Source organism: Bradyrhizobium yuanmingense, assembly GCF_900094575.1.
Lineage (GTDB): Bacteria > Pseudomonadota > Alphaproteobacteria > Rhizobiales > Xanthobacteraceae > Bradyrhizobium > Bradyrhizobium yuanmingense.
The window spans coordinates 115344-170888 of the sequence record NZ_FMAE01000009.1; the positions used below are offsets into that span (position 1 = coordinate 115344).

Annotated in this window: 57 protein-coding genes (1 of these 57 cut by a window edge); 29 read left to right on the forward strand and 28 right to left on the reverse strand. The window is 65.9% G+C overall.

All coding sequences use genetic code 11. The features are described from left to right. The 13 genes in view from GA0061099_RS29700 to GA0061099_RS29760 are tightly spaced (at most 30 nt apart) and all read left to right on the forward strand, a layout consistent with a single transcriptional unit that may run on beyond the window. A protein-coding gene (locus GA0061099_RS29700) for a flotillin family protein (protein ID WP_036023780.1) crosses the window boundary here: on the forward strand, positions 1-2787 show its 3' portion. 135 nt of this gene lie to the left of the window's left edge; 2787 of the gene's 2922 nt are visible here — the last part of the coding sequence; the start codon falls outside the window, past its left edge; its stop codon occupies positions 2785-2787. Positions 2788-2798: 11 nt separating this feature from the next. After that, entirely contained in the window at positions 2799-3236 is a 438-nt protein-coding gene (locus GA0061099_RS29705) for an SRPBCC family protein (RefSeq protein ID WP_036023778.1), read from the forward strand. 2 nt (positions 3237-3238) lie between these two features. Continuing rightward, the gene (locus tag GA0061099_RS29710) at positions 3239-3682 is read left to right on the forward strand and encodes an SRPBCC family protein (RefSeq protein WP_074448192.1); all 444 of its coding nucleotides are present in this window, start codon (positions 3239-3241) and stop codon (positions 3680-3682) included. A 3-nt stretch (positions 3683-3685) separates the two neighbouring features. Next, entirely contained in the window at positions 3686-4504 is an 819-nt protein-coding gene (locus GA0061099_RS29715) for an FAD binding domain-containing protein (RefSeq protein ID WP_036023774.1), read from the forward strand. A gap of 6 nt (positions 4505-4510) precedes the next feature. Next, entirely contained in the window at positions 4511-4987 is a 477-nt protein-coding gene (locus GA0061099_RS29720; RefSeq protein ID WP_036023772.1) for a (2Fe-2S)-binding protein, read from the forward strand. A 9-nt stretch (positions 4988-4996) separates the two neighbouring features. After that, complete coding sequence (locus GA0061099_RS29725; RefSeq protein WP_036023770.1) at positions 4997-6589, forward strand: xanthine dehydrogenase family protein molybdopterin-binding subunit; 1593 nt, start codon at positions 4997-4999, stop codon at positions 6587-6589. Between the two features lies 1 nt (position 6590). After that, a complete protein-coding gene (locus tag GA0061099_RS29730) occupies positions 6591-7613 on the forward strand; it encodes a xanthine dehydrogenase family protein molybdopterin-binding subunit (protein ID WP_036023767.1) in 1023 nt (340 codons plus the stop codon). 10 nt (positions 7614-7623) lie between these two features. Further along, positions 7624-8505 (forward strand): AAA family ATPase, encoded by an 882-nt coding sequence (locus GA0061099_RS29735; RefSeq protein WP_036023765.1) that lies wholly within the window; start codon positions 7624-7626, stop codon positions 8503-8505. Continuing rightward, on the forward strand, positions 8502-9620 hold the full coding sequence (locus GA0061099_RS29740; protein ID WP_036023762.1) for a vWA domain-containing protein: 1119 nt from the start codon (positions 8502-8504) through the stop codon (positions 9618-9620). The genes GA0061099_RS29735 and GA0061099_RS29740 overlap by 4 nt, the downstream gene beginning before the upstream one ends. Next, positions 9617-10501, forward strand: coding sequence for an amidohydrolase family protein (locus GA0061099_RS29745; RefSeq protein ID WP_036023759.1), 885 nt, complete (start codon positions 9617-9619; stop codon positions 10499-10501). The genes GA0061099_RS29740 and GA0061099_RS29745 overlap by 4 nt, the downstream gene beginning before the upstream one ends. A gap of 30 nt (positions 10502-10531) precedes the next feature. Continuing rightward, positions 10532-11380 carry an MBL fold metallo-hydrolase gene (locus GA0061099_RS29750; protein WP_036023756.1) on the forward strand — a complete coding sequence of 283 codons (849 nt, stop codon included), beginning with the start codon at positions 10532-10534 and terminating at the stop codon, positions 11378-11380. Between the two features lie 19 nt (positions 11381-11399). Continuing rightward, positions 11400-12974, forward strand: coding sequence for an isochorismatase family protein (locus tag GA0061099_RS29755; protein WP_036023753.1), 1575 nt, complete (start codon positions 11400-11402; stop codon positions 12972-12974). Between the two features lie 3 nt (positions 12975-12977). Beyond that, positions 12978-13604 (forward strand): FMN-dependent NADH-azoreductase, encoded by a 627-nt coding sequence (locus tag GA0061099_RS29760; protein WP_036023751.1) that lies wholly within the window; start codon positions 12978-12980, stop codon positions 13602-13604. A 27-nt stretch (positions 13605-13631) separates the two neighbouring features. Here the strand turns inward: GA0061099_RS29760 and hydA are convergent, their stop codons facing one another. Beyond that, positions 13632-15092, reverse strand: a complete 1461-nt coding sequence (gene hydA / locus GA0061099_RS29765; protein WP_085969190.1) for a dihydropyrimidinase — start codon at positions 15090-15092, stop codon at positions 13632-13634. Continuing rightward, a complete protein-coding gene (locus GA0061099_RS29770) occupies positions 15053-15793 on the reverse strand; it encodes a maleate cis-trans isomerase family protein (RefSeq protein WP_036023749.1) in 741 nt (246 codons plus the stop codon). The genes hydA and GA0061099_RS29770 overlap by 40 nt, the downstream gene beginning before the upstream one ends. A 206-nt stretch (positions 15794-15999) precedes the next feature. Here GA0061099_RS29770 and GA0061099_RS29775 point away from each other — a divergent pair, with 206 nt between their 5' ends. Beyond that, positions 16000-16710: a GntR family transcriptional regulator gene (locus tag GA0061099_RS29775; RefSeq protein ID WP_074448193.1), complete on the forward strand. Its 711-nt coding sequence runs from the start codon at positions 16000-16002 to the stop codon at positions 16708-16710. A gap of 2 nt (positions 16711-16712) precedes the next feature. After that, a complete protein-coding gene (locus tag GA0061099_RS29780; RefSeq protein WP_036023742.1) occupies positions 16713-17462 on the forward strand; it encodes an aspartate/glutamate racemase family protein in 750 nt (249 codons plus the stop codon). On the opposite strand, the gene GA0061099_RS29785 is transcribed toward GA0061099_RS29780, so the two are convergent. Next, the gene (locus GA0061099_RS29785; protein ID WP_244429320.1) at positions 17463-18794 is read right to left on the reverse strand and encodes an amidase; all 1332 of its coding nucleotides are present in this window, start codon (positions 18792-18794) and stop codon (positions 17463-17465) included. A 143-nt stretch (positions 18795-18937) separates the two neighbouring features. Here GA0061099_RS29785 and GA0061099_RS29790 point away from each other — a divergent pair, with 143 nt between their 5' ends. From GA0061099_RS29790 to GA0061099_RS29805, 4 genes are read left to right on the forward strand one after another with little or no spacing between them, the layout of a single operon-like run. Further along, positions 18938-20032, forward strand: a complete 1095-nt coding sequence (locus GA0061099_RS29790) for an ABC transporter ATP-binding protein (protein WP_074448194.1) — start codon at positions 18938-18940, stop codon at positions 20030-20032. Between the two features lie 30 nt (positions 20033-20062). After that, positions 20063-21109 (forward strand): ABC transporter substrate-binding protein, encoded by a 1047-nt coding sequence (locus tag GA0061099_RS29795; protein ID WP_036023723.1) that lies wholly within the window; start codon positions 20063-20065, stop codon positions 21107-21109. Between the two features lie 18 nt (positions 21110-21127). Continuing rightward, a complete protein-coding gene (locus GA0061099_RS29800) occupies positions 21128-21991 on the forward strand; it encodes an ABC transporter permease (RefSeq protein WP_036023719.1) in 864 nt (287 codons plus the stop codon). Then, a complete protein-coding gene (locus GA0061099_RS29805; RefSeq protein WP_036004967.1) occupies positions 21991-22806 on the forward strand; it encodes an ABC transporter permease in 816 nt (271 codons plus the stop codon). Before GA0061099_RS29800 ends, GA0061099_RS29805 begins: the two co-directional genes overlap by 1 nt. On the opposite strand, the gene GA0061099_RS29810 is transcribed toward GA0061099_RS29805, so the two are convergent. Beyond that, positions 22807-23142, reverse strand: a complete 336-nt coding sequence (locus tag GA0061099_RS29810; RefSeq protein ID WP_036004970.1) for a hydroxyisourate hydrolase — start codon at positions 23140-23142, stop codon at positions 22807-22809. It abuts the gene before it with no gap. A gap of 26 nt (positions 23143-23168) precedes the next feature. On the opposite strand from GA0061099_RS29810, the gene GA0061099_RS29815 reads away from it, so the two are divergent. From GA0061099_RS29815 to GA0061099_RS29825, 3 genes are read left to right on the forward strand one after another with little or no spacing between them, the layout of a single operon-like run. Then, positions 23169-24365, forward strand: a complete 1197-nt coding sequence (locus GA0061099_RS29815) for an MFS transporter (RefSeq protein ID WP_074448195.1) — start codon at positions 23169-23171, stop codon at positions 24363-24365. Continuing rightward, positions 24346-25716: an amidase gene (locus GA0061099_RS29820; RefSeq protein WP_036023715.1), complete on the forward strand. Its 1371-nt coding sequence runs from the start codon at positions 24346-24348 to the stop codon at positions 25714-25716. The genes GA0061099_RS29815 and GA0061099_RS29820 overlap by 20 nt, the downstream gene beginning before the upstream one ends. Before the next feature lie 18 nt (positions 25717-25734). Continuing rightward, entirely contained in the window at positions 25735-26595 is an 861-nt protein-coding gene (locus GA0061099_RS29825; RefSeq protein WP_036023713.1) for an alpha/beta hydrolase, read from the forward strand. Between the two features lie 122 nt (positions 26596-26717). Here the strand turns inward: GA0061099_RS29825 and GA0061099_RS29830 are convergent, their stop codons facing one another. The 10 genes from GA0061099_RS29830 to GA0061099_RS29875 all read right to left on the reverse strand — a co-directional run bounded on the left by GA0061099_RS29830 (position 26718) and on the right by GA0061099_RS29875 (position 37441). After that, positions 26718-27050 (reverse strand): Rieske (2Fe-2S) protein, encoded by a 333-nt coding sequence (locus GA0061099_RS29830; protein WP_420886560.1) that lies wholly within the window; start codon positions 27048-27050, stop codon positions 26718-26720. Next, positions 27043-27747, reverse strand: coding sequence for an ABC transporter ATP-binding protein (locus GA0061099_RS29835; RefSeq protein ID WP_036023736.1), 705 nt, complete (start codon positions 27745-27747; stop codon positions 27043-27045). The genes GA0061099_RS29830 and GA0061099_RS29835 overlap by 8 nt, the downstream gene beginning before the upstream one ends. Next, complete coding sequence (locus GA0061099_RS29840; protein WP_036023712.1) at positions 27740-28522, reverse strand: ABC transporter ATP-binding protein; 783 nt, start codon at positions 28520-28522, stop codon at positions 27740-27742. The genes GA0061099_RS29835 and GA0061099_RS29840 overlap by 8 nt, the downstream gene beginning before the upstream one ends. Beyond that, a complete protein-coding gene (locus tag GA0061099_RS29845; RefSeq protein WP_036023710.1) occupies positions 28522-29568 on the reverse strand; it encodes a branched-chain amino acid ABC transporter permease in 1047 nt (348 codons plus the stop codon). The genes GA0061099_RS29840 and GA0061099_RS29845 overlap by 1 nt, the downstream gene beginning before the upstream one ends. Further along, complete coding sequence (locus GA0061099_RS29850) at positions 29565-30437, reverse strand: branched-chain amino acid ABC transporter permease (protein ID WP_036023707.1); 873 nt, start codon at positions 30435-30437, stop codon at positions 29565-29567. Before GA0061099_RS29850 ends, GA0061099_RS29845 begins: the two co-directional genes overlap by 4 nt. A 69-nt stretch (positions 30438-30506) precedes the next feature. Continuing rightward, positions 30507-31661, reverse strand: coding sequence for an ABC transporter substrate-binding protein (locus GA0061099_RS29855; RefSeq protein ID WP_036004998.1), 1155 nt, complete (start codon positions 31659-31661; stop codon positions 30507-30509). Between the two features lie 76 nt (positions 31662-31737). After that, entirely contained in the window at positions 31738-32934 is a 1197-nt protein-coding gene (locus GA0061099_RS29860; RefSeq protein WP_036023705.1) for a xanthine dehydrogenase family Fe-S subunit, read from the reverse strand. After that, positions 32931-33764 carry an FAD binding domain-containing protein gene (locus tag GA0061099_RS29865; RefSeq protein WP_036023704.1) on the reverse strand — a complete coding sequence of 278 codons (834 nt, stop codon included), beginning with the start codon at positions 33762-33764 and terminating at the stop codon, positions 32931-32933. Before GA0061099_RS29865 ends, GA0061099_RS29860 begins: the two co-directional genes overlap by 4 nt. Beyond that, a complete protein-coding gene (locus tag GA0061099_RS29870) occupies positions 33761-36154 on the reverse strand; it encodes a xanthine dehydrogenase family protein molybdopterin-binding subunit (protein ID WP_036023702.1) in 2394 nt (797 codons plus the stop codon). Before GA0061099_RS29870 ends, GA0061099_RS29865 begins: the two co-directional genes overlap by 4 nt. Positions 36155-36163: 9 nt before the next feature. Next, positions 36164-37441, reverse strand: a complete 1278-nt coding sequence (locus GA0061099_RS29875; protein ID WP_036023700.1) for an amidohydrolase/deacetylase family metallohydrolase — start codon at positions 37439-37441, stop codon at positions 36164-36166. 160 nt (positions 37442-37601) lie between these two features. Between GA0061099_RS29875 and GA0061099_RS29880 the strand changes: the two genes are divergently transcribed. Then, positions 37602-38096 carry a MarR family winged helix-turn-helix transcriptional regulator gene (locus GA0061099_RS29880; protein WP_225114753.1) on the forward strand — a complete coding sequence of 165 codons (495 nt, stop codon included), beginning with the start codon at positions 37602-37604 and terminating at the stop codon, positions 38094-38096. A gap of 266 nt (positions 38097-38362) precedes the next feature. Continuing rightward, on the forward strand, positions 38363-39781 hold the full coding sequence (locus GA0061099_RS29885) for a cytosine permease (protein WP_074448211.1): 1419 nt from the start codon (positions 38363-38365) through the stop codon (positions 39779-39781). A 27-nt stretch (positions 39782-39808) separates the two neighbouring features. Here the strand turns inward: GA0061099_RS29885 and treZ are convergent, their stop codons facing one another. Further along, complete coding sequence (gene treZ, locus GA0061099_RS29890; RefSeq protein ID WP_036023696.1) at positions 39809-41620, reverse strand: malto-oligosyltrehalose trehalohydrolase; 1812 nt, start codon at positions 41618-41620, stop codon at positions 39809-39811. A gap of 189 nt (positions 41621-41809) precedes the next feature. Here treZ and GA0061099_RS29895 point away from each other — a divergent pair, with 189 nt between their 5' ends. After that, a complete protein-coding gene (locus GA0061099_RS29895; RefSeq protein WP_036005232.1) occupies positions 41810-42043 on the forward strand; it encodes a DUF3606 domain-containing protein in 234 nt (77 codons plus the stop codon). Positions 42044-42063: 20 nt separating this feature from the next. After that, complete coding sequence (gene glgX, locus GA0061099_RS29900; RefSeq protein WP_036023694.1) at positions 42064-44301, forward strand: glycogen debranching protein GlgX; 2238 nt, start codon at positions 42064-42066, stop codon at positions 44299-44301. 21 nt (positions 44302-44322) lie between these two features. Here glgX and GA0061099_RS29905 read toward each other — a convergent pair whose 3' ends face one another. After that, complete coding sequence (locus tag GA0061099_RS29905; RefSeq protein WP_036005022.1) at positions 44323-45519, reverse strand: NADH-quinone oxidoreductase subunit D; 1197 nt, start codon at positions 45517-45519, stop codon at positions 44323-44325. A gap of 267 nt (positions 45520-45786) precedes the next feature. Between GA0061099_RS29905 and GA0061099_RS29910 the strand changes: the two genes are divergently transcribed. After that, positions 45787-46791, forward strand: a complete 1005-nt coding sequence (locus GA0061099_RS29910) for a patatin-like phospholipase family protein (RefSeq protein ID WP_050995902.1) — start codon at positions 45787-45789, stop codon at positions 46789-46791. Here the strand turns inward: GA0061099_RS29910 and GA0061099_RS29915 are convergent. The 5 genes from GA0061099_RS29915 to GA0061099_RS29930 all read right to left on the reverse strand — a co-directional run bounded on the left by GA0061099_RS29915 (position 46788) and on the right by GA0061099_RS29930 (position 49692). Next, on the reverse strand, positions 46788-47684 hold the full coding sequence (locus GA0061099_RS29915) for an SIR2 family NAD-dependent protein deacylase (RefSeq protein WP_050995899.1): 897 nt from the start codon (positions 47682-47684) through the stop codon (positions 46788-46790). The genes GA0061099_RS29910 and GA0061099_RS29915 overlap by 4 nt on opposite strands. A 48-nt stretch (positions 47685-47732) precedes the next feature. After that, on the reverse strand, positions 47733-48170 hold the full coding sequence (locus GA0061099_RS29920; protein ID WP_074448196.1) for an NUDIX hydrolase: 438 nt from the start codon (positions 48168-48170) through the stop codon (positions 47733-47735). Between the two features lie 79 nt (positions 48171-48249). Next, positions 48250-49035, reverse strand: coding sequence for a succinate dehydrogenase iron-sulfur subunit (locus GA0061099_RS29925; RefSeq protein ID WP_036005027.1), 786 nt, complete (start codon positions 49033-49035; stop codon positions 48250-48252). Positions 49036-49049: 14 nt separating this feature from the next. After that, positions 49050-49214, reverse strand: coding sequence for a hypothetical protein (locus tag GA0061099_RS41430; RefSeq protein WP_156447251.1), 165 nt, complete (start codon positions 49212-49214; stop codon positions 49050-49052). After that, on the reverse strand, positions 49186-49692 hold the full coding sequence (locus GA0061099_RS29930; protein ID WP_036005029.1) for a DUF2243 domain-containing protein: 507 nt from the start codon (positions 49690-49692) through the stop codon (positions 49186-49188). The genes GA0061099_RS41430 and GA0061099_RS29930 overlap by 29 nt, the downstream gene beginning before the upstream one ends. Positions 49693-50050: 358 nt before the next feature. Here GA0061099_RS29930 and GA0061099_RS29935 point away from each other — a divergent pair, with 358 nt between their 5' ends. Continuing rightward, positions 50051-50266 (forward strand): hypothetical protein, encoded by a 216-nt coding sequence (locus GA0061099_RS29935; protein ID WP_036005032.1) that lies wholly within the window; start codon positions 50051-50053, stop codon positions 50264-50266. 242 nt (positions 50267-50508) lie between these two features. On the opposite strand, the gene GA0061099_RS40400 is transcribed toward GA0061099_RS29935, so the two are convergent. Together GA0061099_RS40400 and GA0061099_RS41435 are read right to left on the reverse strand one after the other, a co-directional pair. Continuing rightward, positions 50509-50865 carry a hypothetical protein gene (locus GA0061099_RS40400; protein WP_085968900.1) on the reverse strand — a complete coding sequence of 119 codons (357 nt, stop codon included), beginning with the start codon at positions 50863-50865 and terminating at the stop codon, positions 50509-50511. 35 nt (positions 50866-50900) lie between these two features. Then, positions 50901-51074 (reverse strand): hypothetical protein, encoded by a 174-nt coding sequence (locus GA0061099_RS41435; protein ID WP_167361684.1) that lies wholly within the window; start codon positions 51072-51074, stop codon positions 50901-50903. 185 nt (positions 51075-51259) lie between these two features. On the opposite strand from GA0061099_RS41435, the gene GA0061099_RS29945 reads away from it, so the two are divergent. Continuing rightward, positions 51260-51448 (forward strand): hypothetical protein, encoded by a 189-nt coding sequence (locus GA0061099_RS29945; protein ID WP_036023690.1) that lies wholly within the window; start codon positions 51260-51262, stop codon positions 51446-51448. 21 nt (positions 51449-51469) lie between these two features. Here GA0061099_RS29945 and GA0061099_RS29950 read toward each other — a convergent pair whose 3' ends face one another. The 5 genes from GA0061099_RS29950 to GA0061099_RS29970 form a co-directional block, all read right to left on the reverse strand. Next, positions 51470-51940: a metallophosphoesterase family protein gene (locus GA0061099_RS29950; protein ID WP_036023688.1), complete on the reverse strand. Its 471-nt coding sequence runs from the start codon at positions 51938-51940 to the stop codon at positions 51470-51472. Positions 51941-51954: 14 nt separating this feature from the next. Then, positions 51955-52173 carry a DUF6894 family protein gene (locus GA0061099_RS29955; protein ID WP_036023686.1) on the reverse strand — a complete coding sequence of 73 codons (219 nt, stop codon included), beginning with the start codon at positions 52171-52173 and terminating at the stop codon, positions 51955-51957. A 123-nt stretch (positions 52174-52296) separates the two neighbouring features. Then, the gene (locus GA0061099_RS29960) at positions 52297-54063 is read right to left on the reverse strand and encodes an SDR family oxidoreductase (RefSeq protein WP_050995898.1); all 1767 of its coding nucleotides are present in this window, start codon (positions 54061-54063) and stop codon (positions 52297-52299) included. A gap of 87 nt (positions 54064-54150) precedes the next feature. Further along, positions 54151-55068: a glycosyltransferase family protein gene (locus GA0061099_RS29965; RefSeq protein WP_036023684.1), complete on the reverse strand. Its 918-nt coding sequence runs from the start codon at positions 55066-55068 to the stop codon at positions 54151-54153. Between the two features lie 12 nt (positions 55069-55080). Next, a complete protein-coding gene (locus tag GA0061099_RS29970) occupies positions 55081-55368 on the reverse strand; it encodes a hypothetical protein (protein ID WP_036023682.1) in 288 nt (95 codons plus the stop codon). Positions 55369-55545 lie beyond the last annotated feature (177 nt).

Here is a 55545-nt window from a genome sequence, read left to right on the forward strand (position 1 = left end):
CTTGGCGAACGCGTGGTGATCAATGGCGGCGCCTTCGTGCTGCCGTTCATCCACGACTACACGCCCGTCAATATGAACGTGCTGCCGATGGGCATCGTACGGTCGAAGCAGGATGCCGTGATCACGCGCGACCGCATGCGCGTCGACATCGAGGCCGACTTCTACGTCCGCGTGCAGCCGACCCGCGAGGCCGTCTCGATCGCCGCGGCGACGCTCGGCCGCCGCACCCTGGAACCGGGGCAGCTCCATGCGCTGCTGGCCGGCAAGTTCATCTCGGCGATCCGCTCGGTCGCCTCCGAGATGACCATGGAGGAAATGCACGAACGTCGCGGCGACTACGTCGCGCGGGTCAAGACCGAAGCGGCGGAAGCTCTCGCCCAGAACGGCCTCGAGCTGGAATCGGTCGCGATCACCGATCTCGACCAGACCGACCTCGAGTTCTTCAACCCGTCGAACCGGTTCGACGCCGAAGGCCTGACCCGGTTGATGGAGGACATCGAGGCTAGGCGGAAGCTGCGCAACGACATCGAGCAGGATTCGATGATCAAGATCCGCTCCCGCAACCTGGAAGCCGAGCGGCAGGCGCTCGAGATCGAGCGCGAGAGCGAGACCGCACGCCTGGAGCAGGAACGCGACATCGAGATGCGCCGCGCGCTTCAGCGCACCGAAGTCGCCCGCGAGCGGGCCCTGCGCGAGACCGAGGCCGAACAGGCGCAGATTTCCGCCCGCGAGGCCATCGAGCGCGCCCGCATCGCCAATGAGCAGGCGATCGCCGAAGCCCGCATCGCCTCGGAGCGCGAGACCCGCCAGAAGGAGATCGAGCGGACCCGCACGATCGAGGAAAAGGAGCTGCTGGCGCGCGAGGAGATCGAGAAGACAAGGATCGCCAACCAGCGCTCGATTGACACCACCCGCATCGCCTCCGAACGCGAAGTGCGCCAGCGCGAGATCGAGCGGATGCGTACGGTCGAGGAAGCCGAGATCGCCGCGCGCGAGGCGATCGAAAAGGCCCGCATCCAGCAGGACCGCGTCGTCACCGACGCCCGCATCGCCAACGAGGAGGAGACGCGCCGCCGCGAGATCGAGCGGACGCGCGCGGTCGACGAGGCCGAGATTGCAGCACGCGAGGCCACCGAAAAGGCCCGCATCGCCCAGACGTTGATCGTCAATGTCGAGCGCATCTCCTCCGACGAGCGTACCCGCGCGCTGGAGATCCAGCAGGTGCGAACCATCCAGGAGGCCGAGATCGAGGCCCAGCGCGCGGTGGAAGCCGCCCGCATCGCCCGCGAGCGGACGCTCGCCGCCGAGCGCATCGCCGCCGAGCAGAACACGCGGCAGCTGGAGATCGAGCGCAACCAGGCGCTCGACGTCGCCGGCATCGCCGCACGCGAGACCACGGAAGCTTCGCGCATCGCGCAGGAGGAGCGCGTGCGCTCGCTGGAAATCGCCCGCAACCGCGCTGTCGAGGAAGCCGATATCGCCTCGCGCGAGGCGATCGAGGCAGCCCGCATCGCCCAGGAAAAGACGGTCGCGGCCGAGCGCATCCAGGCCGAACGGGAAACGCGCGCGCTGGAGATCGAACGGACCGGGATCCTGGATGCCGCCGAGCTGAAGCGGCGCGACGCCATCGAGCGGCAGCGCATCACGGTCGATCTGGCACTCGAGGCCGAGCGCATCAATGCCTCCAAGAAGCGCGAGGTGCTGAACATCGAGCAGAAGAAGGCGATCGAGATCGCGGACGAGGACCGCGTCATCGCGCTGTCCACCAAGAAGTCCGAGCGGATCGACGCCGACCGCCAGGTCCGGCAGGCCGAGATCGTCGCGCGCAAGGAAGTCGAGACCACCGACGTCTCGCGCGAGCAGGCCCTGGAGGCGGCGCGCATCGAGCGGCGCCGCGCCATCGAGCAGCTCGAGGTCGCCCGCGTGCAATCGCTCCAGGAGGCCGAAATCGCCGCGCGCGAGGAGGTCGAGCGAGCCCGCATCGCCTCCGACCGCGGCCTCGACGAGGCTCGCATCGGCCGCGAGCGCGAGCTGCGCAAGCTCGAGGTCAATCGTGAGAAGGAGGTCGAGACCGTCCTGATGGAGAAGGCGATCGCGATCCACACCAAATCCCTGGAAGAGTCCGCAGCCAAGGCCTCTGCCGAGGAAGCCCGGATGCGCGCGACGGAAGCCACCGAGCGCGTCGTCACCGCGCGAGAGAGCGAGATCGCCAAGCGTCGCAAGACGGTCGAAATCCTGCTGGCCGAGAAGCAGGCGGAGGAGACCCGCATCGCGGCCGAAGCCGAGCGTGTGCGCGCCGCCGTCGAAGCCGAAGCGCAGCGCATGCTCAACGAAGCCGAGAACGTACTGACAGACCAGGCGCGCTACTCGCTGTTCCGCAGAAAGCTGCTCGACCGCATCGAAGGCATCGTGCGCGAGAGCGTCAAGCCGATGGAGAAGATCGAGGGCATCCGCATCCTCCAGGTCGACGGCCTCAACGGCAACGGCCATGGGAACGGCAATGGCGGTCGCAGCGCCACCGACGAGGTGATCGACTCGGCGCTGCGCTACCGCGTCCAGGCGCCGCTGATCGATTCCATCCTGTCGGATATCGGCGTCGAAGGCGGCAGTCTCGCCAAGATGCCGGGGCTGATCCGTGAAGCCCGCGACATGCAGGGCATCAAGGAGGCCGCGCGCAAGGGTAGCGGCGGAGGTGGTGGCGGTGGTGGTGACAAGCCGGCGGCTTCCTCGCCTGCGACCGAGGGCGGCGAGCCGCCGGCCGAGCGCGGCCCGCGGAAGAAGAGCTGAGGTCTCAAGCGATGGCCCGCGTCTACGTCTCCACCGTCGTCAACGCCCGCAACGACCGCGTCTGGGCGCGGGTGCGCGATTTCAACGGTCTGCCGAACTGGCATCCGGCCATCGCCGAAAGCCGGATCGAGGGCGGCGAGCCCTCCGACAAGATCGGCTGTGTCAGGGATTTCCGCCTGCGCAACGGCGACCGCATCCGCGAGAAGCTGCTCGGCCTCTCCGACTTCGACATGTTTTGCACCTACTCCATCCTGGAATCGCCGATGGGCGTCGAGAACTACGTCGCCACCCTGCGCCTGACGCCCGTCACCGACGGCGACCAGACGTTCATGGAATGGACGGCGGAATTCGACTGCGCGCCGGAGCGTGAAACCGAGCTCGTCAACAACATCGGCGGCGGCGTATTCCAGGGCGGCTTCGACGCCCTCAAGCGCGTGTTCGGAGGCTAGCCGTGCCGCATATCGTCAAGAGCACGATCCTGAACGCATCGACCGACGCGGTGTGGGACGTGCTGCGCGATTTCAACGGGCACGACCGCTGGCACCCGGCGGTCGCGACCTCCTCCATCGAACGCGCGCAGTCCGCCGACAAGATCGGCTGCGTCAGGCGGTTCAAGCTCAAGGACGGCTCGGAGCTACGCGAACAATTGCTGGCGCTGTCCGATCTCGAACAGACCTTCAGCTATTGCCTGCTCGATACGCCGGTCCCGATGTTCAACTACGTCGCCCATGTTCGCTTGCTGCCGGTGACCGACGGCGACCGCACCTTCTGGCACTGGGAATCGCGCTTCACGACCAAGCCGGAGGACAAGGACCGCATCACCCACATGGTCGCCGAAGACATCTATCAGGCCGGATTTGAAGCGATCCGCCGCCATCTGAAGGAGGCCGCCTAAGCCATGGCCGTGACGGTAAAGACTTTTGCGAATGCGAGCGAGGCGGCTGGCGCGCTGTCGTCGGACCGGAGCGCGCGCTATCTCGGCGGCGGCACGCTGGTGATGCGGGCGCTGAACGAAGGCGACGTCTCGATCTCGACGATCGTCCGGGCGCGGGACCAGGCGCTGACCCGGATCGACGCCTCAAGTCCACGCATCACGCTGGGCGCCGGCGTCACCTTCGCGCGCGTGCTCGCCGAGCGCGACCTCGCCTTCCTGCATGCCCCCGCCCGCTCGATCGGCGGTCCTGCCGTGCGCAACATGGGCACGGTCGGCGGCAATCTGTTCGCGCCGAACCCTTACGGCGATTTCACCGTGGCACTGCTGGCGCTCGACGCCACTATTGCGGTTCAGGGCGGCTTCGGCTCGCGCGATATTCCGATCGAGGAGTTTCTGCAGGGGCGCGAGCGCCAGGCCGGGACTTTGGTGCTGTCGGTGTCCTGCACGCGGCCGGCAAGCAGCGAGGCGTTCCGATATCGCAAGATCGCCCGCATCAAGCCGAAGGGCGGCTCGGTGATCACGCTTGCCGCGCATCTGCCGGTCAGCGGCGGACGGATCGCGGGTGCGCGGATTGCGCTGGGCTCGATGGCGCCGACCCAGATCCGCGCTCGCGCCGTCGAGCGCGCGCTGGAGGGCCGCTCGCTGGATGCGGCGACCATCGCAGCTGCGGCCTCTGCCGCCACAGAAGGAACATCGCCCTCAGACAACGCGCTCGGCAGTGCCTGGTATCGCCGCGAGATCGTCGGTGTGCATTTGCGGCGCCTGCTGTCGGGACAGGAATAGCTCGCCATGACAAAAATCCCCCTGCAGTTTCGCCACAACGGCCGCGACGTCGCGATCTTCGTCGACGGCGGCACCAACCTGCTCGTCGCGCTGCGCGAGCTGATCGGCGACATGACGCCGAAATTCGGCTGCGGCCAGGGTGGCTGCGGCACCTGCAGCGTGCTGATAGACGGCGAGCTTCACCTCTCCTGCCTGACGCTCGCCGAGACCGTCGCGGGCCGTTCGGTCGAGACACTCGACGGCATGAAGCAAGGCCCGAACCTGCATCCGCTGCAGCGCGCCTTTGCCGACAACTTTGCTGCCCAATGCGGCTATTGCACGCCGGGCATGCTGATGGCCGCAAAGGCGCTGCTCGACCGCAATCCCGCCCCGAGCCGGGCCGACGTCATCGAGGCGATCTCCGGCAACATCTGCCGCTGCACCGGCTACGAGCCGATCATCAATGCCATCCTCGCCGCCGCGGGCGGCCGGGCCAGCGCCTGAGGTCAGACCATGCTGGAACTGCGCAAGGACATCTTCGCCGACGAGCGCGACGATAATTTGAAGGAGATCGGCAAGGGCACGCAGCGGCAGGACATGCTCGGCCACATCACCGGCACGTCCAGCTATTTCAACGACCACCAGCTGCAGGGCATGCTGCACCTGAAGGTCGTGCGTTCGACCCAGGCCCATGCAAGGCTGCGCCGCATCGATACCACCGAGGCCGAGCGCTCGGCCGGCGTGCGCCGGATCATCCGCGGCGCGGACGTCCCACGCAACTTGAACACGCTGCTCAGCCTGATCAACTTCGGCAAGGACGACGAGCCATCGCTGGCCGTCGACAAGGTTCGCTACAAGGGCGAGCCGATCATCGCCATCGTCGCCGACAGCGAGCGCGAGGCGTTCGAGGCGATCGCGAAGGTCAGGATCGACTACGAACCGCTGCCGACCGTGTTCGACGTCGAGGACGCGCTGAAACCGGGCGCGCCCGTCGTCAACGAGACCTATCCGAAGAACGCCTTCATCTATCACGACGTCTATGATCACCAGCGCTTGCGCTTTGGCGATGCCGATGCCGCGCTCGCGACCGCCGACCACGTGCTCGAACAGCGCTATCAGATGTCGCCGATCGAGCACGCGCCGACCGAGACCAACGGCGCCATCGCCGCACCCGACACCAACGGCCGCTACGTCGTCTACACTTCGACGCAGGCGCTGTTCTTCTCGGTCGACACCTGCGCCAAGATCCTAGACGTGCCTTCCAACACCTTCCATTTCATCGGCGGCACCGTCGGCGGCGGCTTTGGCGGCAAGGTGGATACGCTGACCGAACCACTCGCGATCCTCGGCGCCATGCTGACCGGGCGCCCGGTGCGCTACATGTTCGGCCGCGAGGAGGAGATGCAATACGGCCCACCGCGCGGCGCCGAGCGCATCTACATCAAGGACGGCGTGATGCGCGACGGCCGCATCGTCGCGCGCAAGATCCGCGCCTATTTCGACAGCGGCGCTTATACGCGGCTGTCGAGCTATGCCGCCGTGAAATGCGCCGCGCACCTGCCGGGGCCCTACACCATCCCGAACGTCTATGGCGACGTCTATTGCGTCTTTACCAACCGCACGCCGGCAACGGCCATGCGCGGCTTCGGCGTCACCGCGATGGATTTTGCCATCGAATGCCAGATGGACAAGCTCGCAAACCTCGTCGGCATGGACCCGATGGAGTTCCGGATCCTGAATGCCTATCGCGACGGCGACATGAAGGCGCACCGGCGCGAAGCCAAGAACACCGCGCTGATCGAGTGCGTCCAGGTTGCGGCGGAGAAGGCCAAATGGCCAATCCGCGACGAGTTCAGGCGCGCCTCCTCGCGCAAGGACGGCGGCGGCAGCCGCGCCGTGATCCCGCCAACACCGACGGATTCGCGCAGCCGGCCCGCTGCGCCTGCGCAGCAGCGCACGACCTACGACCGCGCGCCGGTGACGGCGACAAGAGAGCCGCCGCGCGAACCACCTCCGCCGGCGCCGCCGCCTCCCCCGCCCCGCCCGGCCGCGCCATCGCACGGCGCGACCCGATTCTCCTCCGTGTTCGGCACCAGGAGACGCTGAGATGACCCGGCATCGTGGACGCGGCATGGCGTCGATCAACTACCCCATCGGCATGAATCTCGGCGGCGATCCGAGCCAGGCGCTGGTGCATTCCAACCCGAGCGGCAAGTTCACCGTGGCGCTGTCGTCGATCGACCTTGGCCAGGGCATGAAATCTGTGACGCGGCAGATCTGCGCGGAGACGCTTGGCGTGCCGGTCGAGGACGTCTATGTCGACACCGCGGATTCCGATACCGGCCCGCACTGCATGGGCTCGTTCGCCTCGCGCGGCACCCATCGCGTCGGCAATGCCGTGATGGCCGCAGCCCGCGAGGCGCGCGGCGTGATGATGGAGGCCGCCGCCGAGGAGCTCGAGGTCAACGCCGCCGATCTCGAAACCGACGGTCGCGGCAACATCCACGTCAAGGGCGCCCCGCACCGCTCGATCTCGACAAAGGACGTGGCCATTGCTGCGCAGTTCAAGCAGGGCAAGACCATCTCGGGCCGCGGCATCTTTCTCGTGCCGCTGTCGGATGTCGATCCTGAAACCGGCGAGATGTCGCCGGCGACCTGCTATGCCCATGCCTGCCTTGTCGCCGAGGTCGAGGTGGACGATGAGACCGGCGAGGTCGCGATGGTCCGGATGGACTCGGCTTACGAGCTCGGCCGTGCGCTCAATCCGCGCCTCGTCGAGCAGCAGCTGGTCGGCGGCGCTTGGATGGGCGTCAGCCACGCCCTCTACGAGACGCCGGAGCCGTACTATCCCGATCCTGTCCACGGGCCCCGCGACTTCGTCGAATATCTGATGCCCGGTCCCGGCGACATCTGTCCGCATGATATCGCCGTGCTGGAGCGCCCCGCCCCTGACGGTCCGTTCGGGGGAAAAGGCCCTGGCGAGATGTGCGCCAATCCGGTACTGCCGGCGGTGGCGAATGCGATCTTCAACGCGGTGGGCGTTCGCATCGACGACCTGCCGATCACGCCGGAAAAGGTGCTGCGGGCGATCAAGGCGCAGGGCGGCGCGCGGCCGCAGGCGCGGCGTTAGAGGATCGGCCGTGGCGGTTCGCAGCAACATCGTCGGCATCGACAGCCCGGAGGCGCTGGAGCGGGCGCTGCGGGCGGCCTATTATCTCGCCGACGAAGGGCTCGCGACCGCCGCCTATCTCGGCCTCGCGCTCGGCAAGCCGCTGCTGCTCGAAGGCGCGCCCGGCGTCGGCAAGACGGAGGCCGCCAAAGCCATCGCCGCCGTGCTCGGCCGCCGCCTGATCCGCCTGCAATGCTACGAGGGCATCGACGCCTCTGCCGCGCTCTATGAGTGGAACTATCCACGCCAGATGCTGGCGATCCGTCAGGCCGGCGACGAGAGCATCGACATCTATGGCGAGACGTTCTTGATCGAGCGGCCGATGCTGGCGGCGCTGCGCGCACCTGATTCCACCGTGCTCCTGATCGATGAAATCGACCGCGCCGACCAGGAGTTCGAGGCCTTCCTGCTCGAATTCCTCTCCGACTTCCAGATCTCAATTCCCGAGCGTGGCACGGTCCGCGCGGCCGAGCGGCCGGTGGTCGTGCTCACCTCGAACCGGACCCGCGATCTGCACGAAGCCTTGCGCCGCCGCTGCGTCTATCACTGGATCGATTATCCGACGGCGGAGCGCGAGGCACGCATCATCATGATGCGCGCCTCCAGCGTCGCCGAAGCCACGGCCCGCGCCGTCGTCGCGGCCGTCGAGAGATTGCGGCGCGAACCGCTGAGCAAGGCCCCCGGGATCGCCGAAGCCGTCGACTGGGCCGAGGCCGCGACCCTCCTCAACAAGGGCGGCGCGCGCTGGCCTGATGCCTTCAAACGCTCGATCGGCGTCGCGCTGAAGGACGAAGAGGACCTGCACTTCATCGCGCCGCGGCTCGATGCCATGCTCGCGGAGGCGACCGCATGAGCATCGAGCCGCAGCTCCCGCGCGCTGCCCGCACCTTTGTTTCCTTCGTCGCCCTGCTGCGCGCCAACGGCTTCGCCGTCGCGCCGGAGCAGACCACCGCGTTCCTCGCGGCGATTGCGCTGCTCGGACCGCGCAAGCTCGAGGACATCAAGCAATCTGCGCTCGCCACCCTAGCCCCTCCGCCCGAGCGCCGCGCCACCTTCGATCGGCTGTTCGACCTGCATTTCCGCGGCAGCGAGGCGATCGAGCGTGCCGACGACGGCGAGGACGACGAGACCGTCCGTCTGCAGGAGGAAGGTCGCGGCGACGAGGAGCCCCTGCTCTCCGACGAGGCCAACGAGTCCGGCCTGACTGCATCGCGCACTGAGGCGCTGGTCGAGCGCCGCTTCGTGCAGCTATCCACGACCGATGCCCTCCGACGCCTGGCACGCGAGGCGCCGCGGCGCCTGCCACGGCGGCGCGGGCACCGCCGCATGCGGGCGCGCCGCGGCCCCTTTGCCGACCTCCGCCGCACCTTGCGCGACAGCGTCCGCAGCGACGGCGAGATCCTGCGGCTCGGCCACATGAAACGGCGGCAACGGCCGCGCAAGGTGTTACTGCTGATCGACGTCTCCGGCTCGATGAAAAGCCGCACCGAGGAGAATATGAAGCTTGCGCATACGCTGGTGCAGGCCGCGCCCAATGTCGAGGTCTTCACCTTCGGCACGCGTCTGACCCGTGTCACCCGCGCGCTGCGGCTGAAACGGCGCGAGCAGGCGCTGAGCGCCGCGGCACATCTGGTCAGCGACTGGGACGGCGGCACTCGGATCGGCGACGCGCTGCAAGCGTTCCTGGCGGTCCCGCGGTTCGGCGGCTACGCCCGCGGCGCCGCTGTGATCATCGTCTCCGACGGGCTCGAGCGCGGCGAGCCGGACGCCCTCCGCGACGCCGTCGCGAAACTGTCGCGGCGGGCGTGGCGGCTGAGCTGGCTGACGCCGCTCGCGACAGGCCCCGCGTTCCGTCCGCAGACAGAAGCGCTGGTCGCGATCGAACGCTTCGTCGACGATCTCGTGGACGGCGGGTCGAGCGCCTCGATCGTCGCCCACGTCCTGGCACTGGGAAGGAGAGCTGCGTGAACGATATTGTCGACGGCCATCATCACATCTGGCGGCAGGCCGACCTGCCCTGGCTGACCGGCCCCATGCAGCCCCGCATCTTCGGACCGTACGAGCCGATCCGGCGCGATTATCCGATCCAGGAATATCTCGACGATCTCAAGGACAGCAGCGTCACCCGTTCCGTCTATGTGCAGACCAACTGGGCGCCCGAGCATTTCGAGGAGGAGACCGCCTGGGTGCAGCGCACCTCCGACGAGCATGGCTGGCCGCACGGCATCGTCGCTTACGCCAATTTTGCGGCCGAGGACGTCCGTCCGCAGCTCGACCGCCTCAAGCGTTATCCGCTGCTGCGCGGGGTGCGCATGCAGCTGCATTGGCACGAGAACCCGCTCTATCGCTTCGCGGCGCGTCCGGATCTCTGCGCCGACCCGACGATCCGTCGCAATGTCGCACGTCTTTCCGATTACGGCTGGAGCTTCGATTTGCAGGTGTTCACGCCGCAGATGCCGGATGCTGCGCAGCTGGCCGAATCCTGTCCCGGCGTGACCTTCATCCTCCAGCATGCCGGCATGCTCGAGGATCTCTCGCCGGCTGGACGGGCGGCCTGGCGCGCCGGGATGGCCCGGCTCGCGAGTTGTCCGAACGTGGTCTCGAAACTATCCGGGCTCGGCACCTTCATCCATCGCAACGATCCCGCGCATATCGCCGCCGTGCTCACCGATACCGTCGCGATCTTCGGCGCCGAGCGCTGCCTGTTCGGCTCCAATTTTCCGATCGAGAAATTGTGGACCAGTTATCGCGAGCTCGTCGCAGCCTTTCGCGGCGCCGCCGCCCCGTTCAGTGCGGAGCAGCAGGATGCGATCTTCAGGACGACGGCGACGCGCGTCTATCGGCTTTGACAGACAAGAAACGAGACGGGAGGGAAACGAATGGCGCTGGAGATCAAGATCCTGGACTACGGCGATATCGAGCTGGAATCGAGCTTCCTGGTGCTCGGCCGCGACTGCGGCCGCACCCGCCGCGTCCTCACGCTCGGCTTTTTGATCCTCGGTGGCAAATATCCTGTTGTCGTCGACACCGGCTATCGCTCCAACCAGATCATGGAGACGCTGGGCATGCGCGGGCTCCAGTATCATGAGAACATGATCGAGAACCAGCTCGCGCGCCACGGCGTTCGCATGGGCGACGTTCGCTTCGTCTGCCACACGCATTTGCATATCGACCATGCCGGCAAGGACGACCTGTTTCCGATGAACACGACCGTCGTGCTCAACCGCAAGGAGCTCGAATATTCCGTCTCCGGCCTGATGCATCCGCAATATCCCGCGCCAGACATCAAGCACCTGATCGACCGGCTGCATACCAAGAGCGCGCTGCGCTTCCTGGACCTCGAGATCACCGGGCCGATCGAGCTGATGCCCGGCGTCTATTGCGACGCCGCCAACGCGCACACCGAGGGCTCGATGAACATCATCGTCGAGACCGCCGACGGCATCGCCACCATCTGCGGCGACGTGATCTACGACTTCAACGACCAGATCGTCACGCCCTTCCATGAGATCCACGATTGGGAGCCGCGTACCACCGGCAACCATGGCACCACCAAGCGCGCGGAAAAGGCGGCGATCAAAAAGCTGCTGAGCAGCTCGCGTTACCTGCTCCCGGTCCACGACCGTCCCGCCAAGATCGAAGGCGGCAATGTCGTGGGGCGTCTGCACGATCAAGTCCCTGGCCCGATCGTGCAGTCGCTGCCCGAGCGCAACTGGTTCCCGGCTTGACGTTGTCGAGGATCGACCGATGACGCATGTGACGTTGCGAAGCGAGTTCGAAACCCTGATCGACCCCTATGCGCCGGTCGCACAGATCGGCACCGGCTTCGACTTCACGGAAGGGCCGATCTGGCATCCGGTCGATCATTATCTGCTGTTCTCGGACATGCCGGCCGACGTGCGGCGGCGCTGGGATGCGCGGCGCGGGGTCGTCGAGGTCAAACGCCCGTCGAACAAATGCAACGGCATGACCTATGACGCCGAGCTCAATTTGATCGTCTGCGAGCACGCGACCTCGTCGCTGATCCGCGAACGCCCGGACGGACGGCGCGAGGTGCTGGCCTCGCATTTCGGCGGCCAGGAGCTCAACAGCCCGAACGACGTCTGCGTGCACTCATCCGGCGCGATCTATTTCTCCGATCCATGGTATGGCCGCATGCCGGTCTATGGCGTCGAACGGCCGCGCCAGCTCGGCTTCCAGGGCGTCTACCGCGTCGTGCCGGGCGGCGAGCCGAAGCTCGTGGTCGAGCGCAATCTGTTCGACCAGCCGAACGGGTTGTGCTTCTCGCCGGACGAGAGGCTGCTCTATGTCAACGACACCGTGCAAGCCCTGATCCGCGTGTTCGACGTCAACAGCGATGGTTCGCTGTCCAATGCGCGCGTGTTTGCGAGCGGCATCAAGTCCGAGCTCGAGCTCGGTCTGCCCGACGGCATGAAGTGCGATCAGCACGGCAATGTCTGGGTCACCGCGCCCGGCGGCGTCTGGGTCTATTCGCCGCGCGGCGAACTGCTCGGCAAGGTCCGCGTGCCGGAGCTGGTCGCCAACCTCGCCTGGGGCGGGCCGGATTTCCGCACGCTCTATCTCACCTCGACGCACTCGGTGTATGCGATCCCGACCCGGGTCGGCCCGCGGCATGAGCCCTATATGAGCGGCCGGCGCGCTGGCGGCGGAACAAGCCCGGGCTCATCGCCAGCCGCACCTATTCTGACCGAGGGCGAGATGCGGCTCGATCCGCAACGCTGCGCCATGATCATTCAGGATCTCCAGAACGACGTCATCATGGACGGCGGGGCTTTCGCCGAGTCGGGCGCGCCGGGTCACGCCAAGCAGCAGCATGTCGTGGAGAATGTGCGGCGCCTGGCGGAAGCCGCCCGCGCCCGCGGCGTCACCATCATCCATGTCTGGTTCGTGGTCGAGCCCGGCGCGCCCGGCGTCACGCTGAACGCTCCGTTGTTCGAGGTCCTGGTCGACAGCAAGGCGATGGTGCGCGGGAGCTGGGGTGCGGCCCCGGTTTCAGGCCTCGAGCCCCGGCCCGGCGATTTCGTGGTCGAGAAGATGCGGATGAGCGCCTGGGAAGGCACGCGGCTGGAGACGATCCTGAAAGCGACCGGCCGCGACATGATCATCAATACCGGCGCCTGGACCAACATGTCGATCGAGCACACGGCGCGGACCGGCGCCGACAAGGGCTATTTCATGATCGTGCCCGAGGATTGCTGCTCGACCATGAATGCCGACTGGCACAATGCCTCGATCAACTTCGCCATGCAGAACGTCGCGGTCGTGACCAGGGCCGATGCCGTGATCAGAGCGCTGGGATGAGCTGTGGCAAAGCTCCTGCACTTGTCCTGCTCGCCGCGCGCCGAGGCCGAATCGACAGCCGGCGCGCGGGTCTTTCTCGATGGCTTCCGCCAGGCCCGGCCGGATTGGGACATTGATGTCGTGGACATCTGGCGTGAACGGATGCCGGAATTCACAGGTCCGATTGTCGAGGCCAAATACGCGCGCATGAAGGCTCAGGTCTTCACCGATGCGCAGCGCGACAGCTTTGCCGAGGCCGAGCGAATGGCGCTACGCTTCTCGCTCGCCGATCGCGTGCTGATCTCGACCCCGATGTGGAACTTCGGCCTTCCCTACAAGCTCAAGCAGTGGTTCGACATCATTGTCCAGCCCGGCCTCACCTTTCGGTTTGATCCGTCGCAGGGATATCTGCCGCTGCTCAAGGACCGGCCGACGCTGGTGATCATCGCCAGCGGCAGCGATTTTGCCACCGGCATGAACCGCGGCCGTATCGACATGGCAACGCCCTACTTACGGGAGATCCTGCGCTTCATCGGGATCAGCAATGTCCGCTTCGTCCTGATCGGTCCAACCACGGGACCACAAGCGCCGATCGATGCCGCCCGCGAACGGGCCCATCAACGTCTCGCTGCAATGGCCGCGACCTTCTGAAGCGCGATGGCGGCGTGTCGAGCCGGATCAGATCAGGCTCGACTTGCCCCGGCTCAGCACCTGGCCTGCGCCTTTGGCGCCGACGATCCGGCCCTCGCTGCAGACCACCTCTCCCCTCGCGATCGTCGTCACCGGCCATCCCGTAACCTCGAAACCTTCCCAGGGCGTGTAATCCGCGCCGTGATGCAGATCGGCCTGCCGGATCGGCTTCTTCAACTTGGGATCCCAGAGAACGATGTCGGCATCGAAGCCGACGCCGATCGAGCCCTTCCGGGGATAGAGACCGTAGATGCGGGCGTGGTTGGTCGCGGTCAGCTCGACGAACTTCTGCAGGGTGATGCGGCCCTTCGAGACGCCTTCGGAGAACAGGATCGGCAGCCGCGTCTCGACGCCGGGGATGCCGTTCGGCACCCAGCGGAACGAGGTACGGGCGTTCGGCGTCAGCTTGCCCTTGGGATCATCGTAGCGGAACGGGCAGTGATCGGACGAGAAGGTCTGGAACACGCCCGACGTAATGCCCTCCCAGATCGCCTCCTGGCTCTCGACATCGCGCGGCGGCGGCGAGCAGACGTATTTCGCGCCCGTAATGTCCATGTTGAGGCCCTTCATGTCGTCGGCCGTCAGCGTGATGTATTGCGGGCAGGTCTCGGCATGAACGGGCAGACCGCGCTGCTGCGCCCAGCGTACCTGCTCCATCGCCTCGCGTCCGGAGACGTGCACGATCATGATGGGAACGCCGATCACCTCGGCATGGCTGATGGCCCGGTGCGTCGCCTCGCGCTCGACCGCCTGCGGCCGCGAGGTGCCGTGATAATACGGCGCGATATGACCTTCGCGCTCCAGCTTGCTGGTCAGGAAACGGATGGCGTCGTAGCCCTCGCAATGGACCATGACCAGCGCCTCCTCGCGGCGCGCGACCTCGAACACTTCGAGCAGCTGCTTGTCGCTGAGCACGAGGTCGTCATAGGTCATGAACACCTTGAACGAGGTGTAGCCGTCCTTGACCAGCGCCGGCAGCTCCTGCCCGAGCACCACGGCAGTCGGATCGGAGATGATGAGATGGAAGGCCGTATCGATGTAGCACTCACCTTCGGCGAGCTTGCGATAGTTCTCGACACAGCTGCGCAGCGAGGTGCCTTTCTCCTGCAGCGCAAAGGGCAGCACCATGGTGTTGCCGCCGGCTGCGGCTGCGCGCGTCGCCGAGGCAAAATCGTCGGCCATCACCACGTCGGGGCCCGAGGGCTGGGAAATATGGACGTGGCTGTCGATGCCGCCCGGCAGCGCCAATAGGCCCGACGCATCGATCTCGCGCGCTGCGCCCGCGATGCTATCGGCGATGCTGACGATGCGGCCGTCGCGAATGCCGATATCGGCGCGAAACTCGTCGCTGGCCGTCACGATGGTGCCGCCGCGGATGGCGAGGTCGAGCTGCGTCACTGATGTCTCCGTCACCTGATATTTGGCATTGTCTGGAAGATCCGTCCCCATTGCGCAAGGGCCGTCACATCGCCGCCGGCGAGGCAGAGGGTCCGCCACAGCGTCACCGCGACCGAATCGAGCACGGCGATATCCAGCTCCCGCTCCAGCGTGGCCGCAAGCGCCGCACCATCGAGATTGGTGCAGAGGATGACGATCGCGTCAGTCCCCTCCGCCGCCACGGCGCGGATCATATCCGTGATCGTCGACGGCGCGACTTCGCCAAAGGAAAAGTTGTCGCGCAAGCCGAGATGCCGCTCGGCATGCGGGGCGATCCCCTCCTCAGCCCAGACGTCGGCAATGCGCCGCTGCACGTCGTCGGTATAGGGCGAGACCAGGCCGACGCGCCTGGCGCCGAGCGCGCAGGCGGCATCGATGCAGGCCAGGGTCGATGTCGTTGCCGGCACATTTGTGCGGGCCGTGATCGCCTCGCACAGGCTGCGGTCGCGGCCGATGCCGAGCCAGCTTGCGGACGTTCCGTTCCAGGCGATCGCGTCGACCTTGGCATCGGCCAGCAGATCTGCCGCCGGCAACATCACCGAGGCATCGAACTGGCTCAGCGCGGCGGCATCGAGCGCGATCTGGGTGACGCGGAAGCGAGAGAAATGCGCGGTGACGCCGGGGGTGCCCGCCAGCATGGCGCTGGTGACGGGCTCGAGCACCGAGTTGGAGGACGGCGTGATCATGCCGAGGCGCTTGCGCATGGCTGACATCGATCACAGTCGCTCCGTTGCCGCAGGGAGCATCAAACGCTCCCTCGAAACGATCATCGGCATCCCCGGCGCCGTGCGCAACCCGCAATTTGCATACTGCATACAATTTGTTCGATATGCATTTGTTTTACGCCACATACGTCGCCTATTTGAGCATCGCGTTCGGCTCGGTATGGCTAGGATGAGTTGCAAGCAGGAAGCCTCGCGTGCAGCAAAAATCCGAAACGAACCCGGCGCGAAAGTCGCCCAAGCTCAAGCGGATGGGCCTGCATGAGCGCGCCGCCGCGCGGATGCGGACGATGATCATTCGCGGCGAGCTGCCGCCGGGCTCGCAGACTCAGGAGACCAAGCTGTCGAAGGAGCTCGGCGTGTCGCGCACGCCCTTGCGCGAGGCGATGAAGGTGCTGGCGGCGGAGGGCTTGATCGAGCTGCGTCCGAACCGCAGCCCGCGCATTGCCGATATCGCGGTCGACGGCATCTCGGAATTGTTCGAGGCGCTCGCCGGGATCGAGCGGCTCGCCGCCGAGCTCGCCGCGGAACGCGCCACCGAGCGCGATCTCGTCCGCCTACGCACGCTGCAGACCCGGATGGAGGGTCATCACCGCAGCGGCAAGCTCGACGATTATTTCGCGATCAACGGCGAAATCCACAACGCCATCGTCCGCATGGCCCGCAACACCCCGCTGCGCGAGGCGCACGAGACGCTGATCTCGCGTGCCGAACGTGCGCGTTATCTCGCGCTCGGCGCCGACAGGCGCTGGAGCAATTCGGTCGACGAGCACGCCGACATCCTGGCTGCGCTCGAAGCGCGCGACGGCGAAGCGGCCGGCCGGCTGCTCGGCGCGCACGTCGCGCGGACCGGCACGGCGCTGCTGGAAGTCCTCGCCGCCTCTCAGGCCAAGCGGCCGGCGGCGTGATCATGAAGCTGCTCCTGCTCAACCCAAATACCAGCACCGAGGTCACGCAGCTGATGCTGGGCGTCGGGCGGCGCGCCGCCTCAAAAGGCACCGAGCTGATCCCCTGCACCGCGACCCGCGGCGTGCCCTATATCGCCACGCGCACCGAAGCGCAGATCGGCGGCGCCATCGCGCTGGAGATGCTTGCCGAGCAGCACAAAAAGGTCGACGCCGCGATCATCGCGGCCTTCGGCGATCCCGGCCTGTTCGCGGCGCGCGAGACCTTCGACATTCCCGTGATCGGCATGGCGGAAGCCGCGATGCTGACCGCGTGCATGGCCGGACGCCGCTTTGCCATCGTTACCTTCGCGCAGGCGCTGGGGCCCTGGTACGAGGAATGCGTCCGCGCCCACGGGCTGTGGGAGCGCTGCGCCGGCATCCGCATGCTGGATACGCCGTTTCAGGCGATCTCCGAGGTCGGCACCGAGAAGGAGGACATGCTGGTCGAGCTCGCCCGGCGCGCCATCGTCGAGGACGAGGCCGATGTGCTGATCTTTGCCGGCGCCCCGCTCTCGGGTCTTGCCGAGCGCGTCGCCGACCGGATCCCTGTCCCCGTGGTCGATCAGGTCATAGCTTCAGTGAAGCAAGCCGAGGCGCTGCATGCGCTGCGTTTGCGCAAGGCCGTTGCGGGCACCTTCCGCCGCCCCGCCGCCAAGCCGACCATCGGCCTTGCCGATGCGCTCGCCGCCCGGCTCGAGCATCGCGACAGCTGATCAGAGAGGCGGCCGGCGATGCGAAAAACCCAATTCGTTCTCGAGCACGCGGCCGAAGGCAAACAAGCGGGATTCGCATCCCGGCGGTGCGACGATCTGCATGCCGAAGGGCAGCACATTCTCCCCGCGCGGCACCGGCACGGTCAGCACCGGGAAGCCGACCAGCGACACGATGAAGGTCACGGCGAGATAGTCGATCGGCGTCTCCAGCGCGGCCCCATCGATGGCCGTGACGTCGGCGATTTCATTCGGCCAGGGCAAGACCGACGCAGCCGGCGCGACCAGGAAATCGGCGCAAGTGAACAGCTGGCGAAAGCTGCGGTAGATCGCGGTGCGGCGCCGCTCGGCGTCGAGGTAGTTCTGCGCGGACAGTTTTGCCCCGGCTTCGATATTCCAGATCACCGTCGGCGTGAGCTCCGCACGCCGCGTTCTCAGCAACTCGCCGTAAGCGTTGGCGATATGCGCGGCGCGCAAGGTGCGGAAGGTTTCGATCGCCTCGCCGCAATCCGGCGAGGACGGCACGACATCGGCGACACGCGCGAGCGCCTCGCACGCCGCCGCGAAGCGGGCACGAGCCTCGCGCGCAACGGGCGCCACACCGAAATCGGGCGTGACCGCAATCCGGGCAGTGTCGGGGACTGGTCGATCATCATCGGTACTGCCGAGCGAGAGCGGATCATGCGGATCGCTTCCGGCGCAGACCGACAACGCGAGTTCGAGATCATCGACACCGCGGGCGAGGAAGCCGTGGGTCGCCAGCATGTCCCAGCCGAGCGGCCGGCGCGGCGATGCAATGCGGCCGGGTGTCGGCCGGATCGAGGCGACACCACAGAAGCTGGCGGGCGTGCGCACCGAGCCGCCGAAATCGGTGCCGTGCGCCAGCGGCACCATGCCGGATGCGACCGCGACGGCAGAGCCGCCGGACGATCCGCCGGAGGTCAGCGCCGGATCGAAGGGGTTGCGTGTCGGCCCGCGCAATCTGTTGGTGCAGACCGCGCCGAAGCCGAACTCCGGCGTGTTGGTTTTGCCCAGAATGACCGCGCCGGCACGCCGCAGCCGCGCCACGACGAGATCATCCTCGGCCGGGATGTGATCGCCGAACAGCAGGGATCCGTAAGTCGTCGCAAGTCCCGCAGTGTCAGTGAGGTCCTTGACCGCAATGGGCACGCCGTGCAGCGGGCCCATCGGCGCAGAGGCGGCATCGCACATCTGCGCTGCACGGCGGGCACCATCCGCATCCACCGTCACGAATGCCGCCAATCGGCTGTCGAGGCTCGCCATCCGCGCCAGATGCGCTTCGACGGCCTGGCGAGGACACTTCGCGCCTTGCAATGGCGCGCGCGAGCTCTGTCGCCGTCAGGTCGCATATCGATCGATCCGATGTCATGGGGTCACCATGCCAAAACGCTCCGCGAAAAGCGACAGTCGCGGGCACGAGACTTGCTTTCTCCTCTGGGGCAACGGGAGGCAACACCATGGTTGATGCGCCAAGCGGCCGATCGCTCGTCGTCGATGCGGTCACCCACCGGTATCCGAGTGGCGCGCTTGCGGTCGAGAACATCAATCTCGACATCAAGGGCGGCGAGATCATTGCGCTGCTGGGTCCGTCCGGCTGCGGCAAGACAACGCTGCTGCGCATCATCGCCGGCTTCATCGCGCAGACGCAAGGGAGGATTATCATCGGCGACGACATCGTCGATGCGCTGCCGCCGAACAAGCGCGCCGTCGGCATCGTGTTCCAGAACTACGCCCTGTTCCCGCACCTGTCGATCAGCGAGAACGTCGCCTATGGCCTCGCCGCCCGCGGCATCGACAAGGCCTCACGTCAGCGCGAGGCGCAGCGCCTGCTGGAGCTGGTGCAGCTGCCTGCTATGGCCGAGCGGCTGCCGCGGCAGCTCTCCGGCGGCCAGCAGCAGCGCGTTGCGCTCGCCCGCGCGCTCGCGATCAAGCCGTCGATCCTGCTGCTCGACGAGCCCTTCGCCGCGCTCGACAAGAATCTGCGGCTGGACATGCAGATCGAGGTCAAGCGGCTGCAGCGCGTTTCCGGCATCACCACGCTGATCGTGACGCACGACCAGGAAGAAGCGCTGTCGATGGCCGATCGTGTTGCGGTGCTGAGCCATGGCAAGCTCGAGCAGTTCGGCTCGCCATCGGACGTCTACGATCGTCCGCAGACGCTGTTCGTCAACACCTTCGTTGGCTCCACCAACCGCATGCCCGGCATCGTGGTCTCAGCGGACCGCACGGCAGCGAAGGTGCGCCTCGATGCCGGCGCGGAGATCATCGCGCGTCCCGCGGGCGGTGCGCTCAGCGAGGGCGGCCGCGTCACCGTCTGCATCCGCCCCGAGCATCTGCAATTCGTCGGCGACGAGACCGGCTTTGCCGGCGTCGTTGGCATGTCGCTGCCGCTGGGCGCCACCGTCGTGCACGAGGTCACCACGGCCGATGGCTCCGGCGTCAAGGTTTCTCAGGCGCGCATCGGCGAGACGCGCGCCCTGGAGAGCGGCGCTGCGGTGCGCCTCGCGCCGCTCGCCCCATCGCTCGCCAACGCCTTTCCCGCAACGCTTTAGATCCAGTCCTTGTCCAGAGGGGAGTTTGATATGATCATGAATCGCAGAAGCCTGCTGACCACGGCGCTCACGCTCGGGGCCATGAAGGCGTTTCCAGGCCTGAGCTACGCCCAGGCGCGTCCGCTGGTGTTTGCGACCTTCACCGGCAGCTGGGAGGAAGCGCACAAGGCCGTGCTGGTGCCGGCGTTCCGCAAAGCCAATGCGGACGCCGCGATGGTGCTCGATCCCATGCTCTCTGTCGACCAGATCGCCAAGGTCAACGCGGCGAAAGCAAATCCGCCCATCGACGTCATGCTGCACGACCCGGGTCCTGCCCTCGTCGCCGTCGGCCAGGATCTGGTCGAGCCTTATCCGGTCGAGAAGAGCGCCTACTACAAGGACCTGATCGCCGAGGCACAGGAACCGATGGGCCCCGCCCCGTTCTTCCAGGTCGTCGGCCTCACCTACAATCCGGAAGCGGTCAAGACGCCGCCAACGTCATGGGCCGATCTCTGGAAGCCGGAATTCAAGGGCCGCGTCGGCATCACCAACCTCAACTCGACACTCGGCACCGGCTGGCTGGTCGAGATCGCCAAGATGCGCGGCGGCTCGGAGGCCAATGTCGATCCGGGCTTCAAGGCACTGGAGGAGCTCAAGCCCAATCTCGCCGCGGTCGCCGCCAATCCCGGCGCGCTCGCGACCCTGTTCCAGCAGGGCCAGATCGACATCTCGCCCGGCAATTTCAACGCCATCCAGATCCTGAAAGCGCGTGGCGTGCCGGTCGAGTTCGTGGCGCCGAAGGAAGGCGCCATCGCCTTCAAGACCACGATTCACATCGTCAAGAACTCACCGAACCGCGAGCTCGCCTTCAAGCTGATCGAGGCGGCCCTGACGCCGGAGGTGCAGACCACGCTGATGAACCCGCCCTACCTGATCGTGCCGACGAATTCCAAAGTGATGATGGGCGGCGAGATCGCGCGCGTTCTGGCCAAGGACACCGCCGAGCTGAAGAAGAAGTTCGTGTTCCAGGACTGGAAGAAGATCAACGAGCAGCGCTCGGCCTGGATCGAACGCTTCAACCGCGAGATCAAGATCTAAAGCCTCGAGGTTCAAGCCATGGGCGCAGCGCCGGCAGCACGGGACGTGACGTCCTACGGAATGGGATTGGCAGCGCCGCTGGCGCTGTTCTTCCTGGTCTTCTTCGTCGCGCCGCTGCTGCAATTGTTCTGGCTCTCGCTCCACAACGACACGGCCGGGCTCCATTGGGGGCTCGGCCAGTACCTGCACTTCCTCACCGATCCCTTCAGCCTCGGCGTACTCGGCTCGACGCTGCTGCTGGGCGCCGAGGTGACGGCCGTCTGCCTCGTGCTCGGCTTTCCCATCGCCTGGCTTTATCAGCGGGTCGGGCCAAAACTTCAGACGGTCATCATCCTGATCGTGCTGCTGCCGCTTCTGACCAGCGTCGTGGTCCGCACCTTCGCCTGGATCGTCATCCTCGGGCGCCAGGGCATCATCAACGCGACGCTGCAATCGCTGGGCCTGATCGATACCCCGCTCAAACTGCTCTACACCCAGTTCGGCGTGGTGATCGCGCTGGCGCAGGTGCAGATGCCCTTGATGACGCTGCCGCTGATCACCGCGCTCGGCCGCATCGATCCCAATCTCGACGATGCCTCCTGCTCGCTTGGCGCCGGAAGCTGGCGCACTTTCTTCCGGATCTTGCTGCCGCTGTCGCTGCCCGGAATCATCGCCGGCTGCACGCTGACCTATGCCGCCGCGATCACCGCCTTCATCACCCAGTCGCTGATCGGCGGCGGGCAGATGCTGTTCATGCCGATGTATCTCTACCAGCAGGCCTCGACGCTGCAGAACTGGCCGTTTGCGGCCGCGATCTCGATCATCTTCCTGCTCGCCGTGCTCGCGGTCGTCTCGGTCTTCACCACGCTCGGCCGCATGTCGCGCGGCTATGGAGGCGCATGATGAGCGGCCGCAAGCGCACGCTCGAGGCGATCAGCTTCGAGCTCGTCATGACCGTGATCGCGATGATCGCGCTTCTCATCATCATCGCCCCCTCGCTCGTGGTGCTGATCGTCTCCTTCACCAGCGGCTTCTCGCTGCGTTTCCCGCCGCCCGGCTATTCGCTGCGCTGGTACGTCGAGCTGTGGAATGCCTGGCAGCTGCATTTCGCGGCCAAGAACAGCCTGATCGTGGCGCTATGGGCGACCGGCCTGTCCGTTACCCTTGGCGTCGCCGCGGCGCTGGCGATCTCCAGGTCGCGGACGCTGTCGGCGCGGCTGCTCGATTCGCTCTTCATGTCGCCGCTGGTGCTTCCCGCGCTCGCCTTCGGCCTCGCCGCCCTGATGCTGTTCTCGCTGGTCGGCCTGCCCGTGTCGCCGCTGACGCTGGTGATCGGCCACACCGTGGTCTGCGTGCCCTATGTCGTGCGCAACACGGTCGCAGCGCTGGCCCAGCTCGAGCCGACCCTGCTCGAAAGCTCGGCCGTGCTCGGCGCCAGCCGCCTCTACACGTTCCGCCGCATCGTGCTGCCGCTGATCCGGCCGGGCATCATCGCGGGCGCCTTCATCGCCTTCATGTCGTCCTTCGACAACGTGCCGGTCTCGCTGTTCCTGCGCGATGCCGCCACCGACATGCTGCCGATCCGGATGTGGCAGGATCTCGAAGGCAAGCTGGATGTCACCATCGCAGCCCTCTCGGGCGTGCTGATCATCGCCACCGTCGCGCTGGTCGCGGTGATGGAGCGCGTCACCGGCCTGTCGCGGCGGCTGACCAACTGATCAGGCGCCGCGGAACAGCGAATAGCCCCAGCGCGTGAATTTCAGCGGCAGATGAAAATGCTCATCAACGTTCTTGATGCGAAAGCGGAACGGCGTCACGGTGAGGAAACCGTCGCGCTCGCCAAAGAACTCGCCGAGATGAAACAGCACCTCGTACGCGCCTTCCGTCACACCGGCACCTTGCGCGACGGCATGATCGAGCACGCCGTTGGCGCCGAGCCGCCCGTCGGCGATGCGCTGGGACTCCGGATCGATCCGCCAGATCTCGACGCGCAGCCCCTGCGCCGGACGCCCGCTCGCGACATCGACCGCGTGAATGGAAATACCGCCTGCCACAATGTTCCTCCCATGAGCACGCCGCCATGGTAGACGGAAACACGGCCGCTCGGCCAGCACCCGCGCTGCTGCCGGCCCTGGGCGCGATGACCGCGCTTCAGGCCCTGGTCGCGCTGGCCTTGTTCGCGCCCGGCGTGGTCGCCCCGCGAGCCCATATCGAGGTCTGGCAGCTCTCGATGTTCTCCGCCGCCGTGTTCGCGGTCGGCATCCCCGCCTCGTTCTGGGGCGGCGGCTTCATCGCGCGCCTTGGCTCGCTGCGGATCGCGAGCCTGTGCGCGGCGGCCATCGTCGTCGGCATGGCGCTGGCTTCGCTCGGGACGAGCGCCGCCCTGCTGGCTGCGGGCCTGTGCATCGGCCTCGCTATGGGACCCGAGACGCCGGCGAGCGCGGCGCTGCTGGCGCGGCTCGTCACTGCCGAGCGGCGCGCCTTCGTGTTCTCGGTGCGCCAGACCGGCAACCAGATCGGCGCCGTTTGCGGCTCGCTGGCCCTGCCCGCGATCGCCATCGTGTTCGGACCGGTCTGGTGCTATGCGGCCGTTGCTGCCTTGGCGCTACTGGCGATCGCGCTGTTCGAACGGTTGCGGCCGGCCTATGCCGGCAAGGTCGCCCCGCCGCCAAAGCTCGATCTCCGCGCGCGGGCGGCGCTGGTGATCGCGGACCGGCGGATCGCGATGCTGGCGCTGGCCTCGATGCCGTTCAGCGCGATGCAGGTGTCGCTCAACACGGTCTTCGTCACGCTCGGCACACGCGAGCTCGGCCTCAGCCATATCGAATCCGGCATGGCGCTCGCCTGCGCGCAAGCCGGCGGCCTGATCGGCCGTCTCGGTTGGGGCTATGTCGCCATGCGGCTCGATGCCTCGCGCGCCGTTCTCGTCGTCATCGGCCTCGGTATGGCCTTCTGCGCCGCGCTGCTCGGCCTGAATGGCGCTTCGCTCGGCCGCAGCGGACAATTCATCATTGCCGCATTGTTCGGCCTGACGGCGTCGGGCTGGAACGGCGTCTTCGTCGCCGAGATCGCCCGCCTCGCCCCGCAGGACCGGATCGGCGAGACCACCGGCGCGGTGCTGACCGCGTCCTATGCCGGTCTCCTTGCCGCGCCCGCGCTGGTGTCGATCCTGGATCGCGTGGCCAGCCTCGGCATGGCCTTCTTCGCCCTGGCGTGCCTTGCCCTTGGCGGTACATTGGCGTTGATCTGGGGAGGCCATGACAACGCGGACAAATAGCGCGCGCGAGACCGTTGCCGACGTCAGCGCCGGGCGGACCAATGCCGTCGAGACCGCGAAAGCCGCGCTCGGCCGCATCGAGGCCGCCAAGCCCTTGAACGCGGTCGTCACAATCGATCCCGCCCGCACGCTGGCGGATGCTGCGGCGGTCGATGATTGCCTGCGTATGGGCGAGATCATGCCGCTCGCCGGTGTTCCCGTGATCGTCAAGGACAACGTCTGGGTCGGCGGCTGGCGCGTGACGCAGGGCTCGCGCTTGTTCCACCATTTCATCGCGCCGCGCGATGCCATCGCGGTCGAGCGGCTGCGCAAGGCCGGTGCCGTCGTCGTCGGCATCGGCGCGACCTCCGAGTTCGCCTGCAAGGGCGTCACCACCTCACAGCTGTACGGGCCGACGCGGCATCCGCTCGATCCCGCGCTGACGCCAGGCGGTTCATCGGGCGGCCCGGCCGCAGCGGTTGCGGCCGGCCTGGTGCCGCTCGCGATCGGCACCGATGCGGGCGGCTCCAGCCGCAGGCCGCCGGCTCATGTCGGGGTCGCGGGCTTCAAGCCGTCCTATGGCGCGATCCCCTATGGGCCGGGCTTCGCCGAGCCCTTCTTCGGCCTCTCCGTCATCGCGCCGATCGCATCCGATGCGACGGACATGGCGCTGGCGTTTGAAGCCATGGTCGGCGCGGATCCGCGCGATCCGGAGTCTGTCGTCGTTGCGCAGGAGGCCAAAGACGTCGGCGGTCAGCGCATCGCGTTCTCGCCGCGCCTTGGGCTCGACGTCGCGATCGACGACGTCGTCGCGAATGGCCTCGGCGCCGCCGTTGGCCGGCTTTGCGCCGCAGGTTTGCACATTACACAACGCGATCCCGCCTGGCCGGCAGGCGCCACGGAGGATGCGATCATGCCGCTGCAGCATGCGGGGCTCGCGGCACTCCACGGCGAACGCTTTCGCAACGATCCGACTGTCTTCGATCCTGACATCGCCAAGCAGATCGAGCGAGGTCTGTCCTGGTCGGGTGCGGACGTTGCAGCGGCGCTGCTCGCCAGCACCGCGATCGCCAATGCCTTCGCAGCGTTCTTCACCGAAATCGACCTGCTGCTGACGCCGACCGTCCCCTGCGTCGCCTGGCCGCTGACGCAGCTCGGCCCTGATATGATCGGCGGAAAGCCGGCAAGCCCGCGGGCCCACGCGGTGTTCACGCCCTTCGTCAATCATGCCCGCCTGCCGGCGATCTCGATTCCGTGCGGAACGGATCGGCGCGGGCTTCCCTTCGGCCTTCAGATCATCGCGGCGCGCGGGCAAGACCGCTCGCTGCTCGCAGCAGCGCAAGAGATCGAAGCGATCTTGCGTAGTGCCTGACGCAAACGGAGAGTCCCCATGGCTGAGAACGCTCATTCGACAATTCGACCGCTCGACCCCCGCGACCGCTGGTCCGAGCTGTCTCGGGCGGAACGCAGTGCCGCCTATGACAACAACGCGGCGGTCAAGAACAGCCCGGCCCTGATCGCCGAGCGCAACGAAGCCTCAAGCCGGCTGCGGGGCTCGCTCAAGTCCCATCTCGACCTGCCCTACGGCGAGCGGGCGAATAACAAGATCGACCTCTACCCGGCCGCAAAGCCTGATGCGCCCTGCCTGGTGTTCCTGCACGGCGGCTACTGGCAGCGCAACTCGCGCGAGCTGTTCGCGATGCTGGTCGAAGGCGTCGCCGCGCATGGCTGGTCGGTTGCGATTCCCGGCTATTCGCTGGCGCCCGAGGTGTCCCTCACCGACATCGTCGCCGAGATCCCGCGCGCGCTCGACTGGCTCGCGGCGCACGGCGCGTCCCATGGAATTGCCGGGCCGGTCGTGCTGTCGGGCTGGTCCGCTGGCGCCCATCTCGTCGCAATGGCGCTGGATCATCCGCGTGTCCATGCGGGGCTCGCGCTCTCGGGCGTCTACGATCTCGCGCCGATCCGCGATACGGGGCTGAACGAGGCGCTGAAGCTGACGGACGCGGAGATCGCCACGCTGTCGCCACTGCGCCTGCCCGTCACCCGGAAGCGTCTCGACATCGCCTATGGCAGCAGCGAGCTGCCGGCGCTCGTCTGCGATTCCATCAATCTCTACGACAGGCGCGTGGCTGCGGGAGCGCCGGGCAAGCTCATCTCGGTCGAAGGCGCCGACCATTTCACCATTCTCGAGGCTTTGCGCCGCCCGGACGGAGTCCTGGTGGAGGCTGCGCAGCGGCTGCTGGACTAAACTTCGAGAACAACCCCATGCACAGTAGCGATGTCGTTGTTTGCAAAGGCGAATTGTTTGAGGGCCGATCGACACCGCCGCCGCCGCTTTGACTCGTCGGGCAAAACAGGGGCATGATGTCATCATCGCCCCGGCTGCCGCTCCTGCATCTCAATCCAGATTCGCTCGCCCGTGATCCGCACCGGATAAAGCCGCAGCGGCCGGCTCGGCCATCCCGCGGTGATTGCGCCATCGCGCAAATCGAACGACGCCGCATGGCGGGGACAATTGAGGCGCCCGGCCGTCACCTGCCCCAAGGCCAGATCCGCCTGCTCGTGCGGGCATGCACGTTCGCAGGCGACGACGTCGCCCTCGTTCCAGATCACGAGCAGGTCGCGCCCGGCGACGCGGACGATCGTCTCCGCCTTCAACCGGTCGAGATCGCAGACGGCAATCCACCCGGCGTCGTCACCCACCGAGATAGGCCTTGCGCACATGCTCGTTCGCGATCAGCTCGGTCCCGGCACCCGACAGCACGATGCGGCCGTTCTCGAGCAGATAGGCATGATCGCACATCTCGAGCGCAGCGAAGGCGTTCTGCTCGACCAGCAGCACCGTGGTGCCGGCATCGCGAATGCCGCGGATGATCGCAAAGGTGCGCTCGACGATGTTGGGGGCGAGCCCGAGCGACGGCTCGTCGAACATGATCAGGCGCGGCCGCGACATCAGCGCGCGGCCGATCGCAAGCATCTGCTGCTCGCCGCCCGACAGCGTGCCCGCCGCCTGCCGGCGCCGCTCGGCGAGCCGCGGGAATTCCGAGTAGATACGGTCGCGGTCGGCCGCGATCTCGCCCGAACGACGCCGGAGGTAAGCGCCCATATCGAGATTTTCCTCGACGCTCATATGCGGAAACACGCGCCGCCCTTCCGGACAATGCGCGATGCCGCTCGCCAGCACGCGCGGCGGCTTCGCGCCGGTGATGTCGATGCCCTCAAACTTCATCTGGCCCGAGCGCGGCGCCACCAGGCCGGAGATCGCGCGCAGCGTCGTGCTCTTGCCGGCGCCGTTGGCTCCGATCAGGGCGACCAGCTGGCCGGCCTTCACGTCGAGCGAGATGCCGCGCAGCGCGGTGACGCCACCGTAGCCGCAGACCATGTCGCGTATCTCAAGCACGTCCTGCTCCATGTCCAAGATAGGCTTCGATGACAACAGGATTGTTGCGGATCACATCGGGCGTCCCTTCGGCGATGATGCGGCCATAGTTGAGCACCACGATACGGTCCGAGACGGTCATCACCATCGGCATGTCGTGCTCGACCAGCAAAATCGTGATGCCGCGGTCGCGGATGCTGCGGATCAGCTCGACGAAACGGTGCGTCTCCGAGGCGTTCATACCGGAGACGGGCTCGTCGAGCAGCAGCATCGACGGCTCCGCCGCCAGCGCCAGCGCGACACCGACCAAGCGCTGCTCGCCGTAGGAGAGCGAGCCCGCCGCATCGTGGGCGCGGCGTTCGAGCCCGACCCATTCGAGCAGCTCGCTCGCGCGCTGCCGCAGCTTGCGCTCCGAGGCGCGCGCGCCTGGCAGGCCGAGGATGGCGTCGAGCAGCCGGACCCGGCCCTGCCGGTGCAGGCCGATCAGGAGGTTTTCATAGACGGTGTCGTTCGGGAATACGCTGGTGCGCTGGAAGGTGCGGATCAGACCGAGATCGGCGATCTCGTGCGGCTTCAATCCGGCGAGCGCAGTGTTGCGATAGGTGACGCGGCCGGCGCTCGGCGTCAGGAAACCGGTCATGACGTTGAAGGCGGTGGTCTTGCCGGCGCCGTTCGGCCCGATCAGGCTGACGATCTCGCCCTCGCCGACCTCAAAGCTCATGTCGGAGATCGCGACGAGGCCGCCGAAGCGGACGGCGACCTGATCGATGGTCATGGCGATGCTGCGCGCCGTCATCACGCCGGCTCCTTGGCACCGGTTTCACTGAGCGCGACCGGCGCCAGCGCCGTCGTCCCGCTCCGTCGCCGGGTCAACCGCTGCGCCAGCGACGGCACGATGCCGCGCGGCAACACGAACAGGATGGCGATCAGCACGCCGCCATAGGCGATCCACTGCGCTTCCGGCGCCATCACAGGCCGCAGCGCGACCGGCAATAGGCCGAAGATCAGGCCGCCGACGACGGGACCCGCCAGCGAGCCCTTGCCGCCGCTGATGACCATGATCACCATGGTGACGGTGTTGATGAAGGCGAAGACTTCAGGGTCGATGATCCGGATGTAGTGCGCATAGAGGCTCCCGGCCGCGCCGGCGATCGCGGCGGAGATCACCGCAGCAATCGTCAGCGTCCTGGTCACGTCGATGCCAACGGAGACGGCGAGCGTTTCGTTCTCCATCAGGCCACGCATGGAGCGGCCGAAATGGGAATGAACGAGGCGTGCGATCAGGAGATAGGCGATGAGCGCAACGACCAGGACGAGATAATAGTTGTGGAATTTCGTGCGCAGCGTCAGCTCGCCAAAGCCGGGCAAGGGCAACGCGACGGACGGAATATTGGTCAGCGCCAATGGACCCTGCGTCAGCTCGACCCAGTTCAGCGCGACCAGCCGGACCACCTCGGCAAAGGAGATCGTCACAATGACGAAATAGGCGCCGCGGACGCGGAACGACAACAGACCGACGAAATAGCCGCACAATCCTGCAATCAAAATTGCCAGCACGAAGCCTACGATCGGCGGCCATGGTGTGTGGACAAGACGAAAACCCCCTAGCAGGCCGATGTCGAAGCCGAGCGATGTCAGTGCGCTGACATAGGCGCCGATGCCGAAGAAGGCGATATGGCCGAGGCTGAGCTGGCCGGTGAAGCCGAGCAGCAGATTGAGACTCATCGCGCCGATGACGAAGATGCCGGTCGTGATCAGCGCGTTGAGCAGATAGGGATCGCGCAGCCAGAGCGGCACCGAGGCAAGCGCCGCGACGGCGAGAATGGTGACGATCGCCTTCATCCGACGCGCTCCGCGCGGGCGAACAGGCCGGTCGGCCGGAAGATCAGCACCGCGATGATGATGAGAAAGCCCATGGCATCGCGGTAGCCTGACGAGACGTAGCCGGCGCCGAGCTCCTCGGCCAGCGCAAGGATGAAGCCGCCGATCACCGCGCCCGTGATGTTGCCGAGGCCGCCGAGGATGACGATGGCGAAAGCCTTGACCGCGGCGAGATCGCCCATCTGCGGAAAGATCACGTAGACCGGCCCGAGCAGCGCGCCGGCGGCGGCGGCGAGGCTAGAGCCGATCGCGAAGGTCGAGGTGTAGATCATGTCGACGTTCACGCCCATCAGCGACGCCGTGTCATGGTCCTGGAACGTCGCCCGCATCGCGCGGCCGAGGCTGGTCTTGTTGATGAGCAGATACGTCACAAGGATCAACATGGCCGCAGCGGCGAGCACGAACAGGCGCAGCCAGGAGACGGAGACCGGCCCCAGCACCAGCGGCGCCTCCGGGAATGGCGTCGCCACGGATTTCGCGACGCCGCCCCAGATCCACAGCGTGCCCGACTGCATCGCGATCCAGGCGCCGATCATCACCAGCATGGTGGTGTCGATGTCGGAGCCGCGCAGCGGACGCAGCAAGGTCAATTCGATGGCCGCACCCAGCAGCCATCCGGCCAGCACGGCCACGGGTAGCGCGAGAAAGAAGTTCAGCCCGAACTGCTGCACCACGATGAACATGATGTAGGCGCCGAACGTGTAGAGCACGCCATGCGTGAAGTTCACGACGTTCATGATGCCGAAGATCAAGGTCAGCCCGATACCCAGCAGCGCATAGGTGCCGCCGAGCACGAGCATGTTGATCAAATGCTGGAGGAATTCGCTCAAGGCCGTTCCTGGATATTCTGGATGCCGGCGAGGGCCGCGATGTGCCGCCCTCGCCTGCGAACAAGCGCGTCAGAGCGTCTTCATCTCGATCTTGCCGTCGGCTATCTCGATGAGATAGACGTTCGGCTGGCTCTGACCGCTTTCCTTGCCCTCAGGGCCCGACTTGCGGAACACGATGTCGCCGTTCAGCCCCTTGATGTTGATGTTCCAGAGCGCCGCCTTGATCGCGGCAGGCTCGGCCTTGCCGGCCTTCTCGATCGCGGCGGCGACGGTGCGGATGCCGTCATAGCCGCGAAAACTCTCGGTGCAGCCGGCGAAGTCGAAGCCGCGCTTCTTCCATTCCGCGATGAAATAGTTGGTGGCTTCCGGGTTCGGCGTCTTGTCCGGGAACCAGGGCAGGAAGGTCGTCAGATGCATGGTGCCGTTGGCGGCCGCTCCCGCCTGGGCGATGATCTGGTCCGGGTTCTGCGAGCCGCCGGTGGTGATGATGCGCTTCTTCAGGCCGAGCGCAGCGGCCTGCTTGAAGATCAGCGTGAGCTGGTCGACGGCGGTGGTGACGATGACGGTCTCGGAGTCCGAGCTCTTGATCTTGGACAGCTGCGCGCTCATGTCCTGCGCGCCCTGGTCCATGGTCTCGACCAGGCCGATGCCGATGCCCTTCTCCTTCATCATCTTGCTGAAATCCTCGGCGGTGCCGCGGCCCCAGTCGTTGTTGATGACAAGGAAGTCGACCTTTTTCAGCGCGAGCTTGTCGACGATGTTCTTGAACGCGGCCGCCTCGATCGCGGAGGGCGGCGAGATGCGGAAGATGAAGGGATTGCCCGTCGTCGTGATCTTGCCGGAGGACGAGGTCTCCACCACCATCGGCGTCTCGTATTCCATCAGCTTCGGCATCACCGCGAGCGTCAGGCTCGAGCCCCAGGCGCCCATCAGGACCGGCACCTTGTCGCTTGTGATGAGCTTCTCGGCGACGGCGGCGGCCTCCGTCGGGTTGCTCTTGTTGTCCTCGATGACGAGCTCGATCTTCTTGCCGAGGATGCCGCCCTTGGCGTTGATCTCGTCGGCGGCGATCTTGGCACCGTTGACGACGTAAGTGCCTGAGGCCGCGAACGCGCCGGTGAGCGGCTCGTTGACGCCGATCTTGATGGTCTGCGCCCCCGCGGCGCCGCCGAACAAGGCCGTCGCCAATGCGATTGCCGGAACCAGTCCGAGTGTTCGTGTCATGTTTGTCTCTCCAAATCCCACGCTGTTGATGTCAGGGCAGTCCAGGCTTCGTCACTCCGCGGCGCCGGTTCGCCGATCATTCCGCGCCACCTCTTCCGAAGGTGCGGCGAAATATTTGCGCGAGCCGGGCTCGCAAGACGTCCGATGCAATCGACCAGAAGCTGAGCTCCGCCGAACCTGCCTGCCCCGACGAGGCGCCGGACATGTGGCGGTCGAGATTGGCGGCGAACTCCGCAACGAGACGTTTTGCAAGGTCTCGCACGAGGCCGGGACGACCGACCTGAGCCAGCATTCCCGTGAGCGTGTAGCCGATCGACAGTTCGACCGCGGTCGCCGCGCCGCCTTCCAGTGGCAGCAGGCGGTAACGGATCTCGCCCTGCGTCGCCGAATGGCTGCGCTGGTCGGTGCCGATGCCGACGATGCGCCCCGAGAGTGTCGCGGGATCCCGCTCGACGCGCGCGGCACCCTCGAAGCTTGCTCCGACCGGACCGAGCCTGACGCGGACCGATCCTTCGACGCGCTCCGGCTTTGGTGTCGACGACAGCGATACGCCAGGGAGGCAGGCGGCAATGCCTGCAATATCCTCGAACATCGCGAACACCTTTGCCGGCGGATACGGCAACGTGAAGCGCTGATCGAGCACGGTTGCCGGCGTGAAGTCGGGGATGCTGCTTGGGGTGGCACTTTCCAGTGCCGGAGCTGGCGCGTGCCGCGCAGGCCGCAACTCGTTCCGGGCGGTTGCCGCTCGCCCCGAGCCGGCAGGACCAAGGACGGTCCGACCCCCATCCGCCATCGGCGCGACGTTGCGCGCGCGCCTTGCCTCGATCACGGACTGCACCGCGCGCACAATGCCGACATAGCCGGTGCAGCGGCAGAGATTGCCGCTGAGGCCAATGCGAATCTGGCGCTCGTCGGCGTCGGGCAGACGCAGCACCAGGTCGCGCGCCGAGACCAGCATGCCGGGCGTGCAATAGCCGCATTGCAGGGCATGCTCGCGGGTGAAGGCAGCGCGCAGCTCGGTCGTGATCTCGTCCTCATCGAGGCCTTCGATCGTGGTGACATCGGCGCCCTCGCAGGCCGCCGCATAGGTGATGCAGGAGCGCGCCGGCACGCCGTCGAGCAGCACGGTGCAGGCGCCGCAGACGCCGTGCTCGCAGCCGAGATGGGTGCCGGTGAGATCGAGCCTGTCGCGGACGAAATCGGCAAGACTGGTGCGCGGCTCGGCGTGCAGCTCCACCGCGCGGCGATTGACCTGAAGCGCGATCGTGGTCATGCCGCGGCCTCCAGAACGGCGCGCCTCAGCACGCTGACATGGATGTGGCGCTGCGCGGCATCGTCGATGCCGGCGCTTGCGAGCAGGGCATCGGCGGCACGGACATCGAAGCGCTGCTTGTAGTCGGCGGCAATCCGGCCGCCGAACAGCTCGGCATTCGTGACGACGATCGGCGGCGTGTCGATTGCACCGATCACGATACGCGCCGAGGCGGCGGCGGGATCGACCAGCACCGCACCGATCGCGTGGGCAAATTCGCCGGTCTTGCGGCAGCTCTTGGCATAACCCCAATGCGCCGTCGCCGATCGCGCCGGCACGTGGACCGCCTCGACGATCTCGCCGGCATGCAGCGCAGGTTCCAGCGCACCGACCACAAACGCTTCGACCGCCATCGATCGCGCACCGGCAAGACTGCGCAATGTCACGCGCGCACCCAGGGCCGCCAGCGCCGAGATCCAGTCCGCGGCGGGATCGGCATGGCTGAGCGAGCCGCCGATCGTGCCGCGATTGCGGACCGCGCGATAGGCGATGTTGGCAGCGACAGCCCGCATGGCGCCGCGGGTCACGTCGGCCGTGCGGCCGTCCTCGATATCGGCATGGGTGACGAGGGCGCCCAGCACGAGCTCGTCGCCGGAGACCTCTGCGCGCTTGAGCTCGGCAAGGCCGGAAATGTCAATAATCAGCTCCGGCTGCACCAGCCGCAGATTGAGCATCGGGCCGAGCGATTGGCCGCCGGCGATGATCTTCGCCGATCCGCCGCTTGCGGCCAGCATCGAGAGAGCCGCATCGAGATCGCGCGGGCGCTCGTAAGCAAAGGGCGCCGGTTTCATGCCGCGCTCCTCTCAGCCGCACGCGCGGCCAGCACCGCCGCGACGATGCGATGCGGCGTGATCGGCGACTGCATCAGCTCGACGCCGAGCGGGCGCAGCGCGTCGTTGACGGCATTGGCGATTGCGGCGGGCGGTGCGATGGCGCCGCCCTCGCCGATGCCCTTCACCCCGAATTGCGTATAGGGCGACGGCGTCTCCATGTGGTCGAGGCGCGCGGCCGGGACCTCGGTCGGGCCGGGCAGCAGGTAATCCGCGAGCGTCGTCGCCAGCGGCTGGCCGGAGGCGTCGAACGGCATTTCCTCATAGAGCGCGGTGCCGATGCCTTGCGCGAGGCCGCCATAGATCTGGCCGTCGACGACGAGCGGATTGACCAGCACGCCGCCGTCCTCGACGATCACATAGTCGAGGATCTCGACCTCGCCGATATCAGGATCGACCGCGACCACGGCTGCATGCGCGGCATAGCTGAAGGTGCCGCTGTCGCGCACGGGCTTGTAGCCTTGGGTGACCTCGAGCCCGCCGGGATCCACGTCTGGCGGCAAATCCTGCGGGCGGCGGTACCAGGTGTGGGCGATCGCCTTCAGGCTGACGCTGCCGTTGACGCCGCGAACCTCGCCGTTCTGCAACACCACGGAGGCCGGATCGTGCTGCAACAGTTTCGCGCCGATGCGGCGCGCACGTTCGCCGAGTTCGCGGCAGGCCGTCGCGACCGCACCACCCGCCATCACCATCGAGCGCGAGCCCCAGGTGCCGGTCGAATAGGGCGTCATCGCGGTGTCGCCGAGGACGATGCGGATGTTTGCGACATCCACGCCGAGGATTTCGTGCGCGACCTGGGCGAGCGTCGTCTCCATGCCCTGCCCGTGCGAGTGCACGCCGACGCGCAGTTCAAGGCCACCGTCCGGCGTCAGGCGCGCCGAGGCCTGCTCATGGCCCGGCACCATCGGGATGCCCCAGCCGGAATAGACCGAGGTGCCGTGCGCGGCCTGCTCGCAATAGATGGAGATGCCGACGCCGATGCGGCGGCCGTCGGCCTCGCCCTGCTTTTGCCTGGCGCGGATGGCGTCGATGTCGATGGCCGCGAGCGCGCGGCGCATCGCTTCCGGATAATCGCCGCTGTCGAAATGCTTCCTGGTGATGTTGTCGAACGGCATCTGCTCGGGACGCACCAGATTGCGCAGCCGCACCTCGCCGGGCTCGAGGCCGGCTTTCGCCGCCACGAGGTCGAGCATCAGTTCCAGCGCAAAGCAGACGCCGGTGCGCGCGACGCCGCGATAAGGCAGGATCGGGCATTTGTTGGTGGCGACCGAGAAGGTGCGGCAGCGATAGGCCGGCATCTTGTAGGGACCGGGCAGGATGCTGGCGACCTGCGCGGCTTCGAGACACGCGGAGAACGGATAGGACGAGTAGGCGCCAGAATCCACCGTCGCTTCGCAATCGATGCCGCGCAGCGTGCCGTCACGGTCAGCATAGACCGTGATTTTGTAATGATGTTCGCGGCAATTGGAGCTGGCGACGAGATGCTCGCGCCGGTCTTCGAGCCAGCGCACGGGATGGCCGCAACGCATCGTCAGCCAGGACAGACAGACCTCTTCGGGCAACAAAATTCCCTTGTGACCGAAACCACCGCCGACGTCGGGCGAGATGACGCGGATCTGGCCCTCCTCCATGTCGAGGCATTCGGCGAGGCCGCTGCGCGTGATGTGCGGCATCTGGGCCGCCGAATGCAGCGTGAGCTGGTCGAGCCTCTTGTCGAAGTTCGCGACCACGCCGCGGCCTTCCAGCGGCGACATGCATTGCCGCGCCGTCGAGATCTCGCGCGTCACCTTGATCGGCGCATCGAGCGCGGCGGAGATGTCGACCTCGTAATTGGTCTCCAGGAAGACGTTGTCGCCCCAATGCTCGTGCACGAGCGCCGAGCCGGGCTCGCGCGCCTTCAGCATGTCATGGATCGCCGGCAGCTCCTCCAGATCGAGCGTCACGGAGGCCGCGATGTCCTCGGCCTCGGCGCGGGTCGGCGCGAGGCACATCGCGACGAGCTCACCGACCTGGCGCACCTTGCCGGTGGCGAGCACCGGCTGCTCCGAGATCTTGAAGCCCGGCAGGCCCGACACCGCACGGATCGGCTTGATGCCGACGAGATCGGTCGCCGTGAACACGCTGCCGCGATGGCGTTCGGGCACATGGATGCCGCGGATGCGCGCATGCGCCAGCGGGCTGCGCACGAAGGCGACGTCCTGAAGGCCGGCGAGCCTGACGTCGCCGACATATTGGCCGCGGCCGCGCATCAGGCGGTCGTCTTCCTTGCGCGGGAGCCGCGCGCCAACGCCCTGCCCCGTCTTTCCGTCCGGAAATTCTCGCTCGCTGCGCAACTTCGCGTTCTCCTTCACCGCCCGGCCTTATGCCGCGACGGCCTGCGGCAGGATCGGCGCGACCGCGTCGAAGCGGGTGCCGGCGCGCAGGCAGAAGGCTGGCTGCAGCAGGCGCTCGGCAATCACCTCGTTGTTCTCGTTGTCCTTCAGGACGAAACGGCCGTTTCTCTCCGTGAGCACGGAGACGTCGGCGTCCATGCCGATCTTGAGCGCGCCGATCTCGTGGCTGCGGCCAAGCATTCTTGCGGGATTGGCGGTGACCATCGGCACCACCTGTTCCAGCGACAGGCCGAGCGCCATCATCGAGCTCATCGCCTGGACCAGGCTGAACTTGGCCTGACCGGCAAAGGGATGGTTCTCATCGTCCTCGTGCTGGTCGGGCGTTCCGGCCGGCGCGGGCACATGGGTGTTGTAGCCGTGGATGTCGGCGCCGAGCGTGGTCGGAATGATTCCGGCGGCGATCGCCTTCTTCGCGAGCCGATAGGAGAAATGGCTGCCGTGGCCGACGTCGACCTTGAGGCCGCGGTCGAGCGCGGCCTGGATCACCGGATGCACCTCGCCCTCGCGATTGACGAAGCCGCCGGGATGGCGCGTGAAGGGATGAGCGAGGATGTCGCCCTCGCGCAAGAGCGGGATCACGCGGGTGAGGATGGTGTCGGCGTCCTCGCCATTGGCGCCGCTCTCGGGCAGGCCCCAGAGCTGGCCGAAATGCACATAGACCGGCAGGTCGGCGCGCTTGCCGATCTCGGCCGCCATCTCGATCACGCGAATGCCCCAGCGCGCGAAGCCGCCGATCTCGGCATGGGCCTTGATGCCGCGCACGAGATCGAGATTGGCGGTTGCCGCCTTGACGGTCGCATCGATGTCGACGCCGTCGGGGCTGTAGAGCTGCGGATAGAAATGGCCCTCGAGGCCGCCGACGAGATAGGCGGAGATAAACGCATAGACGCGCGAGGCCGAGGCTTCCGCGATGAAATGGCGGAAACCCGGCAGCGTCATGCAGGACGGACCGCCCTGGTCGACCAGCGTGGTCACGCCGGACTGCACCCCGACCATGTCGGGGTTCATGCCGAAACGGCCGGAGACATATTGATAGACGTGCGCGTGGGTGTCGATCAGCCCGGGCAGCACGAGCTTGCCGCTGACATCGGCGACCTCCTTCGCGCTGGTCGGCAGAATGTCGGATGCGACCGCCGCGATCTTGCCATTGCGGATGGCGACGTCCTTGAGGCCATCGACGCCGGAGGCCGGACAGATCACGCGGCCACCCCGGAGCAGAAGATCGAAGCTGGCAGTGACGGACATGGCGCTCTCCTCTTCTTGCGAGGGGCGACGGCTTCGTCCCTCGAATTACGAAGCATGCTTCGCATTTTGACAAAAGCAAGCATCGTGCCATGATCCCGATGTGGCAGGCGCACTCGAATCGAGCTAAGCGCGGCAGGGTTTCGGCTTGGGAGTGTGTGCATTGCGGCAAGCGAAGACACGTCGCGGCGGGACGCGGCACCGCCCCTGGCCCTTGTCGGAACGGCCCGGCTATCTGATCCGCCGGCTGCACCAGATTCACGTCGCGCTGTTTCAGGAAGCCTGCGGCGAATTCGAGGTCACGCCGCTGCAATACAGCCTGCTCTCGGCGCTGGCGGTGCGAGAAACCGCCGATCAGACCACTTTGGCGGCCGATATCGCGCTCGATCGCACTACGACGACCGGTGCGTTGAAGCGTCTCGCGGCGCGCAACCTTGTCGAGCGCGCGGTGAACAAGGACGATCGGCGCGCGCGATTGTGCCGCCTGACGCCGGCCGGCGCCGCGCTGCTGGTTAAAATCGAGGGCGCGGCACGGCGGGCGCATCGCGCAACGCTCGGTGATTTGAGCCAGCGGGAACAGGCCCTCTTCATCGAGATGATGCAGCGCATCGTGGCCGGCCATCCCAGTCGCGACAGCGCCGCTGCCCTATTCGACTAGAGGCGAGTGCTGCGCTTTTGAGTTGGGCTGCTTAATTTATCATCGTACCGCTGCCCGGCCGTGCATCGATCGCCGTCAACCGGCGGCGGGTCCGGTGTGCTGCGGCAGGCCGGCGCGTCGGCATGGCCGGCGCTTAAAAACGCAGTCGCATCCGAGGCGAGCCTCGCTGCGTCCGGCATCGAAACGCGCCCGGCCCGGCCGCTCCGCAACCCATGGCACGATTTATGCTGCGATGATGCGAAGCGTGCTTCGTATTGGGGGATGCCATGACGGATTCCGAACTTCGCGCTGATATTCACAGCATCGAGCCAATTCCCGACGCGGACCGGGACTCCAGCGGGCCGCAGCAGATGTGGATCTGGGCCGGCGCCAACGTCGCGCCGGTGAACTGGGCGCTCGGCGCGCTCGGCATCATCCTCAAGCTCGGCCTGATGGAGACAATCGCGGTTATCGTGCTCGGCAACATCGTGGGCTGCGCGATCTTCGCGACCTTCACGGTGATGGGACACAAGACTGGCGTCAACCAGATGGTGCTGAGCCGGTCCGCCTTCGGCGTCCGCGGCGCCTACCTGCCGAGCATCCTGATGTTCCTGATGACGCTGGGCTGGATCGGCGTGAACACCTATTTCCCGGTCAAGGTCTCGATGGGCATCCTCGGCCAGTTCGGCGTGCCCGACACCTGGCTGGTCGAGATGATCGTCATCACGCTGGTGATGGCGGTGCAGGTGATGATCGGCGTCTACGGCTTCTACGCGATCCGCACCTTCGAGAAGTACACGGTGCCGCCGACCATCGCCATCATGGTGCTGATGAGCGTGCTGGCCTGGACGCGGCCCGGCGTCGTCAACTGGAACCTGACCACCTCGCTGCCGCCCGGCGCGCATCTGGCGATGCTGACGATGCTGATGACCGCAATCGGCGTCGGCTGGGGCATTTCCTGGGTCACCTGGGCCTCCGACTATTCGCGCTTCGTGCCGCGCTCCACGCCGTCGAAAGCCGTGTTCTGGTACAGCTATGTCGGCATGTTCGTGCCGACGGTCTGGCTCGGCATTCTCGGCGCGACCATTGCCTCGACGACGCTGGACACGGATCCCGCCAAGATGGTCAGCGCGGTGTTCGGCGGTCCCGTCAGCATCCTTGTCCTCCTGATGGTGCTGCACGGCCCGATCGCTACCAACATCCTCAACGTCTATTCGGCGGCGCTGGCCGCCTTAAGCGCGGGGCTGAAACTCTCGCGCTTCTGGCTCACCGTCATCGTCGGCGTCGCCGGCTATCTGGTCACCCTCTACTTCATCTTCGCGCCGTCCTTCGCGAAGGCGTTCGACCATTGGATGATCAGCCTGCTGTTGTGGATTAGCCCGTGGGCCGGCGTGGTGCTCGCCGACTTCTTCATCAAGCGCAAGGGCAAGATCGAGGTGGCCGAGCTCTATCGCTCGCCGGAGAGCAGCGCCTATGGCGACATCAACCGGGCCGGCATGATCGCGTTCTTCGCCGGCCTCGTTGCCGGATGGCTGGTGCAGGACGGCCTCGTCAGCGCGCTGCAGGGGCCGATCTCGATCTATCTGCTCGGCGGTGCCGATCTGAGCTGGTTGTTCGGAATCGGCGTGGCGGGCCTCGTCTACCTTGGGCTCGGCAAGTTCGCGACCTCGCCCACACCGGCCGTCGCGAGCCGTGCCGGCAGCTAGCCTGAGAGCGCTGAACCTCGTCTGTCGTCAGCGCTTGCGGCCAAGCCTCACGATCATGTCGCCGGGCCCAAGTGCTCCGGCGTCATGAGAGTGCAATCGCCACAGGCTCTCGCCGTCGACCAGCGAGGGCATCGGCAGTTCGAGGTCGGCGAGATTGGCGACAATCTGCAGAACGTCGCCCTGCTCGGTCTGCCAGCGCACATCCACGCCGCCCATGCTGGGATCCGCGCCGAGCAATTCTCGCTGCGCCGAAACGAACCCGCGTTTGATCAGCGGCACGATCTTCTCGCGCCGGATCGTCAACAACTGCGTCGTCAGTGCTCGGAACCTGGTGCCGGAAGGCGATTGCTCGATGCTGGTCCAGTCCAGCTTGGAGGCGCGGAAGGTTCTTTCGTCGCACGGGTCCGGGATTCCGGCGCGCGTTTCGGGCGTCGCGAACGCCTTGAAGTGTGAAAACTCCTTGCGGCGGCCTTCCCGTGTCAGTTCGGCGGCTTCGCCCGACCAGTCGGCGAAGAACAGGAAGGGCGTTTCGGCTGCCGCTTCCTCGCCCATGAACAGCATTGGAATATGCGGGCTGAGCAGAACCAGTGCGAGGGCCAGCTCCAGCTTGTCCGGACCGGCCAACCGCGACAGCCGCTCCCCGAAAGCGCGGTTGCCGACCTGGTCGTGGTTCTGGGCGAAGAAGATGGTCGCTTCGGGCGGCAGATGAGCGCTCGGCTCGCCGCGCGGCGCCTGGTGCAGGGGAAACACCTCGCCCTGATAGGCAAAGCCCTCGGTGAGGGATCGCGCCAAATGCTCGAGCGGCTTGTCCGCAAACGCCCGGTAATAACCTTCGTCCTCGCCCGTGAGCAGGACGTGGAGCGCATTGTGGAAGTCGTCGCCCCATTGCGCATCGTAGTACGTCGCTCGACCCTGCGAACGCGCGAGCAGGTGCGCCTGATTGGCCTCGTTCTCCAGCATCAGATGGATGCGCCGGCCCGCCAGCTGGCTGCGCAGGGTCTCGGCGAGCTCGACCAGGAAATGACGTTTCGAGTCGTCCTTCAGTGCATGAACGGCATCGAAGCGCAGGCCGTCGAACCCATAATCGCGCAGCCACATCAGGGCATTCTCGATCAGAAACCCGCGCACGAACGCGCCGTCGGCTCCTTCGAGGTTGACGGCGGGCCCCCACCCGGTGGTGTGGCGCGGGTTGAAGAAGTTCTCCGCATAGAGATGCAGATAGTTCAGCTGCGGCCCGAAATGGTTATAGACGACGTCGAGATAGACCATGAGGTCAAGGGCATGCGCCGCGCGCAGCAGCCGCTTGAGATCCTCCGGCCGGCCATAGCGGGCATTCGGCGCGTTCAGGAGCACGCCGTCATAGCCCCAATTGTGCCGCCCGGGGACGTCGTTGAGCGGCATCAGCTCGATGGCGGTGATGCCGAGATCGCGAAGATAAGGCAGCTTCTTCTCGACGCCGGCATAGGTCCCCTCCTCGCTGAACGTGCCGACATGCAGCTCGTAGATCACGGCTTCCGCCCAGGGACGGCCCGGATAGAGCACCGGGTCCCTCAACGCGGCCATGTCGACCACCTCGCTCGGCGCGCCGACGTCGTCCGGCTGGAAGCACGAGGCGGGATCGGGCACGACGAGGTCTTGGTTGATCCTGAACTGATAGCGCGTGCCGGCGCGCGCAGTTTGGCTCAATAGCTGATACCAGCCGTCCGCATCGCGCGGCATCTTGCGTGGCGGCTGGCCGATTTCGAGCAGCTCGACCGATCGCGCCGTCGGCGCCCACAGGTTGAACGAGACCCCATGATCGACGATCTGAGGACCATGGCGCCGATTTTGCTCGGCCATTCCCAGCCTCTGATTCAAGCCCGTCCCCTTTCGCCGCATGCCCGCTTCGGCATGCAATTGCGCACGTCGGGGCGACAAAGCGGAGCGGTGTGCGTTCGTTCCTGCACGGCGCCGACGCCGGACATTTGCAGCGCAACGGGAACGGAATCAGCAGCGCGACGGTTACCACCCCAGAAAGGAGCCGTGGCCATGCGCCGCCCGAAGCCGCAACTGATCCGCAACAAGCTCGACCTGACCGACCGCGCCCAGGTGCGCCTCGTCAAGAAACGGCTCGGACTTTCGGACGCTGAGCTGATCGCGATCGTCGGGCGGATCGGCAACTCCATTCCGGCCATCAGCAAGGAGGCGGCTCTGCAAAAAGCCAACGCGCCGTCCAAGCCGGCCGACGTGGAGCCCACCGCCGCGACTGCGCCGACATCCTGACGGGCAACTCGGGGGCAGAGATGGACCAGCCAGCACATTCAGACGACGCCCTGACGCGGACGGCCTCACGCCTGCGCCGCACCCGGATCACCGAAGGCAGACCTTTCCCGCTCGGCGCCACCTGGGATGGCCTCGGCGTCAATTTCGCGCTGTTCTCCGCCCACGCCAACAAGGTCGAGCTCTGCCTGTTCGACGATGCCGGCGAAACGGAACTCGAGCGCATCGAGCTGCCCGAATTTACCGACGAGGTCTGGCACGGCTATCTGCCCTCCGCCCGGCCCGGCACTGTCTACGGCTATCGCGTCCACGGCCCTTACGAACCCGACGCCGGCCACCGCTTCAACCCCAACAAGCTTGTGCTCGATCCCTACGCCAGGCAGCTGGTTGGCCAGCTCCGCTGGGGGCCGGAGCTGTTCGGCTACCAACTCGATCACGCCGACAAGGACCTGTCATTCGACGAACGCGACAGCGCGCCCTTGATGCAAAAATGCCGCGTCATCGATCCCGCCTTCACCTGGGGCGTGGCGCGCAAGCCGGAAGTGCCGTGGGAGCGCACGATCGTCTACGAGATGCACGTCAAGGGCTTCACCCAGCTGCATCCGCTGGTGCCGGAAGCCGATCGCGGCACGTTCTCGGGCCTGGCACATTCGGAAATCCCGGCTTACTTGCGCTCGCTCGGCATCACCAGCGCCGAGCTGCTGCCGATCCATGCGTTCGTCGACGACAGCTATCTGGTCGAGAAAGGCCTGCGCAATTACTGGGGCTACAATTCCATCGCCTTCTTCGCTCCTGATCCGCGCTACCTGAAGGCGACGTCTGCGAACGAATTCAAGGCCATGGTCAACCAGTTTCACGCCCATGGCATCGAGGTCATTCTCGACGTCGTCTACAATCATACCGCCGAAGGCAACGAGCTCGGCCCGACCCTGTCGTTCAAGGGCATCGACAATGCCAGCTATTACCGCCTGCTGCCGGACAAGAAACGCTACTACATCAACGACACCGGCACCGGAAACACCGTCAATCTCTCGCATCAGCGTGTGCTGCAACTCGTCGCTGATTCTTTGCGCTACTGGGCGACAGAGATGCGGGTCGACGGCTTCCGTTTCGATCTCGCCACCATCCTGGCGCGCGAGCCCTATGGCTTCGATGAAGGCGGCGGCTTTCTCGACGCCTGCCGCCAAGATCCCGTGCTCTCCAGCGTCAAGCTGATCGCGGAACCCTGGGATATCGGGCCCGGCGGCTATCAGGTCGGTCAGTTTCCGCCGGGCTGGGCCGAGTGGAACGACAAGTTCAGGGACACGGTGCGCGCCTTCTGGAAGGGCGATCCGGGCACGCTGGCCGACGTCGCCAAGCGCGTTTCGGGCTCCGGCGACCTCTTCAACAAGCGCGGACGCCGGCCCTGGGCCAGCGTCAATTTCGTCACCGCGCATGACGGCTTCAACCTCAACGATCTCGTCTCCTACAACGACAAGCACAACGAGGCGAATGGCGAGGACAATCGCGACGGTCACGACAACAACCATTCCTGGAATTGCGGCGTCGAAGGGCCGACCAACGACGCCGAGATCACCGCCTTGCGCGAGCGCCAGAAGCGGAATCTGCTGGCAACGATGCTGCTGTCCCACGGTACGCCGATGCTGCTCGCGGGCGACGAGTTCGGGCACACCCAGAACGGCAATAACAATGCTTACGCCCAGGACAACGAGACCACCTGGCTCAATTGGATGGGCATCACCGCGAACGGCCGCAGCCTGCGCGAGTTCGTGCGCAAGCTGATCGCCACCCGCAAGGCGTTTCCGATCCTCTACCGCAGCCGCTTCCTGGTCGGCTCGCACAACGAGGAGCTCGACGTCAAGGACGTCACCTGGCTCTCGCCGTCCGGCGAGGAGATGACGACGGAGCAATGGCAGGACGGCAATGCGAAGTGCTTCGGCATGCTGCTCGACGGCCGCGCGCAGGAGACCGGGATCAAGCGCCGCGGCTCGGATGCGACCATGCTGCTGGTCTACAACGCGCACCACGACGTCGTGAATTTCACCCTGCCGGAGGTCACCGACGGACGCAGCTGGCTCGGCCTGATCGACACCAATCGGCCCGACGCGCCGATGGCCGAGTTCGAGTTCGGGCATGCTTACGCGGTGACCGCGCGCTCGCTCGTGGTGTTCGGCCTTGCCAACGACAGCATCGCGACGCGGCGCCTCCGCCAAGGCCTCGGCGCGCTGCTGGACATCGCCGACACGCCTCTGCCCGAGTAGGTGCGTGCCGGCCGTTCACGATCAGCGATCGACTTCGCCGAACACGATGTCCAGCGAGCCCAGGATCGCCGAGACGTCCGCTAGCAAATGCCCTTTGCAGAGGAAATCCATCGCTTGCAGATGGGCGAAGCCGGGCGACCTGATCTTGCACTTGTAGGCGGTGTTGGTCCCATCCGCGACGAGAAACACGCCGAATTCGCCCTTGGGCGCCTCGACGGCGACGTAGATTTCGCCGGGGGGAACATGGAAGCCCTCGGTGTAGAGCTTGAAGTGATGGATCAGCGCCTCCATCGACCGCTTCATCTCACCGCGCCGGGGCGGCGCGACCTTGTTGTCCTGCACGATCACCGGGCCGCCGCCGTCCGGCGACTTCAGCTTCTCGATGCACTGCTTCATGATGCGGACGGACTGCCTCATCTCCTCCATGCGAATGAGATAACGGTCGTAGCAGTCTCCGTTCTTGCCGATGGGGATGTCGAAATCCATCTCCGCATAGCAGTCGTAAGGCTGCGCCTTGCGCAAATCCCAGGCGGCGCCCGAGCCGCGCACCATCACGCCCGAAAATCCCCACGCCCAGGCCTGCTCCAGCGTCACCCTGCCGATATCCACGTTGCGCGCCCTGAAGATCCGGTTGAGCGTTAGCAAGCGGTCGAGATCATCCACGACTTTCAGAAACGGATCACACCAGGCCTCGATGTCGTCGATCAGCTTGGGCGGCAGATCCTGGTGCACGCCGCCCGGCCGGAAATAATTGGCATGCATCCGGCTGCCGGAGGCGCGCTCGTAGAACACCATGAGCTTCTCGCGCTCTTCGAAGCCCCACAGCGGCGGGGTCAAGGCGCCGACGTCCATGGCCTGGGTGGTGACGTTCAGAAGGTGCGAGAGGATGCGGCTGATCTCGTGATAGAGCACCCTGATGAGCTGGCCGCGGCGCGGCACCTCAATGCCGATCAGCCGTTCGATGGCGAGGCAGAAGGCATGTTCCTGGGTCAGCGGAGCGACGTAGTCGAGCCGGTCGAAATAGGGAATGGCCTGGAGATAGGTCTTGGCCTCGATCAGCTTTTCGGTGCCGCGGTGCAGAAGGCCGATATGCGGATCGACGCGCTCGACGACTTCGCCGTCCAGCTCGAGCACCAGCCGCAACACCCCGTGCGCGGCGGGATGTTGAGGACCGAAGTTGATGGTGAAGTTTCTGAGGCTCGGAGATTGTTCTGGCATCCCGCTTCCGGTCGGAGCTGTCGCAGCCGTCACCTTAGCCGCGATCTGCAGCGACCGGCTTCACACAGGTTAACGGCTCGCCGCAAAGGGCGGCCATGCGTGCCGTTTGAGCCTTTGGAACACGGCATCAAGAGCCGCGTTCAATTGTCGACATTGGAGCTTTGAGATGAATGTCGATTGCTCGCCGCCGCTCTCGCGATCAATCTTCGCTATTGCGGGAGATACCGGTGATCGGCGCGACCACCCGACCGGCAATTGGCGCCCGTCTTGACCGACCGTGCAGCTGAGCCTGGCGGCACAGCCGAGCGTCCTCTCACCGCCATCACGTTCTCCGGCGGGCTCGGCCTCGGCGCCTATCATGGCGGTGTGTTTGAAGCCCTCAGTTCGCTTCGGCTGCCGATCGACTGGGTGACCGGTTCGTCGGCCGGGGCCATCACGGCCGCGCTGATCGCGGGGAGCCCGTGCGACGATCGGCTGCGCAATTTACGCAGCTATTGGCATGCCCCAAGCAGTCCAGCCGACGTGCCGAACGCGGGCCGCCATACTTTCGCGTGGCTGAGCTCGATCAGTACGCGCGTGCTGGGTCATTCCGGTTTCTTCCACCCCCGCCTCCCCATTCCGGCGTCTCACTACGGCGGCATCTACGATCTCGGCCCGACCCGCCAAGGCCTGCAGCGCTTGATTGATTTCGGACGTCTGAATGGCGGCGATCTGCGCATCACGATCTGCGCCACCGATGTCGAAAGCGGCGATGCCGTGTTGTTCGACTCCGCATCGGAGCGGATCGAAATGGACCATATCCTGGCCAGCTGCGGCTTTCTCCCCGAATTCGCTCCGGTGCAGATCGCCGGCCGCTGGCTCGTCGACGGCGGGTTCTCGCTGAACGCGCCGTTCGATCCGATCCTGGAGACTGCAGGCCCGCTCCGCCTCTATGTGATCGATCTGTTTCCGCGCGACGGCAAAGTCCCCGATGGGCTCGAGGCCGCCTCCGAGCGCAAGAGCGACCTGACCTTCGGCAACCAGACCTTCCAGCGCCTCGGCTACGCTCTGGAGGCCCGTCAGCTCCGCGCCGAGCTTCAGGACCTCCACTACAAGGACGAGGTCTATCTCCTGAGCTACCGGCCGGGCCGCGAGGAGGCCGGGCCGGAAAAATCCTTTGATCTGTCGGAGACGGCCATGGCGCAGCGCTGGCGCGCCGGCTTTCTGGATATGCAATATGCCGCAAGCCTCACTCTAGCCCCGAACGAGATCTGCAGCGTGCGGCGGCCCTAGCGATGTCTCTCGGTGTCGGGACCCGAGCTAGGCGCGGTCCTGCCGTCAAGCCGCTCGCGAATGTCGTGCAGCAGCCGCCTGAGACCGTCATCGGCAGCCATACCCTCGGGCGGGGCGATGGTGGTGATGCCCCAGTTGGCGAGCACCGCCTCCTGCACCGGATTGCGCTGCGCGACGAATACGAAGGATCGCGGCCGGTCCTGGCTGTGCCCGGACTCGTCCCAGATCTGCCAGATCCGGTGCAGCAGCAGCCGGATGTTCGGATCGGACATGCTGTATCCGACGAAGAGCAGCGTGCTTCCCAGCGCATCGGCGCGAAAGCGGATATCGAGCGGGGAATTGAAGGCGAGCCGGTTGAGAAAATCGGTCTCGGTCAGAACCAGCGAAGCATCGTCATCGAAGTCGCCGTGGAATTTGATGATGTGGGTGACGCCGGCGCGAGCGCTCGCGATCTCCTTCGCGTTGCTGATCTTCGCAAAGGGCTTGTTCAGCACGTCGAACGCGGTTTCGAGGTTGCGGTCGTAATTAGTGGTGTAGATGACCGGAAAATCCAGCTCGACGATCATCCGGTGCAGCTCTGAAGCGGCGATCTTCTCGGGGTCGACACGCCAATTGCGGTCGAGCCAGCTGCGCAGCGGGCCGATCCCGCCGCGCTTGATCCGATAATATTCCGCAAGCATCTGATAGCCGCCATGCATTCCGTCGATGACGTTGCGTTCGAGGCCCAGATCGTCCAAGAGATGATCAATCAGGGACTGCCAGGACGGCAGGCCGACGGCCATCGAGACACCGGCGCCCACGAACAAGACGGCGCGGCGTCGCTCGATCGCCGCTGCCAGGATGTCGTGAGGCGGCCGCTCCTCCGATATGAGCCCCGTGGTTTGTTGGTCCATCAAGCTTGAATGATTGGGCGCGCGACGTGTTCCTAATCCCGGCCCCCCTCACCAGCCGAGCTGCGAGGATGTCTCGCGCGCCGTCTGCGCCGCGAACCGGGCGATCAGGCGCCGGAGCTGCGCCTTGTGCACCAGGCGCGCCGCCGTCTTGGGCGAGACCCAGATCGCCTCCCGCTCGCCCTTCTCGGGCCACCAGCGCTGGCGCCCGTGCACCTTCATGGGGAAGACGGCAACGTTCATGGTCCGCTTGCGATCACCTTTTCGCTTGCGATGCTTGAAGCTGCCCAGTGCGCGCGTGGCCACGACACCGACCAGGCCCGCCTCCTCATAGGCTTCGAGCGCAGCCGTCAGGTGCGGCTCCTTGTTGCGCATCGGCGATCCCTTTGGGACGCTCCACCTGCGCTTGCGCCTGGTCGTGATCAGCATCACCCGCAGCTCGGACTTGTCCAGCCGAAACGGCAGAGCGGCAAATTGCTTCTTTCCCATCAGGCGCCTCCAACTCGCGTCTGATAAGCGAGCGCCGCGGCCATGGTTCCTGTTTTGCGCAGTGGCGTCTCGCTCGCGATCAGAACTTCCGCTCGACCATCTTGAGCCGCAGAGCCGAAATGGCTTCTCCGGGATTGAGGCCCTTTGGGCATGCTTTCGCGCAATTCAGAATGGTGTGGCAGCGATAGATCCTGAAGGGATCCTCGAGCATGTCGAGGCGTTCGCCGGTGGCTTCGTCCCGGCTGTCATTGATCCAGCGCGCCGCCTGGATCAGGGCTGCCGGCCCGAGAAAACGCTCGGAATTCCACCAATAGCTCGGGCATGAGGTCGAGCAGCACGCGCAGAGAATACACTCGTACAATCCGTCGAGTTTCGCCCGATCCTCGTGGCTTTGCCGCCATTCCTTCTGCGGCGTGGGGGACGTGGTCTGCAGCCACGGCTCGATGAGTGCGAGCTGCGCGTAGAAGTTGGTCAGATCCGGCACCAGGTCCTTCACCACCGGCTGATGCGGCAGGGGAAGCACGCGGAGCGGCTCGCCTTCCGCAACATCCTCGTTCATCGACCTCGTGCATGCCAGCGTGTTCTGGCCGGCGATGTTCATCGAGCAGGAGCCGCAAACGCCCTCTCGGCAGGATCGCCTGAAGGTCAGGGTCGAGTCGATGTTGTTCTTGATCCAGATCAGCCCGTCCAGCACCATCGGCCCGCAATCCGTCTGATCGACGAAATAGGTGTCGAGCCTGGGATTGCGGCCATCGTCCGGATTCCAGCGATAGACCTGAAATTCCCGCAAGCTCTTGCCGGCCGGCTTTGGCCAGACCACCCCCTGCTCGATGCGGGAGTTTCTTGGAAGCCTGAACTCCACCATGGTCACCTCCGCGCTCAGACCGGCGAAAAACAGCGCAACTGCAAGAGATCGTCGACGGAGAGGCCGAACAGCACTGGCCGAAACGCCGGCGCCGTCGCGAGCACGAGCAGCAGCAGAAACATCACGTAGACCAGAGCCGGCGGCGTGTTTCTAACGAGCCTGTAAGCTGCCTTTCGCATGCACTCCCTCCTGCGCGCCCGCGCGTGCCATGGCAACGCCCATGACGATCATCGCAGCTCCCCACAGCAGGAAGCCGATATCCCAGAAAATGCGCTGGCCGTCGGGCACGGTCTCGTTCACCTGATGCAATCTCAGGATCTGGTGATCGATCACGCCTTCGACGAGATTGAAGATGCCCCACCCGATCAGGATCGTCCCGAGACACTGCGAGCGGGACCACCGCGGCGCGCCTCGGCGTGCCCGCTGCCATAACAGATAAAGCCCAGCGAGTACGAGGACATAGGCGGTACTGTGAAAGATGCCGTCCCAAGTCGTATTGAGGGTGATGTTCTCGATGGAATCGAGCGGATACCAGCCGCTTAACATATGATGCCATTGCAGCAGCTGATGAAAGACGATGCCGTCGAAGAATGCGCCGAGGCCAAGTCCGAGAAGGACGCCTGCGGACGTCGGGAAATTGCTTTGTCTGTCTTGCATGTGGTGAACTCGTGCGCGGCTCGGCACTTCCGATGCGGAATTAAGCCATGCTAGACGGACACGTTCCTATGGCGATCAGCATCTCACTGGGATCGAGCTTGCGATCAATCGTGCCAATTGATCGAGACTAACATGCGTTAAGGCGAGCGAGACGTTCGTCGGCACGCGTGCGCGATTGGTCATCGGCTTCATTCCCGATAGGAACGTTCGATATCACGCTGCGTCTGTCGCTCACATGTTGGAGATGCACATGCCGAGAAGATCGTTCTTGCTTGCTTTGGGTGGCCTCGGATTGTCGACCCTGAGTAACCTCAGGGAAATCGCATAGCGCGTAGCGACGGAAGCCAGAGAGGCGATCATGGCATACGCCCTGTTCAAGGACGGAGAGAAGATGAGCCGCACGTTTCCGACCAAGGAGGAAGCGCTGGAGAAAGCCGATGAGGCGGGGTTGGTCGAGCATGCCGAGGGCGAGGCGGTGCTCGAGGACGAGTTGAAGATCAGGCCTTGCCCGGCCGACCCCGAGCCTTGCGATGATGCGGACCTGGACTGGACGCCGGTCAAGCCGGCGTCCTGATCAGGGGCAGCGCAATCGCATATGACTTGTGGCGGCGGTCTGCGCGCACGCCTCGTCCTTCGAGACGGCGCTGACGCGCCTCCTCAGGATGAGGCTAATCGGTGTCAGTGCCCGTTGAAACTGCTGCCGCGCACTCCGACCTCATCCTGAGGAGCCCGCCTCAAGCGGACATCTCGAAGGATGGCCGCAGGGAAAATCTCAAATGCGAAAGCCCTGCTGATCAAGGGGTCAGCATCATGGGCTCAGCATCCCCTGCAGATGCCTTTGATCTTTCGATCCGCTTCGGAATCGCGGGAGGTCTCCGAGCGAATCTGATCGTCGCCCTGCAGCGAGGGTCCGGGCGTGACGGTCCCATCGATGCGTCCGATATTGGTGCCGCCTGCAGGATTGCCGGGTCGGCCGACGGTCGTCGATCCCCGTGGGCCGGAACCGCCGCTCGATTGCGCTGTCCCGGCCGAGTTGGTCCCGGGCGCCGACGACGTGCTCCCGGCCGCCCCGCCACCGGCGCTTCCTCCCCCGCCGCCACCTCCCTGCCCGAATGCCGCTCCGGCGGAGGCGGTCACCAGCACGGCGAGCAGCACCAGACCTGTCCTGCTCATCGACTGTCTCTTGGTGCATCTGTTGAGGTCGAGCATCATCGATCCTGCTGGTAGCCCTGGTTGGTCGTGTTCTGCTTGATGTTGCCGTGGCGGCCCTGGGTGTCGAAATTCTCGCGGCCCGGCTCCCGTTCTGTCGGCTCGACGGCCGGATCGGAACCGGGTCCCTTGTTGCTCCGCTGTTCTGCGGGGACTGGAGGCATCTTTGACATGTGCTGCTCCTGTGTCGATGGTTCGCAATGTCGAAATAGAACAATGAGTTGTCGCAGGGGTCGTTCCTGCGCCGATCGCCGCAGCGCGAGACAGGGAACAACCGCGCTGCGTCCCGGGTTGATCAGAAGGTGCTGCCGCAGCGCCATCGTGCGAGCTCGCAGGGAAACACTCGACGGGGAAACACATGCCAAAGGCCACTGAACCTGAAACCGATCCGCGAGAGACACCGCTCGACGATCCGCGCCGGAAGACCGATATGCCGACGCACCGGCAGACGAATAAGCCCTGGCAAGGCAATCCCGAGAAGGAACAAATCGATCCGGAACGGCCGCCGCTGGATCTGGAGCGGTGGCAGAAATCGAAGACGCACTAGGCGGCGGTCGCCGGCCTAGCGTCAGACCCTGTCGAGATCATGAATGACGGGCCGCAGCGGCCTGCCGGAATCGAGCTCCAGCGTTGCCAGCGTAATCGGCAGCTTGAAGCGTCGCTTCCCTGCGCTGCCTGGATTCAGATAAAGCACGCCGTTGACGGTGTCGATCCGCGCGCGGTGGGAATGCCCTGAGACCACGACATCGATTTCGAGCTCGGCAGGATCGATCGTCAGCTCGTTGAGGTCGTGCAGGACGTGGAAGCTGCGGCCGCCGAGGTGCAGCGTTTGTGTTTCGGGAAAGCGTTCAGCCCACGTGCCCCGGTCGACATTTCCCCTGATCGCGGTGACGGGTGCGATGCGGCAAAGCCCGTCCATCACCGCTTGGGCGCCGATGTCGCCGGCGTGGATGATGTGCGAGACGCCGGCGAGGCAGCGCTCCGCCTCGGGCCTCAGCAGTCCATGCGTGTCGGCGATCACCCCAATCGTGAACGTCATGTCAGATCACGGCTTCAGTGCACTACATCCAGCGGCATCCGGCCGATTTCCTCATCATCCTCGTTCGTGACGAGGATCGAGAAGTGGCGGCCCTTGAGCTCGGGACGCTCCTCGAGCAGGCGCCGCGCAATCTCTTCGGCGACATCCAGAGCCTTGATGTCGTCCGGCAAATCGGCACCTCCCTCGTCGGCTACGGTTTCAGAATCCACCAAGTCAAAATGATAGCGCGGCAACGTCTGGTCCTCGGGTGTTCCCGCAGGAACGCGCGGTCTCAGGGCTTCGTTCCGGCGCCGAAGCCATCTGCGGTCCGGCGGGCGGGCATCGCCGTCGGTCCTCGGCGCGAGATTGCCGCGGACTCACGCGCGGCGCCGCCGCGTCCTCGCGCGGGGTCTGGAACGGCCCGCGCTCGATGCCGCGACCGCCAGGCCGGCAGCGATCCCGAGCACCACGAGCCCCTTGCTGAGCACAGCGGCCGGCGGAACCTTCTTCCGCACCAGCCAGCCGCCGTCGACGGACGTGCCCTGCGGACCCGCTTCGAGCAAGGTGCCTTCGTTCCTTGCTGCGGGACGCGCGCGCGACAGCAGCCAGCGGAATGCGGCTCCGATGACATTCTCGGTGATCTCAGGAGCAACCGCATAGGCCAGTTGCCCGGCGCGCGCCGGCCACCCCACGGCCATCTCGTCACGCGGCGCGCGGACGAGGCGCAGGAGGGTCTGGGCTACATCTTCGGATTGATAAAGCAGCGGACCAGGATCGAGCCTTCGTCCGGAGACGTTGGCGCCGTGGACGAAGCCCGGCGTATCGACCATGGACGGAAAAACGCCACAGACGTGAATGCCGGGATGAGCCCGGAGCTCCTGACGCAAGCTTGCGGTGAAGCCGCGAAGGCCGAACTTGCTGGCGGTATAGGCTGCGGCAAAGGGCGTCGGCGCCCAGCCGCCGAGCGAGATGTTGTTGATCAGGACACCGCGGTTCTGGCGAAGGAAGATCGGAAGCACCGCGAACGCACCATGCATGGTGCCGAGCAGATTGACCTCGATGGTCCGGCGATGAAGCGCGATGTCTGCGTCCTGATAGGCCCCGAACACGCCCGTGCCGGCGTTGTTGATCCAGACGTCGATGCCGCCGAAGGCCTCATCCGCCTCACCGGCCAGACGCTGCACCGCCTCCGCGTCAGTGACGTCGGTCGGCACGGCCAGGGCCCGGCCTCCGAGCGCCTCACACTCCGCAGCAAGCCGCATCAAGACCTCGCCGCGGCGTGCGGCGAGGACCACGCTTGCGCCCTCGCGGGCAAAGGCCAGCGTCGCGGCGCGGCCGATTCCACTGGAGGCGCCGGTGATGACGACGCGCGTGCCGACCATCTGCCCGTGCTCGCGTCCCGAGACGTCCGCGGGAAGCAGCCAGCGCAGGGATCGCCGCAGGCGTGCCGTTCCCTGTGTTTCGAACCAGTCGCCATGCGCAAAGATCACCCGCTCCGGAGCCAGCTTCACGAGCCGCTCGCCCGCAGCCCGCGCCGAACGGCCGCCGAGGCGGAGCAGCAGCCGCAGATAGACCGGGGCCTTCCCGTCCGGCTTGGCAATGCCGAGCAGGCTCGCCGCGGCTGTATTCGAGGCGCTGAGGTGGTGGGGATCGAGGTTCTGCACGATATCCGTCAGAACCAGCGTCCGGCTCCGCCTGTCGAACAGCTCGACCTCCGAGAACATCGGAGCATTCACCGACACCGTTTCGAGGTCGGCGGCCCATTCCTCCGGCGTCGTGTCTCCAAGCTCGCGATCGACGCGGAGGCCGGCCGCCCGCACCTGCCTGCGCGCCGCAAGGCCGCGCGCAGCAAAGATCGCGGCCTGCGGCAGCTGCCTTTGCCATTCTGGCAGGAACATCCAGTGCGCAATATTCGGCGCCAGCAGGTATCTGATCGTGCCCAGCCGCTCCAGCTCTTGGCGCAAAGCCGGCGAATATCTCACCGGCGAATGCAGCACGAGGTCGCCGTTCGACAGGCGGATGACAGTCATCCGCACGGGCAGTTGCAGGCCGGCGGCGTTGATCGGCTTGTCGTTCACGATCCAGATATCGTCGGTCACCTGCGACAGGCTGGCAGTCGACACACCGGCGTCGGAACTTTGCATGAGCGTCTTTCCATTGCGAGGGCGTTGCACCAAAGCGCGTGGGCGGCGCTCGTTCCTCATCAATGTCTTGGAAAGAACGTCTGGAAATCACATCGCCGCGGTCGTTCGACCTCCTTCGAGCCGCACCCGTAGCGCGTTGCGGGCGTCGGCGATGACATCGACCCAATCGCCCGGCCGTGTTTGATGAAACAGCCGCAGGCTCGGGTACCAGAACGAACGCGCACCGGATTGGGGCCAGCGCCAGTCGCAATCGGCATGCAGCAAGACCCAGGCCTCGCATCCCAGCGCGCCCGCAAGGTGTGCCACCATGGTGTCGACACATACGACGAGATCGAGCTGCCGCAGGCGATGGCCGAGAGCGACGATATCAGACGTGCTGATGTCCCGTGCCCCGATTGTCGCGAGCTCTTCGGTGCTCGTCCCGCGCTGAAGCGAATGGAGCGTCACGCCGGATCCAGCGAGATTGCGCAGCAAGACGGCCGGAACCTCCCGCCGCTTGTCCCACTCACCGACTTTCCAGACCAGGCCGACGGCCAGACTTTGCAGCCGAAGCGGTTGTACGGCAACAGGAGGGAGCGTCAGGTAGGGAACGCGCATCTCGACCTGATCGCGGCGCGCTCTGATGGCGTGCGGCACCTCCATGATCTCGATGTCGACCTCGAAAGCGCTCTCGGGTGCACCATCATGCAGCGGGATGGCGCGATCGACGCCCGCTGCGCCCTCGACCATCGGCAGCAGCTCGGGTTGACACCACAGGGTGACGCTGCGCGCAATCGCGCGAAGCGGCTTCATGAAGCGCAGGAACTGGATGGTGTCGCCGAGTCCGTGATAGCAGCGCACCAGCACGTGCTTATCCCTCAGCTCCTCGCCGCGCCAGATCCGCTGGAGATGGCGCGGGCCAGTGTGCTTCGGCGGATGCGCGATCTCCAGCAAATCACCATCGTTGATGGTCCAGGCGCGTGCGAAATCGCCCGCCCTGATCGCTTCCGCCCAGCCGCCCGCCATGTCGCGCGGTCGCTAATGTCGCACGAACTTGTGGAATCGACTGAGCTTGCCGTCCTTGGTTCGATCCTGATGCAGGAACGCGATGCCGGCTTCATCGAACTTCTCGAAGAACGCGTCCCAGCTGATGCGATCCAGCGCTTCATCCGGCGGATCGAAATCAATACGCAGGATTCCGGCGTGGCCATCCTCCTCCGTCGCCTTCACGGTCGCCGGCTTCCCGCCGCGCTCTTCGGCCCATTTCTGGATGACGTTGTGATCGGTAGTCTCGTGAGCTTCGCTGTTTTGCGCCTTGGACGTCATGTCATACCTCGTTCACTAGGCGGGCGATGAACGCCGCACCGCATCGAACCATTGGCCGACAAACGCGGGCCGGAGTGATTGGTTCTTCGCGGCAGATACCAAACGGTCCGCGTGAGGCGAGCATCATCTTCTTCATCTTCATCATGAAAGCCGTTCGTTCCGAGCAGGCGGTGCGGG

What these genes read in the sequence shown, in the direction of transcription:
- GA0061099_RS29820 (WP_036023715.1), top strand. Translation starts at nt 24,346, where the DNA reads ATGACAACGCGGACAAATAGCGCGCGCGAGACCGTTGCCGACGTCAGC.
- GA0061099_RS29925 (WP_036005027.1), bottom strand. Translation starts at nt 49,035, where the DNA reads ATGGTGGAGTTCAGGCTTCCAAGAAACTCCCGCATCGAGCAGGGGGTG.
- GA0061099_RS29740 (WP_036023762.1), top strand. Translation starts at nt 8,502, where the DNA reads ATGAGCATCGAGCCGCAGCTCCCGCGCGCTGCCCGCACCTTTGTTTCC.
- GA0061099_RS29905 (WP_036005022.1), bottom strand. Translation starts at nt 45,519, where the DNA reads ATGCCAGAACAATCTCCGAGCCTCAGAAACTTCACCATCAACTTCGGT.
- GA0061099_RS29895 (WP_036005232.1), top strand. Translation starts at nt 41,810, where the DNA reads ATGCGCCGCCCGAAGCCGCAACTGATCCGCAACAAGCTCGACCTGACC.
- glgX (WP_036023694.1), top strand. Translation starts at nt 42,064, where the DNA reads ATGGACCAGCCAGCACATTCAGACGACGCCCTGACGCGGACGGCCTCA.
- GA0061099_RS41435 (WP_167361684.1), bottom strand. Translation starts at nt 51,074, where the DNA reads ATGTCAAAGATGCCTCCAGTCCCCGCAGAACAGCGGAGCAACAAGGGA.
- GA0061099_RS29865 (WP_036023704.1), bottom strand. Translation starts at nt 33,764, where the DNA reads ATGAAACCGGCGCCCTTTGCTTACGAGCGCCCGCGCGATCTCGATGCG.
- GA0061099_RS29860 (WP_036023705.1), bottom strand. Translation starts at nt 32,934, where the DNA reads ATGACCACGATCGCGCTTCAGGTCAATCGCCGCGCGGTGGAGCTGCAC.
- hydA (WP_085969190.1), bottom strand. Translation starts at nt 15,092, where the DNA reads ATGGGGACGGATCTTCCAGACAATGCCAAATATCAGGTGACGGAGACA.
- GA0061099_RS29930 (WP_036005029.1), bottom strand. Translation starts at nt 49,692, where the DNA reads ATGCAAGACAGACAAAGCAATTTCCCGACGTCCGCAGGCGTCCTTCTC.
- GA0061099_RS29705 (WP_036023778.1), top strand. Translation starts at nt 2,799, where the DNA reads ATGGCCCGCGTCTACGTCTCCACCGTCGTCAACGCCCGCAACGACCGC.
- GA0061099_RS29800 (WP_036023719.1), top strand. Translation starts at nt 21,128, where the DNA reads ATGGGCGCAGCGCCGGCAGCACGGGACGTGACGTCCTACGGAATGGGA.
- GA0061099_RS29755 (WP_036023753.1), top strand. Translation starts at nt 11,400, where the DNA reads ATGACGCATGTGACGTTGCGAAGCGAGTTCGAAACCCTGATCGACCCC.
- GA0061099_RS29750 (WP_036023756.1), top strand. Translation starts at nt 10,532, where the DNA reads ATGGCGCTGGAGATCAAGATCCTGGACTACGGCGATATCGAGCTGGAA.
- GA0061099_RS29715 (WP_036023774.1), top strand. Translation starts at nt 3,686, where the DNA reads ATGGCCGTGACGGTAAAGACTTTTGCGAATGCGAGCGAGGCGGCTGGC.
- GA0061099_RS29805 (WP_036004967.1), top strand. Translation starts at nt 21,991, where the DNA reads ATGAGCGGCCGCAAGCGCACGCTCGAGGCGATCAGCTTCGAGCTCGTC.
- GA0061099_RS29790 (WP_074448194.1), top strand. Translation starts at nt 18,938, where the DNA reads ATGGTTGATGCGCCAAGCGGCCGATCGCTCGTCGTCGATGCGGTCACC.
- GA0061099_RS29845 (WP_036023710.1), bottom strand. Translation starts at nt 29,568, where the DNA reads ATGAAGGCGATCGTCACCATTCTCGCCGTCGCGGCGCTTGCCTCGGTG.
- GA0061099_RS40400 (WP_085968900.1), bottom strand. Translation starts at nt 50,865, where the DNA reads ATGAGCAGGACAGGTCTGGTGCTGCTCGCCGTGCTGGTGACCGCCTCC.
- GA0061099_RS29770 (WP_036023749.1), bottom strand. Translation starts at nt 15,793, where the DNA reads ATGTCAGCCATGCGCAAGCGCCTCGGCATGATCACGCCGTCCTCCAAC.
- GA0061099_RS29935 (WP_036005032.1), top strand. Translation starts at nt 50,051, where the DNA reads ATGGCATACGCCCTGTTCAAGGACGGAGAGAAGATGAGCCGCACGTTT.
- treZ (WP_036023696.1), bottom strand. Translation starts at nt 41,620, where the DNA reads ATGGCCGAGCAAAATCGGCGCCATGGTCCTCAGATCGTCGATCATGGG.
- GA0061099_RS29730 (WP_036023767.1), top strand. Translation starts at nt 6,591, where the DNA reads ATGACCCGGCATCGTGGACGCGGCATGGCGTCGATCAACTACCCCATC.
- GA0061099_RS29950 (WP_036023688.1), bottom strand. Translation starts at nt 51,940, where the DNA reads ATGACGTTCACGATTGGGGTGATCGCCGACACGCATGGACTGCTGAGG.
- GA0061099_RS29970 (WP_036023682.1), bottom strand. Translation starts at nt 55,368, where the DNA reads ATGACGTCCAAGGCGCAAAACAGCGAAGCTCACGAGACTACCGATCAC.
- GA0061099_RS29965 (WP_036023684.1), bottom strand. Translation starts at nt 55,068, where the DNA reads ATGGCGGGCGGCTGGGCGGAAGCGATCAGGGCGGGCGATTTCGCACGC.
- GA0061099_RS41430 (WP_156447251.1), bottom strand. Translation starts at nt 49,214, where the DNA reads ATGCGAAAGGCAGCTTACAGGCTCGTTAGAAACACGCCGCCGGCTCTG.
- GA0061099_RS29780 (WP_036023742.1), top strand. Translation starts at nt 16,713, where the DNA reads ATGAAGCTGCTCCTGCTCAACCCAAATACCAGCACCGAGGTCACGCAG.
- GA0061099_RS29945 (WP_036023690.1), top strand. Translation starts at nt 51,260, where the DNA reads ATGCCAAAGGCCACTGAACCTGAAACCGATCCGCGAGAGACACCGCTC.
- GA0061099_RS29920 (WP_074448196.1), bottom strand. Translation starts at nt 48,170, where the DNA reads ATGGGAAAGAAGCAATTTGCCGCTCTGCCGTTTCGGCTGGACAAGTCC.
- GA0061099_RS29815 (WP_074448195.1), top strand. Translation starts at nt 23,169, where the DNA reads ATGGTAGACGGAAACACGGCCGCTCGGCCAGCACCCGCGCTGCTGCCG.
- GA0061099_RS29855 (WP_036004998.1), bottom strand. Translation starts at nt 31,661, where the DNA reads ATGACACGAACACTCGGACTGGTTCCGGCAATCGCATTGGCGACGGCC.
- GA0061099_RS29960 (WP_050995898.1), bottom strand. Translation starts at nt 54,063, where the DNA reads ATGCAAAGTTCCGACGCCGGTGTGTCGACTGCCAGCCTGTCGCAGGTG.
- GA0061099_RS29825 (WP_036023713.1), top strand. Translation starts at nt 25,735, where the DNA reads ATGGCTGAGAACGCTCATTCGACAATTCGACCGCTCGACCCCCGCGAC.
- GA0061099_RS29725 (WP_036023770.1), top strand. Translation starts at nt 4,997, where the DNA reads ATGCTGGAACTGCGCAAGGACATCTTCGCCGACGAGCGCGACGATAAT.
- GA0061099_RS29795 (WP_036023723.1), top strand. Translation starts at nt 20,063, where the DNA reads ATGATCATGAATCGCAGAAGCCTGCTGACCACGGCGCTCACGCTCGGG.
- GA0061099_RS29915 (WP_050995899.1), bottom strand. Translation starts at nt 47,684, where the DNA reads ATGGACCAACAAACCACGGGGCTCATATCGGAGGAGCGGCCGCCTCAC.
- GA0061099_RS29875 (WP_036023700.1), bottom strand. Translation starts at nt 37,441, where the DNA reads ATGTCCGTCACTGCCAGCTTCGATCTTCTGCTCCGGGGTGGCCGCGTG.
- GA0061099_RS29885 (WP_074448211.1), top strand. Translation starts at nt 38,363, where the DNA reads ATGACGGATTCCGAACTTCGCGCTGATATTCACAGCATCGAGCCAATT.
- GA0061099_RS29840 (WP_036023712.1), bottom strand. Translation starts at nt 28,522, where the DNA reads ATGACGGCGCGCAGCATCGCCATGACCATCGATCAGGTCGCCGTCCGC.
- GA0061099_RS29720 (WP_036023772.1), top strand. Translation starts at nt 4,511, where the DNA reads ATGACAAAAATCCCCCTGCAGTTTCGCCACAACGGCCGCGACGTCGCG.